Origin of the sequence: Kitasatospora sp. NPDC056651 (assembly GCF_042792155.1) — a bacterium.
GTDB lineage: Bacteria > Actinomycetota > Actinomycetes > Streptomycetales > Streptomycetaceae > Kitasatospora.
The window spans coordinates 55,472-96,118 of the sequence record NZ_JBHTWX010000017.1 but is presented as its reverse complement, the minus strand read 5'-3'; the positions used below and the strand labels follow the sequence as shown (position 1 = coordinate 96,118).

At 74.5% G+C, this 40,647-nt stretch carries 32 protein-coding genes (1 of these 32 running past the window's edge); 14 read left to right on the top strand and 18 right to left on the bottom strand.

The annotated features are described in order from the left end of the window. Positions 1 to 403: 403 nt before the first annotated feature. Positions 404 to 904 carry a thiol peroxidase gene (tpx, locus tag ACFRAR_RS10065; protein WP_380696801.1) on the top strand — a complete coding sequence of 167 codons (501 nt, stop codon included), beginning with the start codon at positions 404 to 406 and terminating at the stop codon, positions 902 to 904. Positions 905 to 1,188: 284 nt separating this feature from the next. Here the strand turns inward: tpx and ACFRAR_RS10060 are convergent, their stop codons facing one another. Genes ACFRAR_RS10060 through ACFRAR_RS10050 form a run of 3 tightly spaced genes read right to left on the bottom strand, consistent with a single transcriptional unit; the run spans position 1,189 to position 3,229 of the window. Then, complete coding sequence (locus ACFRAR_RS10060) at positions 1,189 to 1,944, bottom strand: SDR family NAD(P)-dependent oxidoreductase (RefSeq protein ID WP_380696799.1); 756 nt, start codon at positions 1,942 to 1,944, stop codon at positions 1,189 to 1,191. Continuing rightward, positions 1,941 to 2,927, bottom strand: coding sequence for a 3-oxoacyl-ACP synthase III family protein (locus ACFRAR_RS10055; RefSeq protein WP_380696797.1), 987 nt, complete (start codon positions 2,925 to 2,927; stop codon positions 1,941 to 1,943). The genes ACFRAR_RS10060 and ACFRAR_RS10055 overlap by 4 nt, the downstream gene beginning before the upstream one ends. A 41-nt stretch (positions 2,928 to 2,968) precedes the next feature. Continuing rightward, positions 2,969 to 3,229, bottom strand: a complete 261-nt coding sequence (locus ACFRAR_RS10050) for a hypothetical protein (RefSeq protein ID WP_380696795.1) — start codon at positions 3,227 to 3,229, stop codon at positions 2,969 to 2,971. A 1,955-nt stretch (positions 3,230 to 5,184) separates the two neighbouring features. Here ACFRAR_RS10050 and ACFRAR_RS10045 point away from each other — a divergent pair. The 6 genes from ACFRAR_RS10045 to ACFRAR_RS10020 all read left to right on the top strand — a co-directional run bounded on the left by ACFRAR_RS10045 (position 5,185) and on the right by ACFRAR_RS10020 (position 11,987). After that, complete coding sequence (locus ACFRAR_RS10045) at positions 5,185 to 6,078, top strand: class I SAM-dependent methyltransferase (protein ID WP_380696793.1); 894 nt, start codon at positions 5,185 to 5,187, stop codon at positions 6,076 to 6,078. Positions 6,079 to 6,715: 637 nt separating this feature from the next. Then, positions 6,716 to 8,305: a flavin-containing monooxygenase gene (locus ACFRAR_RS10040; protein WP_380696791.1), complete on the top strand. Its 1,590-nt coding sequence runs from the start codon at positions 6,716 to 6,718 to the stop codon at positions 8,303 to 8,305. 77 nt (positions 8,306 to 8,382) lie between these two features. Further along, positions 8,383 to 9,855 carry an FAD-binding protein gene (locus ACFRAR_RS10035; protein ID WP_380696789.1) on the top strand — a complete coding sequence of 491 codons (1,473 nt, stop codon included), beginning with the start codon at positions 8,383 to 8,385 and terminating at the stop codon, positions 9,853 to 9,855. A gap of 66 nt (positions 9,856 to 9,921) precedes the next feature. Beyond that, positions 9,922 to 10,392, top strand: a complete 471-nt coding sequence (locus ACFRAR_RS10030; protein ID WP_380696787.1) for an SRPBCC family protein — start codon at positions 9,922 to 9,924, stop codon at positions 10,390 to 10,392. A 30-nt stretch (positions 10,393 to 10,422) separates the two neighbouring features. Then, on the top strand, positions 10,423 to 11,316 hold the full coding sequence (locus ACFRAR_RS10025; protein ID WP_380696785.1) for an alpha/beta fold hydrolase: 894 nt from the start codon (positions 10,423 to 10,425) through the stop codon (positions 11,314 to 11,316). Positions 11,317 to 11,321: 5 nt separating this feature from the next. Next, complete coding sequence (locus ACFRAR_RS10020; protein ID WP_380696783.1) at positions 11,322 to 11,987, top strand: 4'-phosphopantetheinyl transferase; 666 nt, start codon at positions 11,322 to 11,324, stop codon at positions 11,985 to 11,987. Between the two features lie 394 nt (positions 11,988 to 12,381). Here ACFRAR_RS10020 and ACFRAR_RS10015 read toward each other — a convergent pair whose 3' ends face one another. Next, on the bottom strand, positions 12,382 to 13,389 hold the full coding sequence (locus ACFRAR_RS10015) for an AraC family transcriptional regulator (protein ID WP_380696781.1): 1,008 nt from the start codon (positions 13,387 to 13,389) through the stop codon (positions 12,382 to 12,384). A gap of 186 nt (positions 13,390 to 13,575) precedes the next feature. Between ACFRAR_RS10015 and ACFRAR_RS10010 the strand changes: the two genes are divergently transcribed. Beyond that, complete coding sequence (locus ACFRAR_RS10010) at positions 13,576 to 14,070, top strand: DUF1772 domain-containing protein (protein WP_380696779.1); 495 nt, start codon at positions 13,576 to 13,578, stop codon at positions 14,068 to 14,070. Positions 14,071 to 14,192: 122 nt separating this feature from the next. Here ACFRAR_RS10010 and ACFRAR_RS10005 read toward each other — a convergent pair whose 3' ends face one another. The 3 genes from ACFRAR_RS10005 to ACFRAR_RS09995 all read right to left on the bottom strand — a co-directional run bounded on the left by ACFRAR_RS10005 (position 14,193) and on the right by ACFRAR_RS09995 (position 16,736). Continuing rightward, positions 14,193 to 14,888, bottom strand: a complete 696-nt coding sequence (locus ACFRAR_RS10005) for a polysaccharide deacetylase family protein (protein WP_380696777.1) — start codon at positions 14,886 to 14,888, stop codon at positions 14,193 to 14,195. A 229-nt stretch (positions 14,889 to 15,117) separates the two neighbouring features. Then, positions 15,118 to 15,720 carry a DUF1772 domain-containing protein gene (locus ACFRAR_RS10000; RefSeq protein ID WP_380696775.1) on the bottom strand — a complete coding sequence of 201 codons (603 nt, stop codon included), beginning with the start codon at positions 15,718 to 15,720 and terminating at the stop codon, positions 15,118 to 15,120. Between the two features lie 179 nt (positions 15,721 to 15,899). Continuing rightward, positions 15,900 to 16,736, bottom strand: a complete 837-nt coding sequence (locus ACFRAR_RS09995; RefSeq protein ID WP_380696773.1) for an NmrA family transcriptional regulator — start codon at positions 16,734 to 16,736, stop codon at positions 15,900 to 15,902. A 376-nt stretch (positions 16,737 to 17,112) separates the two neighbouring features. Here ACFRAR_RS09995 and ACFRAR_RS09990 point away from each other — a divergent pair, with 376 nt between their 5' ends. From ACFRAR_RS09990 to ACFRAR_RS09980, 3 genes are read left to right on the top strand one after another with little or no spacing between them, the layout of a single operon-like run. After that, on the top strand, positions 17,113 to 18,486 hold the full coding sequence (locus ACFRAR_RS09990; protein WP_380696771.1) for a hypothetical protein: 1,374 nt from the start codon (positions 17,113 to 17,115) through the stop codon (positions 18,484 to 18,486). A gap of 52 nt (positions 18,487 to 18,538) precedes the next feature. Continuing rightward, positions 18,539 to 19,753 carry an AAA family ATPase gene (locus tag ACFRAR_RS09985; RefSeq protein WP_380696769.1) on the top strand — a complete coding sequence of 405 codons (1,215 nt, stop codon included), beginning with the start codon at positions 18,539 to 18,541 and terminating at the stop codon, positions 19,751 to 19,753. Then, a complete protein-coding gene (locus ACFRAR_RS09980) occupies positions 19,750 to 21,018 on the top strand; it encodes a VWA-like domain-containing protein (RefSeq protein WP_380696767.1) in 1,269 nt (422 codons plus the stop codon). Before ACFRAR_RS09985 ends, ACFRAR_RS09980 begins: the two co-directional genes overlap by 4 nt. A gap of 23 nt (positions 21,019 to 21,041) precedes the next feature. On the opposite strand, the gene ACFRAR_RS09975 is transcribed toward ACFRAR_RS09980, so the two are convergent. Continuing rightward, the gene (locus ACFRAR_RS09975) at positions 21,042 to 21,875 is read right to left on the bottom strand and encodes an SDR family oxidoreductase (protein WP_380696765.1); all 834 of its coding nucleotides are present in this window, start codon (positions 21,873 to 21,875) and stop codon (positions 21,042 to 21,044) included. 148 nt (positions 21,876 to 22,023) lie between these two features. Here ACFRAR_RS09975 and ACFRAR_RS09970 point away from each other — a divergent pair, with 148 nt between their 5' ends. Then, complete coding sequence (locus tag ACFRAR_RS09970; protein ID WP_380696763.1) at positions 22,024 to 22,500, top strand: hypothetical protein; 477 nt, start codon at positions 22,024 to 22,026, stop codon at positions 22,498 to 22,500. A gap of 49 nt (positions 22,501 to 22,549) precedes the next feature. Here ACFRAR_RS09970 and ACFRAR_RS09965 read toward each other — a convergent pair whose 3' ends face one another. From ACFRAR_RS09965 to ACFRAR_RS09930, 8 genes are all read right to left on the bottom strand, one after another. Next, entirely contained in the window at positions 22,550 to 25,339 is a 2,790-nt protein-coding gene (locus ACFRAR_RS09965) for a condensation domain-containing protein (protein ID WP_380696761.1), read from the bottom strand. Beyond that, a complete protein-coding gene (locus tag ACFRAR_RS09960; RefSeq protein ID WP_380696759.1) occupies positions 25,336 to 27,171 on the bottom strand; it encodes a non-ribosomal peptide synthetase in 1,836 nt (611 codons plus the stop codon). Before ACFRAR_RS09960 ends, ACFRAR_RS09965 begins: the two co-directional genes overlap by 4 nt. Before the next feature lie 265 nt (positions 27,172 to 27,436). Further along, the gene (locus tag ACFRAR_RS09955; RefSeq protein WP_380696757.1) at positions 27,437 to 29,263 is read right to left on the bottom strand and encodes an amino acid adenylation domain-containing protein; all 1,827 of its coding nucleotides are present in this window, start codon (positions 29,261 to 29,263) and stop codon (positions 27,437 to 27,439) included. 15 nt (positions 29,264 to 29,278) lie between these two features. After that, positions 29,279 to 30,454: an acyl-CoA dehydrogenase family protein gene (locus tag ACFRAR_RS09950; RefSeq protein WP_380696755.1), complete on the bottom strand. Its 1,176-nt coding sequence runs from the start codon at positions 30,452 to 30,454 to the stop codon at positions 29,279 to 29,281. Further along, complete coding sequence (locus tag ACFRAR_RS09945) at positions 30,451 to 33,594, bottom strand: amino acid adenylation domain-containing protein (protein ID WP_380696753.1); 3,144 nt, start codon at positions 33,592 to 33,594, stop codon at positions 30,451 to 30,453. Before ACFRAR_RS09945 ends, ACFRAR_RS09950 begins: the two co-directional genes overlap by 4 nt. A gap of 375 nt (positions 33,595 to 33,969) precedes the next feature. Next, a complete protein-coding gene (locus ACFRAR_RS09940; RefSeq protein ID WP_380696751.1) occupies positions 33,970 to 35,283 on the bottom strand; it encodes a non-ribosomal peptide synthetase in 1,314 nt (437 codons plus the stop codon). Between the two features lie 168 nt (positions 35,284 to 35,451). Continuing rightward, positions 35,452 to 36,771, bottom strand: coding sequence for an MFS transporter (locus tag ACFRAR_RS09935; RefSeq protein WP_380696749.1), 1,320 nt, complete (start codon positions 36,769 to 36,771; stop codon positions 35,452 to 35,454). Between the two features lie 438 nt (positions 36,772 to 37,209). After that, positions 37,210 to 38,334 (bottom strand): PP2C family protein-serine/threonine phosphatase, encoded by a 1,125-nt coding sequence (locus ACFRAR_RS09930; protein ID WP_380696747.1) that lies wholly within the window; start codon positions 38,332 to 38,334, stop codon positions 37,210 to 37,212. A gap of 150 nt (positions 38,335 to 38,484) precedes the next feature. Here ACFRAR_RS09930 and ACFRAR_RS09925 point away from each other — a divergent pair, with 150 nt between their 5' ends. Next, positions 38,485 to 38,625 (top strand): hypothetical protein, encoded by a 141-nt coding sequence (locus ACFRAR_RS09925; protein WP_380696745.1) that lies wholly within the window; start codon positions 38,485 to 38,487, stop codon positions 38,623 to 38,625. Between the two features lie 13 nt (positions 38,626 to 38,638). Here ACFRAR_RS09925 and ACFRAR_RS09920 read toward each other — a convergent pair whose 3' ends face one another. Further along, positions 38,639 to 39,316 (bottom strand): maleylpyruvate isomerase family mycothiol-dependent enzyme, encoded by a 678-nt coding sequence (locus ACFRAR_RS09920; RefSeq protein WP_380696743.1) that lies wholly within the window; start codon positions 39,314 to 39,316, stop codon positions 38,639 to 38,641. A 71-nt stretch (positions 39,317 to 39,387) separates the two neighbouring features. Between ACFRAR_RS09920 and ACFRAR_RS09915 the strand changes: the two genes are divergently transcribed. Continuing rightward, positions 39,388 to 40,545: a LysR family transcriptional regulator gene (locus ACFRAR_RS09915; protein ID WP_380696741.1), complete on the top strand. Its 1,158-nt coding sequence runs from the start codon at positions 39,388 to 39,390 to the stop codon at positions 40,543 to 40,545. Here ACFRAR_RS09915 and ACFRAR_RS09910 read toward each other — a convergent pair. After that, a protein-coding gene (locus ACFRAR_RS09910) for an erythromycin esterase family protein (protein ID WP_380696739.1) crosses the window boundary here: on the bottom strand, positions 40,458 to 40,647 show its end. 986 nt of this gene lie beyond the right edge of the window; the window shows 190 of its 1,176 coding nt (coding positions 987-1,176); its start codon lies off the right edge, out of view — the gene reads right to left on this strand; the stop codon is at positions 40,458 to 40,460. The genes ACFRAR_RS09915 and ACFRAR_RS09910 overlap by 88 nt on opposite strands.

Here is a 40,647-nt window from a genome sequence, read left to right as displayed (position 1 = left end):
CTCCACCCGGCCGACCTCGCGCGCCGACGACGACGCCTCCTCGCGGGAGACCTCGCCCCGCACGGTCACGCCCCGCTTCTCCAGCGCCTTCGCGAACGTGCGGGCGGCCGCCAGCGGGGTGCGGATGCCGGGCGCGGGCGGGACCGGGCCGGGTACTGATGCCTGGCGCGGGTGCCGGGTCCCGGGCGCAACCCGGGCGCGGGATCCGCCCCTCTACCCGCGGGGGTGTCCGGCCGGTGTCCCGCGGCCGTCACGCGGGCGCCCCGGGACCCTCCCCCGCACCTTCCCGCCCCCGCCGGCCGGCCCTTCACCGGCCCTCCCCCGGCCGTCTCCCCGCCGGGCCGCGAACGGGCAGTAGGATCGGCGGCGTTGCATCCCGTATACCGCTGGTAGGAGGCTTTTCATGGCTCAGGTCACGCTGAAGGGGAACCCGGTGCAGGTCGACGGCGCGCTGCCGGCCCCCGGCACCCAGGCACCCGGGTTCACCCTGGTCGGCGAGGGACTCGCGGACGTGTCGCTGAAGGACTTCGCGGGCCGCCGCAAGGTCCTGAACATCTTCCCCAGCATCGACACCCCGACCTGCGCGACCTCGGTGCGCACCTTCAACACCGAGGCCGCGTCCCTGGACAACACCGTGGTGCTGTGCGTGTCGGCCGACCTGCCGTTCGCGCAGGCCCGCTTCTGCGGCGCCGAGGGCCTGGAGAACGTCAAGACCCTCTCCACCCTGCGCGGGCGCGACTTCCACGACGCCTACGGCGTGGCGATCGCCGACGGCCCGCTGGCCGGCCTGACCGCCCGCGCGGTCGTCGTCCTGGACGAGGACGACACCGTCCTGCACACCGAACTCGTCGCCGAGATCGCCGACGAGCCGAACTACGAGGCCGCGCTCGCCGTCCTCAACTGACCCGCACCCGGGCACCCCTTTCCCGCGGCGGCCCGCCCCCGCACACCACGCCCCGGCCCCGCCCCTTCGCGGCGGGGCCGGGGCCGGGGCCGGGGAGCGGGCCACCGCGGCGGACCCGATACCCGGGCGAAACACCCGGGCCGGCACGACACCCGCACGCGGAACCCGGGCCAAGCCCGGGCCGGCGCAACACCCGGGCCGGCGCAACACCCGGGCCGGCACGACACCCGCACGCGGAACCCGCACGCGGAACCCGGGCCAAGCCCGGGCCCGCCCGCCGCCGCTCAGGTGATCGACGCCCCCGAATCGATACTGATGACCTGCCCCGTCATACAGTCCTGGTCCAGGAACAGGCTCATCGACCGCGCCACCTCCCGCGGCGTGACGAACCGCGGCACCGGGACCTTCTCCAGCATCCCCGCCACCACGTGCTCGGGCAGCGTCCGCGTCATCCCCGTGATCATGAACCCCGGCGACAGCGCGTTGACCGTCACCCCCCGGCGCCCGCACTCCGCCGCCAGGGTCCGCGTCAGACCGATCAGCCCCGCCTTCGACGCCGCGTAAGCCGTCTGCCCCGCGGTGGCGATCAGCGCCGACGGCGACACGATGTTCACCACCCGCCCCCACCGCGCCCGCAGCATCGCCGGCACACACACGCGCGCCGTGTGGAACGAACCGACGAGATTCGTGTCGATCACCTCCCGCCACTGCCCCGGATCCTGCATCGCCATCAGCGCGTCCCTGCGGACCGCCCCGTTGTTGACGAGCACGTCCACCGGCCCCAGCGCCGAGCGCACCTGCTCGTACATCGCGCCCACCGCCCCCCAGTCCGCCACCGAACCGGTCACCAGCACATGATCGTTGACCAGCTGGGAAGCGACCTTCTCCGCACCCTCACGGGAGGAGTTGTAGTGCACCGCGACCCGGCACCCCGCCGCGTCCAGCGCCAGCGCCAGCTCACCGCCCAGCCCGCCCGAGGCACCCGTCACCAGCGCCACCGGCGACACGGGCCGCCGCCCGAAAGCCTCCTTGCCGCTCACCGCGCCACCCCTCCCCACGTCAGCAGCACCGAACCCCACGTCATCCCCGCACCGAACCCCGCCAGCAACACCGTGTCACCGTCCTTGATCCGCCCCGCGTCCAGCGCCTCCGCCAAAGCGATCGGCACCGACGCCGACGCCGTGTTCCCGTACCGCTCCAGATTCGTCACCAGCCGGTCGGCGGGAATCCCCGTATGGGAGAGCACCGAATTGATGATCCGGATGTTCGCCTGGTGCGGCACCACGTGATCGACCTGCTCCGGAGTGACCTTCGCCTGCTCCAGCGTCTCGCGGATCGTCCGCACCGTGTAACGCACCGCATTCAGATAGATCTCGTTGCCGTTGATCTGCGCGTAGTGCAGCCCCCGGGCGACGGTCTCCGCGCTCGTCGGCATCCTCGAACCGCCCGCCAGGACCTTCAGACTGCCCTTGCACGAACCGTCCGCGCCCAGGTTCCACGCCCGGACACGGTCCACCGCCCCCGGCACCAGGACCACCGCCCCCGCACCGTCACCCACCAGGATCGACAGATCCCGGTCGGCCGGGTTCGCGGTCAGCGTGTGCGTGTCCGAACCGATCAGCAGCACCGGCCGCGGGTCCATCCGCATCAGACCCGCGGCCGTCACCAGCCCGTACACGAAACCCGCGCACTCCGCGTTCACGTCATGCGCGCTGCCCGCGATACCCAACTCCTCGTGGACGAACGCCGACGTCGCCGGCGAGGGCTGCTCCGGAGTCGCCGTCGCCACGATCAGGTGCGCGATGTCCCCACCCGTGAGCCCCGCCCGCTCCAGCGCCCGGCGCCCGGCCTCCACGGCCATCGACGCCGTACTCTGCCCCTCACCGACCGCCCTGCGCTCACGGATACCGCACCGCGAGACGATCCAGTGCTCGTCCACCCCGAAGCGCCGCGCGAGTTCCTCGCTGGTCACCACACGCTCGGGCACCGACATCCCCCAGCCGGTGACGTCGAAACCGCTCACCACCGCGACCCCTCTCCCCTTCTCCGCCGGTGCCCCGGGCCTCAGTTGCCCGCGCCCGGCACCAGCGCCAGGATCCGCTCGTGGACCACCCGCAGCGTCGTCGTGTCATCGATGTCCGCGAACAGCGACTCGTCCGCGGGAATGTGCGGGTACTGGTTCTGGAAGCCGTACAGCCACTCCATCAGATCCAGGGAATCGACATCCGCGATGTGCTGCAGAGCCGCGTCCGCGTCGATCTCGTGCGCGCCGGAAACCGCCTGAAGCTGCTCGGCCAGGTCCTCGATCGTGGGAATCTGAGACATCAGTGATCGTTTCCTCTCCAGCACCCGTCCTCTCCGAGGAAACCGGGCGCAAAGTCAATGTGGGATGAAAACCGGCCGGAACAAACCACCACACCCCCGCCCCCCACCCCCCGACCCGGCCCACCCCTGCCCTGCCCGGCCCGCGGCCAAGACCGGGTACGGGTACGGGTACGGGGCGCCGCCCGCCCGTGCCCTGCCCGGCACACCACCACACACCACGCGCGGCAGCACGACCGGCAGAGCGGCACAGCAGACAACCCCACCGGCCGACAGGCCGACAGGCCGACGGACAGGCAGAACGGGACGGACAGTCCGCAAGGCCCGGACGGAACGAACGGAACGAGTCAGCGGGTGGAACGGACGGAACGGGTCCGCCGGTCAAGCCGGTGGAACAGGTGAAGCCGGTGAAGCGGGTGGAACAGGTCCGCCGGTGGATCAGGTGAAACGGGCGGAGCAGGTCCGCCGGTGAAGCGGGTGGAACAGGTGAAGCCGGTGGAACAGGTCCACCCGTGAAGCCGGTGGATCAGGTGAAGCCGGCAAAGCGGGGGTGAAGCCGGCGGAACAGGTCCGCCAGTGAAACCGGTGGATCAGGTGAAACGGGCGGAACGGGTCCGCCGGTGGAACGGGTGGAGCGGGTGGAACAGGTCCACCCGTGAAACCGGTGGATCAGGTGAAGCCGGCAAAGCGGGTGAAGCCGACGGAACAGGTCCGCCGGTCAAGCCGGTGGATCAGGTGAAACGGGCGGAACGGGTCCGCCGGTGAAACCGGTGGATCAGGTGAAACGGGCGGAGCAGGTCCGCCGGTGGATCAGGTGAAGCCGGCAAAGCGGGTGAAGCGAGCGGAACGGGTCCGCCGGTGAAGCGGGTGGAGCGGGCGCGGCCGCCGGCGCACAGGCCGCCGGATCGACGCGGCCCGCACCTCCGGAGAACAGCGGAGCGCAACCACCCCCCCCCGGAAGCCGGAAGAGACCTTCCCGGGGACGGAGCACTCCGGCCGGGGTGTCCAGCCGAAACCGCATGAAACCCGCCCCCACGCAACCAGCGCGCAACCCACCCCCGCCCGCATCCCTTGCGGACCGCTTGCGAGACACACGCTTACCTGACCCACACCACACGACACCCGCACGCACACCACCCCCGCCCCGGACACCCCCGCGCCACCCGGCAACCCCACCCCGGCACCCCGGCACCGGCGATCACCGCCCCGGCAAGAGCACCCGCACACCCCCGCACCACAGGACAGGACCCGGCCACCACACGAGGACAGGCACGACCACCCCACCCCACCCCCCCACCCCACTCAACCAATCAACCACCCGCCCGGCCCGGCCCGGCACCACCGGGAAAAGGAGCCGGCCACACCCGGACACCACCACGGCCCCCACCGGCGAACACCACCACACCAGGCCGCCACCACTCACCCCGCAAGAAACCAACCACACGGAACCACACCCGAGTTCACCACCCGGACCACACCACCCGGGCACCCGAAGAACACGGCACGGCACACCCGCACAGCCACACCCGCCCACACGAACCACACAACCCGCACCGCCCACACGAACCACACCGCCCACACGAACCACACAACCCGCACGGGCCGCACCGCCCGCACGGGCCGCACAACCCGCACCGCCCGCACGGGCCCGCACCGCCGAGACCACGGCACACACACCACCCGCCCGGAAACCCGGCCCGGCCACCACCCCCGGCACCCGGCACCCGGCACCACACCCCGACAACGACCATCCCACCGCCCGGACACAGCCCCGCCGGCACCGGCCCGCCCCCCGCGGCCCGGAACGGCAGGGGTGCGGCCGGCCGCACCGCACACCACGACCCGGGCCGGGCCCGACACGCCCACCGCCCCACCGGCCGCAACCCCACCCACGACCGACCGGCCGACCCGCCGATCGATCGGCCACCACCCGAACCACCGACCAAGGGACCCCACACATGACCACCGTCGAAGCCCGCACCATCAACCCCGACGTCGAGGCCATCCGCCACCACTACGAGGTCCCCAACGAGCTCTACCGGCTCATCCTGGGCCCCACCATGATGTACTCCGGCGGCTACTGGGAGGACGGCGAAGACCTCGTCACCGTCCTCGACGAGGCCCAGGAACGCAAACTCGACACCTTCACCGACCTCGCGAACGCCGCCCACACCGACTCCGTCCTGGACATCGGCTGCGGCTGGGGCACCATGCTCAACCGCCTCACCACCGTCCACGGCGTCAAGAAAGCCGTCGGCGTCACCCTCTCCCGCACCCAGGCCGACTTCGTCGACGCCCTGGACAACCCCGCCATCCAAGCCCGCGTCGAAAGCTGGGAAGACCACCGCCTCGCCGACGGCCAGGCCCCCTACGACGCCGCGTTCTGCATCAACGCCCTCGAACACTTCGTCCTGTCCTCCCTCACCCCCAAAGAGCGCACCCAGCGCTACCGCGTCTTCTTCAAGCAGGTCCACTCCCTCCTCAAGCCCGGCGCCCGCTTCGTCCTGCACACCATGACCGTCGAGAACCCGCCCCTGCGCCGCCAGCTCCTCGACGACCTGAAATTCCTCCAGCGCGAGGAATTCGAGGGCTGCCACATCCCGCGCCTGCCCGAACTCGCCTCCGGCCTCGACGGACTCTTCGAAGTCACCGAGATCCGCAACGAGCCCGAATCCTTCGCCCGCGCCTGCCGCGCCTGGCTCCAACTCCTCGCCGCCCGCCGCGGCGAAGCCGTCACCATGACCGACGAGACCACCGTCGCCCGATTCGAGCGCTACCTCGACATCTTCGCCTACACCCTCGAAGACCACATCTTCAACAACTTCCGCGTCACCCTCACCCGCCGCGCCTGACCCCCAGAACACCCCGGACACCCGGACACCCGGACACCCGGACACCCGAAGACACCCCGGACACCCGGCCCCGCTCCGACAGGCAGCCACACCCCGGACACCCGGACACCCGAAGCCCGAGGACAGCCGAGGAACCAAGGCCCGAGGCCCGACGAACCAAGGACACCCCGGCCGTGCCGGGCCGGCACCCACCCGCCGCACCCCGGACACCCGCGGAACCAAGGAGCCGAGAACACCCGGCCCCGCACCCCGGACAGTCAGGGACCCAAGGACACGCGGAACCAAGGACAGCCCAGGCCCGACGAACCAAGGACCCGAGGACAACCGGGGCCCGAGGAACCACGGACCCGAGGACGACCAGGCCCGAGGACAGCCGAGGCCCGAGGAATCAAGGACCCGCGGACAGCCGACGAACCGAGAACCCGAGGACACCCCGGCCGTGCCGGGCCGGCACCCACCCGCCGCGCCCGGCCCCGCACCCCGGAACACCCGAGGACCCCAAGGAACCCACGAACCCCGAGGACCCCGAGGACCCCGAGAAATCAAGAACACCCCGAGAAATCAAGAACACCCCGGGAACCCGGACACACCCAACGACACCGCGGACCGAGGACACCCGAGAAAAGGACACCCCGCCATGACCACCACCCCCGCCCCCGACCGCACCACACCCACACCCACCCCAGCCACCACCCCCACCACCGGCACCACCCCCACCCCCTCACACCCCGGCGACCTCGCCGTCCGCCACCTCAAAGCCGCCGTCATCGGCGCCGGCATCTCCGGCATCGGCACCGCCATCGGCCTCCTCAAAGCCGGCATCCACGACTTCCTCGTCTTCGAACGCGCCACCGACCTCGGCGGCACCTGGCGCGACAACACCTACCCCGGCTGCGCCTGCGACGTCCAGGCCCACCTCTACTCCTTCTCCTTCGCCCGCAACCCCGAATGGAAATCCACCTTCGCCACCCAGAGCGAAGTCCACACCTACCTCAAAGACTGCGCCACCCGCTACGGCATCGAACCCCACCTGCGCTACGACCACGAACTCCTGAACGCCACCTGGAACGACACCCACCACCACTGGGACATCCACACCAGCCGAGGCCACTACACCGCACAAACCCTCATCACCGGCACCGGCTACCTCTCCGACCCCGCCATCCCCCAGATCCCCGGCATCCACACCTACACCGGCACCCTCTTCCACTCCTCCCAATGGCGCCACGACCACGACCTCACCGGCCGCGACATCGCCGTCATCGGCACCGGCGCCTCCGCCATCCAATTCCTCCCCCACATCCAACCCCAAGCCGCCCGCCTCGACCTCTACCAGCGCACACCCCCCTGGATCGCCGCCAAACCCGACAAACCCAACACCACCCGCCACACCTGGATGCTGCGCCACCTGCCCGGCTACCAACGCCTGCGCCGCGCCTTCAACCAACACGGCCGCGAAATCGTCGCGTTCTTCCTCTCCCGCCCCTCCCGCACCACCGGCATGAAGAACATGGCCGCCGGCCACCTCAAGAAATCCGTCCCCGACCCCGCCCTGCGCACACGCCTCACCCCCGACTACACCGTCGGCTGCAAACGCCTCCTGTTCTCCAACACCTGGTACCCCGCCATCCAGCAACCCAACGTCGACATCATCAGCGACACCATCACCCACATCACCCCCACCGGCATCACCACCGCCGACGGCACCACCCGCACCGTCGACACCATCATCCTCGCCACCGGCTTCACCGCCACCGACCGCCCCGTCGCCCACCGCATCACCGGCCGCCACGGCCACACCCTCGCCCACACCTGGCACCACCACGGCATGAACGCCCACCGCGGCACCACCATCCACGGCTTCCCCAACCTCTTCATGCTCCTGGGCCCCAACACCACCCTCGGCCACTCCTCCCAGACCGTCATGATCGAAGCCCAGATCACCTACATCCTCTCCGCCCTCCACACCATGGACCGCCACCACCTCACCACCCTCGAACCCCGCCCCGAAGCCCAGAACGCCTACAACCAGACCATCCGACACCGCCTGAAGAACACCGTCTGGACCACCGGCGGCTGCCACAGCTGGTACCAGGACACCAACGGCCACAACCCCAGCATCTGGCCGACCTACACCTGGCGCTACCGCCGACAGACCCACACCCTCGACCTCCACAACTACACCACCACCACCCACACCAACCACACCACCACCACCACCAACTGACACAACACCAGACACCTCCGAACTCCCCTGACCCGAAGCCAACTTCAGTTCACACCACCGATCCCGAAGGGCCCCGCATGAACCGCACCGGCCTCTCCAGGCGCCTCCTGCTCACCGGCGCCGCCGCCACCGTCATCGGTTTCAACACCACCACCCGCACCTGGGCCACCGCCAACGACCCCACCGCCGGCCGCATCTCCCCGGTCCCCCCGCTCCAGGGCACCCTGACGACCAGCAGCTCCACCCGTACCGCGTTCGCCCAGGACTTCGGCCGCCTCACCACCACCACCCCGTACGCGGTCCTCAACCCCGCGAGCGCCCAGGACATCGCCGCCGTCATCAGCTTCGCCCGGCGCAACCGGCTCAAGGTCGCCATGAACGGCCAGAGCGGCACCGGAACCGACCTCGAGTCACACTCCAACTACGGCCAGGCGGGCGTCGCCGGCGGCATCAGCATCAACGCCCGTTCCCTCAACCGCATCCACGCGATCACCTCCACCAACGCCACCGTCGACGCCGGCGTCACCTGGGCCCAGCTCACCGAGGCCGCCCTCGCGCAGAACCTCACGCCCCCCTGCCTGACCGACTACCTGCACCTGTCCATCGGCGGCACCATCAGCGTCGGCGGCATCGGCTCCACCGTCCACAAGTACGGTCTCCAGGCCGACACCGTGGAGTCCATCGAGATCGTCACCGGCACCGGCCGCGTCCTGACCGCGTCCGCCACCCGGAACGCCGATCTCTTCCACGCCGCCCTCGCGGGCGCCGGCCAGGTCGGGATCATCACCCGCGCCACCGTCAAGCTCGTCCCCGCGCCCGCCCGCGCCCTGGTCTTCACCCTCATCTACGACGACCTCGCGACCTTCCTCGCCGACCAGCAGACCCTCCTTGCCGACGGTCGCTTCCCCTCCCAGGTCGGCGAAGTCCTCATCCAGCCGGTCGGGCAGGCCCCCCGGTACAAGATCGAGGCGGTCGCCCACTACAACACGACGCCCCCCAGCACCGCCGCCCTCCTGACCGGCCTCACCCCCACCAGCACCGACATCGCCGACCAGACCTACCGCGAGTACACCTACCGCGCCGACGTCTTCGCCGACACCATCAAGGACCTCGGCTACTGGAACGCCCCCAAGCCGTGGCTCTCCCTCTTCCTCCCCGCCTCCGCCATCCACACCTTCCTCACCGAGGCGCTCCCCCAGATCACCCCCGACGACATCGGCGCCGGGCTCCTCCTCTGCTACCCCTTCCACACCGGCAAGCTCACCCACCCCCTGGCCATCACCCCGAGCGAGCCCGTCGCCTTCCTCTTCGACTTCCTCGCCTTCCCCCATCCGGCCACCAACCCGGCCCCCGCCCTCGTCCGCAACCGCGCCCTCTACAACCGCGCCACCCAGCTCGGCGCGAAGCGGTACCTCGTCGGCGCCATCCCCAACATGACCCCCGCCGACTGGCGGAACCACTACGGCTCCCGCTGGGGCACCCTGGCCGCCGCCAAGGACACCTACGACCCCACCCACACCCTCACGCCGGGCCAGAACATCTTCCCCTGACAGGGAATCCACCGGCCCCGACCGCACCCCGCCTCCCAACCCGTCGACGGAAAGGCCCGATTCCCCGTGCACGCCATCCACCACACCGACCGCGCCATCCTCAACCAGCCCACCCACGCCGTCTGGGACGCGATCGTCAGCGAGCTCAACGGCAAGACCACCTGGTGGCACCCCCACAACACCCACCGGCCCGGGTCCACCGGCCCCCAGCTCCAGGGCGGGACCATGACGACCACGATCCACCCCGCCGGCGTCGGCAAGCCCGGCCCCAAGCTCCGGTTCAACTCCACCACCACCCACGTCACCCCCGACGTCGAGCTGACCCAGGCCCACACCGGCCACTTCCGGGGCACCACCACCTACCGCCTCACGCCCCACAACAACGACACCCAGACGCTCCTCACCATCACCTTCGCCACCACGCCGAACGGCCTGGCCAAGGTCCTCCACAAGCTGGCCAACCTCACCGCCAAGCACACCGCGGCCACCCAGCACGCCCTCAGCAACCTCCAGAAGCACCTCGACAACCAGAAGTAGGAACCACCACCGGACGAAAGGAGGTCCGCCGTGACCATCACCGAAATCGCCACGCTCCCCGCCCGCCACGCCGTCACCGCCACCGACCACACCGCGACCACCGACGACCACGCGCAGCTGGCCATCTCGGTGCACCGGCCGGGCGAGCCCGACCCGGGCCGGCCGCTCGTCCTGCTCGTCCACGGCTGGGCGGCCTCCCGGACGGTCTGGCACGCCACCGCGCACCAGCTCGCCGCGGCCGGACACACCGTGGCCTCGTACGACCAGCGCGCACACGCCTCGTCGACGGCCGGACGGGAGCCGATCAGCATCGACCGGCTCGCCCGGGACCTCGATGCCGTCGTCGGCACGCTCACCACGCCGGAGCGGCCGGTCGTGGTGGTGGGGCACTCCGGTGGCGGGTACGCCGCGCTCGCCTGGGCCGCCGGACTCGCCGCCCGGCAGGGGGGCTCAAGTTCCAAGCGCCTGCGTGGACTTGTCCTCGTGTCCACCGCCTCGCACGGGCAGAGCACCCCGGCGAGCGAGGTCAAGATGATGGGGTCGGAGCTGTTCAGCCGGGCCCTGCGGACCCCGTGGCTGGGCCGCCGCCTGCTCGGCGGCACGCACGGGCCGGACGCCAAGCTGACGGCGCGGGAGGCCAACCGCCGGCTGTTCGCCGCGACGCCGCCGGGCACCCGGGCCGCCTGCTTCGCCTCCACCGAGGAGATGGACCTGCGCGCGGGCCTGGCCCGGATCACCGCGCCGACCGTCGTCATCACCGGCACCGAGGACAAGATCGTGAAGCCCGAGTTCAGCCAGGCGCTCGCCTCGGCACTGCCGGACGCCGAGCTGCACCGGATCGCCGGCGCCGGCCACATGGTGCCGCTGGAGGCCCCGCACCACGTCGCCCGCCACACCCACCTGCTGGTCACGGCCGGCCGCTGACGCCCGTGACCACCGTCGCCCCCGCCGCCGTCCTGGCCGCGCTGCTGCCGCCCCACGTCCACTGCGCCGAGGCCTTCGGCACCCCGTCCGAGGGCCTGTTGCTGCCTCTGGAGGAGGCGTACATCCGGGACCGTTCGCCGCGCCGCCGACGGCAGTTCGCCACCGCCCGGGCGCTCGCCCGCCAGGCCCTCGGCACCCTCGGGCACCCGCCGGCGCCCCTGCTCCCCGGGCCCGGCGGGGCGCCGCGGTGGCCGACGGGCATCGCGGGCAGCATCACCCACACGGACGGCTACACCGCCGTCGCCGTCGCCGCCACCGGGCACCACACCTCGCTCGGGATCGACGCCGAGCCGGCCCGGCCGCTTCCCCGCGGCGTGCTCCAGCTCGTCAGCGGCGAGGCCGAGCGCCGGGCCCTCGCCGCACTGCCCGTCGGCCACGCCCCTTGGGACACCGTCCTGTTCAGCGCCAAGGAGGCCGCATACAAGGCCGTCCACCCGCTGACCGGGACCTGGGCTCCGCTGGCCGCCATCGCCGTCACGGTGCACGCCGACGGCACCTTCACCGCCCGCCACCCGCACCATCCCCACGCCCGCACCGGCTCCTGGGGCGTGCGCCACGGCACGGTCGTCACCGCCCTCGCGCTCCCGCCGTACCGGGCCGCCGCCGCCTGACGTTCCCGTGGCATGACGCCCGCCGGCACCCGGGCGCCGGCGGGCGAGCTCCGCGAGGAACGGCCCGAACTCGCCGCCGCGCTCGCGGTGTCGGCCCGAGCCTCCCGCCACCCGGGCCTCCCGCCACCCGGGGCGACCGGCGGGCCTCTGTCGTCCCCGGTGCCATGTGACACCGGGGACGACCGGGCGGAAGGCCCGGAGGCGGCGGGTGGGTCAGCCGGCCGGAAGGCGAGAGGGCGTCAACCAGTCTGAATCGACGGCGAGTTCGGCGGCGAGTTCGGCGACGCCTGCCGCGATGAGCCGACACGCCTCCGGTGCGGGGTGGATCAACCGGTCAACGGCGGGGGGCGGCCAGTGCGCCGCCCCCGCAGCCCCGCCCCCGGCGCCTCCTGGCTCAGCCCGCCAGGATCACCGTCTCCGCCGGTCCCGAGAAGCCCACCGGCCGCGCCGGGACGCCCGTGGCGGCCAGCCGGCGGTGCTCCTGCGGACTGATGCCGCGCACCCGCTTGAAGGCCGCCGAGAGGGCGAAGGCGTTGCTGTAGCCGACCTTGCGGGCGGCGAAGGCGACCGTGCACTCCGGCTCGCGCAGCAGGTCCGCCGCGACGGCCAGCCGCCAGCCCGCGAGGTACGCCATCGGGGGTTCGCCGACCAGGGCGGTGAAGCGGCGGGCCAGTCCGGCCCGGGAGACGCCGACCCGCTGGGCCAGCTCGGCGACCGTCCAGGCGGTGGCCGGGTCGTCGTGCATCAGCCGCAGCACCGGGCCGACCACCTGGTCGTGCTGGGCGCGGTACCAGGCGGGGGCGCCGGAGTCGGGGGCGGCCAGCCAGGCGCGCAGGACGGAGACCACCAGCAGGTCCAGGATGCGGTCCAGGACGAGCTCCTGGCCGGGCTCGTTGCGCCCTATCTCGGCGGCCAGCAGGTGCACCAGGGTGTCGTCGGCGCCGGTGCCGGCCGGGCGGACCAGCAGCGCGGGCAGGCAGCCGAGCAGCCGCTGGCCGATCTCGTGCTCGGCCTGGTAGGTCCCGGACAGCACCACCGAGGAGGCCAGGTCACCCTCGCGCCCGTGACCCCAGGTGCGGACGCCGAGTGACATCACCTCGGAGACGTCCACCCCGCCCTTGGTGCAGACCTGGCCCGGCCCGACGATCACGTCCACCGGGGTGTCCGGGTCGTCGGCCACCGTGTACGGCTCCGGACCCCGCACGATCGCCACGTCCCCGGGGTGCAGCAGCAGCGGCGTCCCGCGTTCGGGCAGGATCCAGGCCTCGCCGCGGACCATCGTCACCACCGACAGCGGGGCCCGGTCCTCGATCCGCAGCGACCAGGGTGGGGTGAGGATGGAGCGCAGCAGGAACGCGCCACGGGCCTTGGGGCCGTCGAGGAGTCCCGTCAGAGTGTCCATGACGTCAAGTGTAGACGGAGGGACATCATTTGACGCTTCGTCATTTGAGGGACTCTTGAGCGGCCGAGGTGGCTCGCACCGCCCGAATGCCGGATGATCTGCCCACGGGGGTACGGACCGTACGGACCGAGACACGGCGACCGCCGCACGGCGACACCGGCGGCGAGAAGTGAGGGGCTCACGACGATGGAAACGGCACGCACACTCGTCCTGGTGGCGGCCACCGTCACCTGTGGACTGACCGCAGGACTGTTCTACGCCTACGCGTGCTCGGTCATGCCCGCGCTCGCGCGGGTCGAGGACCGGACCTTCATCGAGGTCATGCAGCGCGTCAACGTGGCCATCCTGAACGGCTGGTTCGTCCTCGGCTTCGTCGGCGCCCTGCTCGCCACGGCGGCCGCGGTCGCCCTGCACCTGCCCTCGGACGGGCACGACGTGCTGCCCGCGACCATCGCCGCGCTGGTGCTGTACGTCGCGATGATCGGAGTGACCCGCTCGGTCAACATCCCGCTGAACGACCAGCTCGAAGCCGCCGGGTCGGCTCAGCGGATCGCCGACCCGGCCGCGGTGCGCGGCCGCTTCGAGGCGCGCTGGGTGCGCTTCAACGTGCTGCGCGCGCTGCTGTCGACCGCCGCCCTGGGCTGCCTCGCCTGGGCGCTGGTCCTCAACGGGCAGAGCTGAACCACCGCGCGGGCGAAGCCCGGAGCAGGAAGCCCGGAACAGGAAGCCCGGAGCACGAGGCCCGGAACACGCAGCCCACAGCACGACCGAAGCCGTCCTCTGCCGCCGACCGGATCAGCCGGTCAGCCGCAGAGGGCGGCGAAGCCGTACCCGCGCGCCTTGAGCGTGGAGATGATCGCCGGCAGCGCGGCCACCGTCTGGCTGCGGTCCCCGCCGCCGTCGTGCAGCAGGATCACCGACCCGGGGCGGACGTTGTCCAGCACCCGTGACCTGATGGCGGCCGTGCCGGGCCGGGACCAGTCCGCCGGGTCCACCGACCAGAGCACCACCTGCTTGCCGAGCGCCGCGGCCTTCGACCGCACCGTGCTGTCGACCGCGCCGTACGGCGGGCGCAGGCAGCTCGGGGTGCGGCCGGTCTGCGCGCGGACGGCCTTGTCGGTGTCGACCAGCTGGGCGTTGAGCGCGGCGGCGGAGAGCCTGCGCAGGTCCGGGTGCGACCAGGAGTGGTTCTGCACGCTGTGGCCCGCCCTGGCGACCTGCTTGGTCACCGAGGGGTGGGCGGCGACGTTCTGCCCGATCTCGAAGAAGGTCGCGCGCACCCCGTAACGGGCCAGCGTCGCCAGGACCTTGGGCGTGTAGGCGGGGCTGGGGCCGTCGTCGAAGGTCAGGTAGACCACCTTGGCGGCCCTGGGCGCGGCCGCCTGCGCCTCGGCGGCCGGCAGGGTGACCGCCGCTCCCGCCGCCAGGGCGACGACGAGCGCGCCGACCGCGGTCCTGAACCTGCCGACCGCCGTGCGCCTGCCGGGTCGTACGGACATGCCTGCTCCCTGGGGTAGGAACTCCGGTGCCGCGGCCAGTCTGCTCCGGACGGCCCGTTCGCCGCGACCCGCTGCCGGTCGCGAGCGAACGGAATCGGCCAGCAGCGGAGTCGGGGCCCGACACCGGATCCCGGGAACGGGACCGGAGCCGGGGAACGGGACCAGCGCCCGGGAACGCCGAAGGCCCCCGGCGCGGTTGCGCCCGGGGCCGTGGTGCGGGGTGTTCCGTTCAGCGCTCCGCGCGGCCGTGGAGCACCAGGGAGCGGGCCAGCGCGAGCAGGCCGCCGGTGCACAGCGCGGTGCGGAGCATGTTGACCGGAACCCAGGTGTCCGCGAACTTGGCCCGCACGGCGGCGAGGTCGTGGATCTGGGACGCGTCGCCGGCCGCCGCCAGCTCGTTGTTGAGCGGGATGTTGACGCCCATGGTGACGATCAGCGCCAGCAGGTAGAGCGCCGTCCCGCCCGCCGCCCACAGCGCCGCCCGGCGGCGCCCGGCCTTGTGCAGCAGCCAGGAGGCGATGCCGGTGGCGAGGAACGCGCCGACGAAGACCAGGCCGAACAGCCCGTTCCCGTCGATGGCCTTGTTGATGTGCTGCATCGCCGTCACGTAGGTGTGGTCGTCCCCGGCCGCCAGGCCCGGCATCACCGACACGTCGAAGGCGAAGAACAGGCCCGCCATCAGGCCCATCGTGATGGTGGCACCCACCAGGAGCGGCCCGGTGGCCTTGCTCCTGGTACCGGGCACGGCCGAGGCCACGCCGCCCGGCACGGGGCCGGTGAAGGACTGTGCCGCGGTGTAGGAAGCAGGGGTCGCGGTCTGATTCGAGCGCATGGGTATTCCTTCGGTCTCCCCGGTCCCCGCCCGGTGCGGGGACTCTCCCGGTGTCCGGGCCGCCGGCCTCCTCACCGCCCCCGGCCGCGGCCGGGTGGTCGGTCAGGGGGCCGGCGCCGCCCGGCACCGACGATCTACTGAACTGCCGTACTCACGGCAGGTGTTGCCCTTGCGAATGGTCACGCGTTCCACACGCCCGTGGCGGCGGCGGCGCGGGCGTAGTCGGCGAAGTCCCGCGGCTCACGCCCCAGCGCCCGCCGCACCCCGTCCCCCAACGACGCGTTACGACCGTCGAGGATCACCGAGAACAGCTCCGCGAAGTCCGCCGGCAGCCCCGCCGCCTCCAGCACCTCCCGGTACGCCTCCTGCGATACCGCCTCGAACCGCACCTCACGACCGATCGCCGCCGACAACTCCCCCGCCACATCGGCGAACGACAGCAACCGCGGCCCCGTCAGCTCGTACACCTCACCCGCGTGCCCCGCCTCCGTCAACGCCGCCACCGCCACATCCGCGATGTCCTCCACATCCACGAACGGCTCCACCGCACCACCCACCGGCAACGCCAACTCCCCCGCCAGCACCGGCTCCAGGAAGAACGACTCGTCGAAGTTCTGGTTGAACCACGCACACCGCACCACCGTCCACGCGGCCCCCGACTCCATCACCGCCTTCTCCCCGGCCTCCGCCGCCTCCTCACCACGCCCCGACAGCAGCACCAGCCGACCCACCCCCCGCTCGGCCGCCAACCGCGAGAACGCCCCCACCGACTCCACCGCACCCGGGAACGCCAGATCCGGGTAGTACGTCAGATACGCCGCACTCACACCCTCCAGCGCCGCACCCCACGTCCCCTCGTCGTTCCAGTCGAACGGCACCGCACCCGAACGCGAACCCACCCGCACCTCATAGCCCCGCCCGGCCAGCCGCTCCGCCACCCGACGACCCGTCTTCCCCGTGCCACCGACCACCAGCACCACACCGGACTCGACCGCGAGATCCACCACACCAGCCATCACAATCACCCTCACTCGGAGTAGGAACCGTTCGGATCGCCGGACCCCGCCGGGGTTCTGGTGAACCCCTACGTGTCCGTCCTCGTGTCCACCAGTCAAGGCCACCGCGGGCCGGCGAACCATAGCCTCCGCACTCAGTTCCATGCGCGAGCGTCCAGAAGTGCCTTCGGACCGCCCGCGCCCCCTCCGCCGTCCACCAGAACACACCCAAGCCGTCACGAACCACCCGTCTCGACCCCTCCTCCAGCCGGTCTTGAGCGCGCGGCCGGGGAGCGGAACGGTGTGGCGGGCGGCGGCGCGGGGCGCTATGCTCCCCGGCGATGACCACTCACGCTGCTCACAGAATGGGGGTCCCGTCCGCGAAGAGTGCGTGCTGATGCCCACTCACCCCGCGCACGGGAACGACTCCCGCATCTCCTTCTGGCGGCGCGTACGCGAGTACGCGGTTCCGCCCTCCATGATCGAATCCGCCACGGCCCGCCGGCTGGCCGGCGACTGGGCCGGGGCCTGCGCCGCCGCCCACGTCGAGGCCGGCGTCCGTCCTCGGGATGTCGCCCGCGTCCACGGCCGGGAGCTCGCCGACCGGGTACGGGCCGATCTCCGCCGCCTCGCACCGGACTTGTTGCGCTGGCACCTGCCGAGGTCCGCACCGGACGGGCTGCTCCGGCCCGGGATCACCGTGCCGCTGGCCCACTACCCGGGCGAGCGGCCGGCCACCCTCGTGGTCCGCACCCCGCCCGCCTGGGCGGAGTACGGGCAGCGGATCGGCCTGGCCCTCCGGGTCGGCTCCGAGGGGGACGGCCGGTCGCCGCACCCGCATCCGCATCCCAGCCGACGGTTCCGCCTCGACCTGCACCGGCACCTATGGGACGCCGGACGCAGCGCCGAGCTGGCTGCCCGGTCCGGCGCCGATTCACCAGGGGACCTCACGGGCAGGGGACTTGACGGCTCGGCGCCGCCCTGGCCGGTCGGGCACTGGGCCGCCGAGGCCGAACTGCTGCTGCGTGCCGAAGGGCGTCCCGCAGGGCCTGTCGTGGTCCGGCTGGGGCGCCGGCGGCTGCTGCTCGGGCCGGACGGCTCGGTGGCGGAGGACTCCGGGGACACCTCGGGGCTGCCGCTGCTGCCCGACGCCGCGACCTGGGTGCCGCCCGACCTCGACCTGCTCCGCAGCGGCGCGATCGAGGCCCACCGGCTGCACCCGCTGGTGGCGGCCGCGCTGGCGCCCGGGCACCCGGCCCCGGCGCGGGCGGCGGCGGATCCCCCGCACCAGCGGCTGGTGGAGTGCCGCGGGGCGCCGCACCGCCTCGGGCTGGTCGGTGGCGTGCTCGTCGCGCTCGACCACGACCCGGCCGAGTTGCGCCGCGAGGAACTGCTGGCCGAGCTGTCCGGGACCCCGCTGCCCTGCCTGCGGGCGATCGACCTGGCCCACCGGAGTCCGAACGAACTGGCCGGTGTGCGGGAGCGGTTGGACCACGGCGACACGGCCGGGGCGCTGGCCGTGGTCGAGGCCCTGATCGGCCCGGAGGCGGTGCTGCGCGCCGGTCCGCTGCGGGACGAGCTGACGGCGGCCGCCCAACGGCGGATCGTCTACGGCCTCTACCGGGCGGATCTGACCAGGGCCACCCGGCCCATCGCCTACCGGCTGCCCCACGCGCGTTTCAGCTCCCGTCCCACCACCTCCCCCGCCGACCGCCCGCGACCGCGCCACGCCTCCTTCCGGGACCATCCCCGCCTGGCGTACACGCGCTGACGCCGCACGGCTCCGACATCCTTGCGCACCAGACCACTCGAGGTGATCACCCATGCCCACGCACACCCTCGAAGCCCCTCGACTCGACGTCGCCCGCCGACTGCTCGACCTGCTCGACGACACCGGCACCGAACCCCGCTCCGACACCCAGCTGGAGGCGCTCACCCTCGCCGTCGCCGCCGACCTGCCCGTGCTGCTCTGGGGCGAGCCCGGCATCGGCAAGACCGCCGCGCTCAACCAGCTCGCCGAGGCCCTGGAACTGCCGCTCACGACGGTGATCGCCAGCGTCCACGAGCCCTCCGACTTCTCCGGGCTTCCCGTCCTCGGCGACGACCCGGCGCAGCAGGGCGTCCCGATGGCCCCGCCGGACTGGGCGGTGCGCCTGGTGCGGGCCGGGCGCGGGCTGCTGTTCCTGGACGAGCTGTCCACCGCACCGCCCGCCGTCCAGGCCGCGCTGCTGCGCCTGGTCCTGGAGCGGCGCATCGGCACCCTGCGGCTCCCCCCGGGGGTGCGGATCGTGGCGGCGGCCAACCCGCGCTCCTCGGCGGCCGACGGCTGGGAGCTGAGCGCGCCGCTGGCCAATCGTTTCGTCCACCTCCAGTGGGCGCACGACCACGAGGTGGTGGTGCGCGGCCTCGGCGGCGTCTGGCCGGTGGCGACCCTGCCCCGGCTCGACCCGCGGGCGCTGCCGGAGGCCGTCGCGCTGGCCCGGCGCGCGGTGTGCGGGCTGCTGACCGCCCGTCCCGAACTGGTGCACCGGCTGCCCACCACCGAGGCCCGGCGCGGCGGGTCCTGGCCGTCCCCGCGCAGCTGGGACATGACGCTGCGGCTGATCGCCTTCGCGACGGCGGCCGGCTCCGACCGGGAGGTGGTGTCGCTGCTGGTCCGCGGCACCGTCGGGGACGGCCCGGGGCTGGAGCTGATGGCGCACATGGACCGGATGGACCTGCCCGACCCGGAGGACCTGCTGGCCGACCCGGCCCGCGCGGAGCTGCCCGCGCGCGGGGACCTGCGCCAGGTGGTGCTGGACGGGGTCGTCGCCGCGGTGCGCAACCGGCCGGACCGCCCGCGCTGGGACGCGGCCTGGGCGTTGCTCGTCCGGGCGCTGGAGACCGGTGCGCCGGACCTGGTGGTCGTCCCGGCCACCACCCTGGCCTCGCTGCGCCGGGAGGACTGGGACGTGCCGGCGGCGATCGAGCGGCTCGCCCCGGCGCTGGCGGTCTCCCGCCGGGCCGACCTCGCCGCCGCCCGGGGAGCGCGACGGTGAGCGGAGCCGTGGACGCCCTGAAGGACGCGGGCGCCCCGGCGGGCACGCCGGTGCCGTTGGACGTCGAGAAGCTGTACGCCGCCCGGCTGCACGCCGCCCGGGTCCGCCCGTACCTGGCCACGGCGCTGTTCGCGCTCCACCTGGTGGAGTCCCGGCAGGTGCCGACCATGGCCGTGGACCGGTACTGGCGCTGCTACGCCGCACCGGCCTTCGCCGCCCGCACCCCGGTGGAGGAGTTGGCCGGAGTCTGGGTGCACGAGGTCTCGCACCTGCTGCGAGACCACCACGGCCGCGGCGACCGCCTCGCCCGGGACCTCGGCATGGAGGGCCCCGGCGCCCGGCTGCGGATGAACATCGCCGCCGACTGCGAGATCAACGACGACGTGGAGGGAGACGGGCTGGTCCTTCCCGCCGGCGCCGTCCGGCCGGAGACGTTCCGGCTGCCGGACGGCCTGCTCATGGAGGACTACCTGCGCGGGTTCCGCTTCGACCCGTGCGACCTGGAGGCGGCCTGGCTGGACTGCGGCAGCGGCGCGGACGGTCTGCACCGCCCGTGGGAGCTGGGCCCCGACGGCGCCCACGGGCTCGCCCCGGAGGAGCGCGACGCCGTCCGCCTCCGGGTCGCCGAGGGCATCCGGGGCCGCCCGGGCGACGCCCCGGCGGGCTGGAAGCGCTGGGCCGAGGAGGCGTTCCACCCACCGCAGCCCTGGCGGCAGTTGCTGGGCGCGGCGGTGCGCTCGGCGGTCTCCGGCCCCGGCGCGGGCGAGGACTACAGCTACGGCCGTCCCGCCCGCCGCTCGGCCGGGGTTCCGGGCGTGCTGCTGCCGAGCCTGCGGCGGAGCCCGCCGCGGGTCACGGTGGTGATCGACACCTCCGGGTCGGTCTCGGACGAAGAGCTGGGCAGCGCACTGCTGGAGGTCGCGGCGATCGGCCGGGCCGTCGGCGGTCGCCGCGACCAGGTCCGGGTGGTCTCCTGCGACGCCGCCACCCAGGCCGTCCACGGGCTCTGCCGGGCCGAGGGCATCCCGCTGGTCGGCGGGGGCGGCACCGACCTGCGTGCCGGGTTCCGCACCGCCCTGCGCGCCGTCCCCCGCCCGGACGTGGTGGTGGTCCTGACCGACGGCCAGACCCCGTGGCCCGAAGTCGCCCCGCCCTGCCGGACGGTGGTCGGGCTGTTCCCGCGGCCGATGCGGTACACCGAGCACGACCCGGACTACCGGCCGGACGCCCCGCCGCAGTGGGCCCGGGTGGTGACCATCGGCTGAGCGACCGAAGCCGGGACAATGGCTCAGCGGAAGGCCGCGAGGTTCTCGGAGACCCAGCGGCGGAACGGCCGGGCCGCCGATCCGGTGACCCGTTCGACGGTGTCGCGCACCGCCAGCAGCTCGTCGTTGACGTCCCCGCCCGTCAGGTCGAGCACCGCGTCCGCGGCCTCGGCTCCCAGGACGGCGGCCAGCTGCCGGTGGGCCTCCTCCCGGCCGGCCTCCGCGACGGCCACCTCCCGGCCGAGGGCCGACGCGACGGCCTCCAGCTGCTGCCGGGCCGTCACCCGCTCCGGGCCGGTCAGCGGGTACGTCCGCCCCTGGTGGCCGGGCTCGGTCAGCGCCACCCGCGCCACCGCCGCGATGTCCGCCGGGTGGATCGTGGGCAGCCCGGTGTCCGGGTACGGCACCCGGACGGTCCGGCGCTCGCGGATCGTCGCCGCCCACCACAGGGCGTTGGAGGCGAACTGTGTCGGCCGCAGCACCGTCCACGCCATGCCGCTGTCCCGGAGCAGCCGCTCGACGGCCGCGTTCTCCCGGGCGGGGCCCAGGTGCGGGTGCGTCTGCACGGCGATGGACGACACCAGCACCACGTGCTCGACCCCCGCCCGGCGGGCGGCGTCGAGGATCCCGGCATCGGAGCCGATCCGCGACACCAGGAACAGCGAGCGCACCCCGTCGAGGGCGGGCGCCAGGGAGGCCGGGTCGGCGAAGTCGCCCTCGCACGCCTCCACCCCGGCGGGCAACCACGCCCGGGCGGCGTCCCGGGTGAGCCCGCGGACGGGGCCCGCGCCGGCGGCGCGCAGTTCGTCGAGCAGTGTCCTTCCGATGTTGCCGGTGGCGCCTGTCACCAGAATCACGATCCCGCTCCTGTCACTTGACGATTCGTCAGGCTGAGGCTAGAAGCTCAATCGGACTTGAGGTCAAGAAGATCGTCGGAGCCGTGCGAGGATTCAGCCGGCCGGCCACGGGCGCGGCGGCCACGGCGGGATGGAAGAGGGAACCTCGGTGACGGAGACAGCGGCGGTCGGAGCGGCAGGATTCGAGCCGGACGAGCACGTGCGGTTCGCGCGGTACCGCCTGGCCTTCGCGGAGGTCGCGCCCGAGGACGCGGCCGCCCTCGCGGCCCGGGTGCTCACCGACCCCGAGCCCTCGATGGGCAGCAGCGCGGTCTGCGAGTACCTGGGCCGGCGGGCGGCCGAGTTGCTCACGGACCCGGGCTTCCCGGCCTGGCACCGGGAGCTGGCGGACGCGGTGGCGGGCGACGACTTCGCGGTGCGGCGGCTGCGGGACTGGGCGCTGCTGCGGGCGGTGACCCTGGACGAGCCGTGGGAGGAGAGCCGGCTGCTCGCCGCGGACAGCTGGCTCCAGGAGCACCTCGCCCGGGAGTCCTCGGCCCGGCGGGTCCTGACCCCGCTCGCCGACAGCGGCCGCGCCCGGCGCATCCGCAACATCGCGGCCTCCCGCCTGCGCCACCTCCGCTGACGCGGGCGGAGGAGACCGGCGGCCCCGGTTCCTCCGCCCGCGGCGGGCGTCAGCGGACCATGGCCGCCAGGACGCTGCGCCAGTCCTCGCCCGGTTCGGGGGCGAGTGGGGCGGCCAGGGCGTCCGCCCGGTAGTGCCAGGGGCGGCGGAGTTCCTCCTCGGCGTCGGGGGTGGCGCCGATCGAGCTGGCGGAGCCGAGCAGGCGGACCAGTTCGGCGGCGAAGTCGGCCCAGGAGACGTGTCCGCTCACCGCGTTGACGACCCGGCCGGCGGCGGGGTGGCCCGGGGCGAGGCAGGCGGTGAGCGCGCGGGCGAGGGCGGCGGCGTGCACCCAGGAGGCGCCGGACCACGCGTCGCCGGCCGGCACGTCGATCGGCCGGCCGGCCAGGGCGGCCTGGTAGAGGGCCGCCGTGGAGCCCCAGCGGAGCTGGTCGCGCAGGCGGTGGTGCGGGCCCCAGACGATCGGGGCGCGGACGGCGATGGCCTGGCCGCGGCCGGTGGCGGCGGCCTCGAAGAGGATCCGCTCGCAGTCCAGCTTCGCCTGCCCGTACGGGGTGACCGGACCGCCGCCGGGCCCGCCGTCGGGGACCTCGGTGCCCGCCGGGCGCCCGTACGCGTCGATGCTGCTGACGAAGACGAACGGGCCGCCGCGCCAGCCGTCGACCAGTGCGCGCATCGCGGCGAGGTCGGTGGCGTGGTCGGTGAAGGTGCAGGCGGAGTGGATGACGGCGTCGACGTTCTCGACGGCCCGGCGCAGGCTGTCGAGGTCTCCGAGGTCGCCCTCCGCCACCTCGGCGCCGTTCAGCGCGGGCAGGTGCGCGGACTCGGGCCGGACCAGCACCCGGACCGGTCGGCCCTGGGCCATCAGCTCCTGGAGCGCCGCCGCCCCGACCCCGCCGGTGGCGCCGGTGAGCAGGACGGTGCCGGTCCGCGCGCCGGCGCTCCGCGGACGGGCGCCGGTCCGGGTGAGGGCGGCGCGGCGCTCCTGCGCGCGGGCGGCGAGCAGAACGGCCAGGGCGCGCGGGGTGCGCTGCTCCAGGATGTCGAGACCGGTCAGCGGCAACCCCAACCGGGTCCGCAACCGCTCCGCGAGCCGCACCGCGACCAGCGAATGCCCACCCAGCGCGAAGAAGTCCCCATCAGCAGGCGGAACCGCACCCAGCAGCTCGCCGAACACCTCCCGCACCACGTCCACCGGCCCCTTCTCCGAGGCGGCCGCGCCGGGCAGCCGTTCACGGTCTGGGGTGCCGTCGGCGCGGCGGGGCAGGGTGTCCACCAGGGTGACCGCGCGCGGGAGTTCGGCGGCCGGGAGACGCCCGCGCAGGGCGTCCCGCAGGGCGGTGCCGCTCGGGGCGACCGGACCGCGCACCACCGCGAAGGCGAGCGGCGGGCCGTCGGGGCTCTCGACCACGGCCGCTTCCACCACCGCGGGATCGGCCAACAGGCATTCCACGACAGGGTGTTCGGCGACTGCCAGGCGCTCGCCGGGCAGTTCGGACAGCGGCTGCTCCGGATCCTCGGCCACGGCGACGAGCAGCGCGGCGAAGGCGTCGAGCAGCCGGGCGGCGGTGTCCCGGTCCAGCGCGTCCCGGTCGTGCTGGACCAGTACGCGCGGCTTCGGGCCGTCCTCCACCAGCAGGGTGAGGCCGAACTTGGCCAGTCCGAGGTGGAGTTCCACGTTCTCGGTGTCGAGGCCCGGCAGCACCAACGGGTCGACGGTCTGCAGCAGGTCGCAGCTGACCGAGAGCAGCGGGGTGCCGTCCGCCCCGCGCGCGGCCGCGCCGAGCCGCTCGGTCACCAGGTCGAGGGGCACCTCGTGGTGCCGTTGCGCATCGAGCAGGGCGGTACGGACCAGCCCGAGCAGCTCGGCGAAGGACCCGCCGCCGGACGGATTCGCCCGCACGGCCAGGGTGTTGACCGCGAGCCCGACCGTCCGGCGGAACTCGGGCCGCGCCCGGTGGCCGCTCGCGCAGCCCAGGACGAGGTCGTCCTGCCCGGAGGTGTTGCGCAGCGCGGCGAACGCGGCGGCCAGGACGACGGTGTACAGCGTGGTGCCGTGCCGTGCGCCGAGGCCGCGCAGTCCTTCCAGCACCGCCGGTTCCAGCGGGGCGGTGTGCAGCACGGCGCGGCGCTCGCGGGCGCCGGGCGGGACGGGCCGTAGCAGCGGCAGCGGTCGCGCCCCGGAGAGCCCTGCGGCGAGGGCGGTGGCGGCGGCCGTCAGCTCGACGTCCCGGGCGCGCTCCTGGCGGGCGTAGTCGGCGTACGCGGGGGCCGGCGACGGGAGCCGGTTCGGGCCGCCGTCGCGCGCGGCGCGGTACAGCTCGGCGAGGTCGGCGGCGAGGAAGCGCAACGATCCTCCGTCCACCGCGATGTGATGGATCGTCAGAACCAGCGTGTGGTCCTCGGGGCCGTTCCGCAGGAGCAGGGCGCGCAGCACCGGGCCGGTGGCGAGGTCGAACGGGCGGGCGGCCTCGTCGGCGAGCTGCTCCGGGCCGGTGGCGTCCAGCACCGGCAGCGGCACCGGGGTGACCGGGTCCACCTGCTGGTACGGCTGGTCCCCCCGGTGCGGGTAGCGGGTGCGCAGGACGGCGTGCCGTTCGGTCAGTCCGGTGAGCGCGGTGGCGAGGGCCGCGTGATCGAGCGGACCGCGCACCCGGGTGGCGATCGGCACGTTGTAGAGGGCGCCGCCCTGGCCGAGGCGGTCCATCAGCCACATCCGCTGCTGGGCGTGCGACAGCGGCGCCGGGCCGTCGTCGTCGGCGGCGGGGTGGGCGAGGACGGTGGCGGCGCGGCGGCCGCGGGCGCGGCGCAGCAGGTCGGTCTGGTCGACGGTGCTCATCGGCCTGCTCCCGGGGTGTCGTCGGCGGCCCGCAGGGCGCGTTCCAGCAGCTCGGCCTGGGCGGCGACGGTCGGGTGGGCGAGGAAGTCGGCGAGCGACAGTTCGACCCCGAGGTCCTCCCGCAGGTCGTCCACCACCCACATGGCGAGCAGCGAGTGCCCGCCCTCGGCGAGGAAGTCCGCGGCCGGGTCGGTGATCGGGCGTTCCAGGGCCCGGCTCCAGGCCTCGGCGACGACCTGCTGGATCGGGCCGAGTTCGGCCTCGGCGACCGGGCCCGTCCCGGCCGGATCGTCGGCGGCGAGTGCCCGCCGGTCCACCTTGCCGCTGCCGGTCAGCGGCAGCGCGGTGAGCACGGTCCAGGCGGTGGGCACCAGGTGGGCGGGCAGCCGCTCGGCGAGCCGGGCGCGCAGCGCCTCGACGGCCGGGCGGGCCCCCTCGGCGAGCACCAGGCAGGCGGTGAGCGCGGCGTCGTCCTGCCCGGCCCGGCGGACCACGACCGCGGCTTCGGCGACCTCGGACAGCTGGAGCAACGCGTGCTCCACCTCGCCCGGTTCGATCCGGTAGCCGCGCACCTTGACCTGGTCGTCGGTGCGCCCGTGGTACTCCAACGAGCCGTCCGGGAGCCGGCGGACCCGGTCGCCGCTGCGGTAGGCGCGTCCGATGCCGGGCAGCTCGCGGAAGCGCTCGGCGGTCAGTTCCGCCCGGCCGAGGTAGCCGAGGGCCAGCCGGTCGCCGGCGATCCACAGTTCTCCGACGGCGCCCGGCGCCACCGGTGCGAGCCGCTCGTCCAGGACGTGGGCGCGGGCGCCACCGAAGGTCCGGCCGATCGGGACGGAGCCCGCGCAGTCGGCCCGGGTGACCCGGTGCAGGGTGGTGAAGGTGGTGGCCTCGGTCGGCCCGTACCCGTTGACCAGTTCGAGCCAGGGGAAGGCCCGCAGCACGGCGCCCGCGTGCTCGGCGGAGATCGCCTCGCCGCCGACGACCACGGTGCGCAGCACGCCGAAGATCCGGGAGCGCCGGGCGGCCAGGTGGTGGAAGAGCGCGGTGGTGAGGAAGACGGTGGTGACGCCGAAGCTCTCGACGTCGCGGACCAGGTCCTCGGCGCTGGGCCGCTCGCTCGGGGAGACGGCCACCGCGGCACCGCGGGCGAGCGGGGCCCACAGTTCGAGGGTGGCGGCGTCGAAGGACACGGTGGAGTGGAAGAGCATCCGGTCGCGCGGGCCGAGGGCGATCGCGTCCTCGGCGGTGACCAGGTCGGCGACGGCGCGGTGCGGGACGAGGACGCCCTTGGGGCGGCCGGTGGAGCCGGAGGTGTAGTAGAGCAGGGCGGGCGCGGCCGGGTCGGCGGCGTCGGGCGCCGTCGCGAGGCCGGTGGCCTCGGTGCCGCGCTCGGTCAGCACCAGGGTGCGCTCCTCGGGGATTCCGGCCTCGGCGAGCAGTCCCTTGTCGCCGAGGACGAGCCGGGTGTCGGCGTCGGCGGCCATCTCGGCGATCCGGGGGCGGGGGTAGGCCGGGTCGAGCGGGACGACCAGGGCGCCGGCCCGCCAGACGGCGAGCTGGGCGACGACAAGCCGGGTGGAGCGGGCGCAGAGCAGGCCGACGGCACTGCCGGGGCCGATCCCCCGGGCGGCCAGCACGGCGGCCAGCCGTCCTGCGGCGTCCACGAGTTCGCGGTAGGTCAGGACGGTGGAGCCGTCGGTCACGGCGAGCGCGTCGGGCTGCCGTTCGGCCTGCCGGGCGATCAGGGCAGGAAGGGCAGGAAGAGCGGGAAGGGCCGGCAGAACGGGCAGGGTGGGCAGGGTCGGCGGGGTCTTCGAGGCGGGACGGGTCATGGTGGTGTTCCTTCCGGGCGCCCCGGCCGGGTGGGGCCGGGGCGTCCTGCTGAGGAGGTTCGGGCGGGGCCGGACGGCCGCGGTCGGGGCGGGTCCGGCGGTCGGCCTCGGATCGGCGCGCGTCCGACGGGTCTCGTCGGTTCGGCGCGCTGCGGATCGGCGCGCTGCGGTTCGGCACGCTCGGATCAGCGCACGACGGATCAGCGCACGACGGATCGGTGCACGACGGATCGGTGCGCTGACGATCGGCGCGCGGCAGGACGGATCAGACCCGCTCCATGGCGGCCATCCGCTCCTCGACCAGTCGGGCGACGGCCCGCAGGTCCGGCTGGCGCAGCACCAGCGGGGCCCGCAGCCGCACTCCGTACTCGTTCTCCAGCGCCTCCAGCAGTCGGGCGGCGGCGAGCGAATTGCCGCCCGAGGCCAGGAAGTTGTCCGCCGGCCCGAGGTCGGCGCGGCCGATCAGCCCGCGGCAGAGCTTCAGGACGGCGCGCTCGACCGGGCTGTCCCCCTCCTCGGCGGCCGTCGCCGGCACCGGAGCCGACCGCGCGTCGGCCAGCAGCGCCTGGCGGTCCACCTTGCCGTTGGCGTCCAGCGGGAAGCGCTCGACCAGCCGGACGGCGGAGGGCACGGCCTGCTCGGGCAGCCAGGGGCGCACGGCGGCGAGCAGCTCCTCGGGGTCGGCGTCGTCCTCCCCCTGGACGAAGGCGAGCAGCCGGGCCCCGCCGGTCGGCGCCTGCTCGGCGGCGACCACCGCCCGTCGCACCCGCGGGTCGCGTTCGAAGGCGGCCTCGACCTCGGCGGGTTCGATCCGTACGCCGCTGACCTTGACCTGGTCGTCCAGCCGTCCGTGGAACTCCAGGACACCGTCGGGGCGCATGACCACCCGGTCGCCGGTGCGGTAGACCCGGTCGGTGCCGACCACGCCGGCGGGGGCGTCGACGAAGCGGCGGGCGGTCAGCTCCGGGTCGAGGTATCCGGCGGCCAGGCCGCGGCCGCCGATCCGCAGCTCGCCGGCGGTGCCGCGCGGCACCGGGCGGCCCTCCTCGTCGGTGACCAGCAGGACGGCGCCGGCGATCGGCAGGCCGATCGGCGGGGCACCGGCGCCGTGGTCGCCGCCGGGGGCCATGGTGTGCACGGTGGTGGTGACGGTGGCCTCGGCGGGGCCGTAGGAGTTGTGGACGGTCGCGGTGACGTCGGGCCCGGGGGCGCGGCGCAGCCGGTCGCCGCCGACGCTCAGGTGGCGCAGCGCCAGGCCGGCGGGCCAGGGCCGGCCCAGGACGGGTTCGGCCAGCGGGGTGGGCAGGATGCCCACGGTGATGCCGGCCTCGTGCCACCAGTCGGTGAGCGCGCCGGTGTCCCAGCGGACGGCCTCGGGGGCGACGACCAGGGCGGCCCCGGAGGTGAGGCCGGCCCACAGCTCCTGGACGTGCGGGTCGAAGGCGACGCCGATCAGCAGGCTGTGCCGCTCGCCGGGGCCGAGGCCGGTCAGCTCGCGGTACCACCGCAGCAGCGCGCCGAGCGCGGGCTCGGTGACGGCGACGGCCTTCGGGGTACCGGTGGAGCCGGAGGTGAGCACCGCGTAGTGGGTGCCGACCGGGACGCGCACCTGCTCGCCGGGTGTCAGGGCGGCCACCACGCCGCCGGTGGGCAGGTCCAGCGGCAGCCGCTCGCCGCCGGGCGGCAGCAGGTCCGGCTCGCCGACCAGGCAGGCCGGGCGCAGCTGTTCGGCGACGGCGCGCAGCCGCCGTTCGCCGGGGCGCGGGCCGATCGGCAGGTGGACGGCGCCGAGCTTGGCGGCGGCCAGGGTGACGGCGACCAGCGAGACCGAGTGGGCGAGGCAGACGCCGAGCAGGTCACCCGGGCCGACCTTGCCGCGCAGGGAATCGGCCACGGTGTCGGCGAGGCGGTCGAGTTCGGCGTAGCTGTGGACCCGCTTGCCGTCGATCAGGGCGGGGGCGTCCGGGGTGCGGTGCGCCCAGCTGGTGAACAGGTCGAGCACCGCGCCGTCCTGGTGCGGACGGCCGTAGCCGATGCTCGGGGCCGCCGTGCCCGTCGGGTCCTTGTCGAGGTGTTCCATCATCAGCTCCATGTTTGTGACGTACCGTCAGTTCAGGCCCATGGAACGGGCGATGATCACCTTCTGGACCTCCGAGGTCCCCTCGATGATCGTGGTCATCCGGACGTAGCGGTAGAGGAACTCCAGCGGGTGCCCGCGCACCCAGCCGGTGGCTCCGTGCACCTGGAGCGAGCGGTCCACCGCGCGGACGGCGGTCTCGGAGGCGGTGAGCTTGGCGAGCGCCGCGTTCTCGGGCGACTCGATGCCCTCGTCGACCAGCCGGGCGCAGGCGAGGGTGAGCAGCTTGGAGGCCTCGACCTCGGCCCGGGTGGTGACCAGGTGCTCCTGGACGTGCTGGTATTCGCCGATCACCCGGCCGAAGGCACGCCGGTCCCTGGCGTACTCGACGCCGATCCGCAGCGCGTGCTCGGCGATGCCGTTGCACATCGCGGCGACGACCAGGCGGCCGCGCGAGAGGCTGTCGATGGCCAGGGCGGTCGCCGCGCCGACGCCCTCCTCGCCGCCGATCACGGCCTCCGGGCCGACGGTGACCCCGTCCAGCAGCAGTTCGAACAGCGGCTCGCCGGACATGCCCTCGTAGCGCTGGCCGATCCGCAGCCCGGGCTGGTCCATCGGCAGCACGAAGGCGGTGGCCCCGGTGGTGGGTCCGGCGCCGTCACCGAGGTCGGTGGCGGCGACGACCAGCGCGATCCCGGCGTGTTCGGCGTTGCTGACGAAGGTCTTGCGCCCGTTCAGCACCCAGCGCTCGCCGGTGCGCACGGCGGTGGTGGTGAGGTGGAACGCGTCGGAGCCGGCGTGCGGCTCGGTGAGGGCGAGGCAGCGGGTCTGCTCACCGCGTACCAGCGGGATCAGGTGGCGCTCGACCTGCTCCGGGGTGCCGTGCCGCAGCAGCGGGCTGGGTCCGTCGGACCCGGCCAGCGCGTACGGCGCGAGCACGCAGCCGCTGCGCCCGGCGGCGTGGTGCAGCAGGACGACGGCGGTGAACGGCATGTCGGCGCCGCCGAGTTCCTCCGGGAAGTCGCCCGCGTAGAAGCCGAGGGCGGCGGAGCGCTTGCGGACGTAGGACCGCAGGTCGGCCGGGACCTGGTCGGCGGTCTCGGGCAACTCGGCTGCCAGCGGCACCAGTTCGCGCCGCACGAAGGACTCGAAGGCCTCGACGAGTTCGCGGTGGCCGTCCTCCAGGACGGCGGAGGGGGCGGTCACTTGGCGTCTCCTGCGGTCAGGGCGCGGGCCTGGTCGGCCAGCACGGCGTGGCGGAACAGGGTGCGCAGCGGCGGGCGGGCGCCGAGGTGGGGTTCCAGGTACGCGGCGAGCTGGGCGGCGAGCAGCGAGTGGCCGCCGACCTCGAAGAAGTGCGAGTCCGCGGTGAAGCGGTCGTGGCCGAGCACCTCGCGCCAGGCGGCGGCGACCAACTGCTGGCCTGAGTCGGCGAACCGGCTCGGGGCGCTCCCCCGCGCCTCGTCCGTCGCGTCCGCCTCGTCCGCCTCCGCGGCCAGGCGGGCGAGGGCGGAGCGGTCGGGTTTGCCGCCGGGCAGGGTGGGCATCGCGGCGACGGCCGTCCAGCTCGCCGGGACGAGTCCGCCGGGCAGCCTGCGGGCGAGCGCCTCGTGCAGGGCGGCCTGGTCCGGGCGGTCGGCGCCCTCCAGGAAGCCGACCAGGCGGGGGCCGGTCCGCGGGTCGGTGTGCAGCAGCACCGCGCAGGAGCGGCCGCCGAGTTCGGCGGAGGCGGCGGCCTCGATCTCCTCCAGCTCGATCCGGTGGCCGCGCAGCTTGACCTGGTTGTCGGCACGGCCGAGGAAGCGCAGCCGCCCGTCCAGGTCTCGGTAGCCGCGGTCGCCGGTGCGGTAGACGCGGGCGCCGCCGAGCGCGGGCACGGTCACGAAGCGGGCCGCGGTCGGCTCCGGCAGGCCCGGATAGCCCTCGGCCAACAGGGCGCCCGCGACGACGAGTTCGCCGACACAGCCGGGCGCCAGCGGGCGCAGGGTGTCGTCCAGGACGTGGATGCGCACGCCGGCCAGCTCGGTGCCGAGCGGGATCTCGCCGTCCTCGGCGACATCGGCGGGGGCGACCTCGTGGACGGTGGAGGTGACGGTGGCCTCGGTGACGCCGTAGGCGTTCAGCACCGTGGTGGCCCCGGTGAGACCGGCCAGCGCACGGGCGGGCAGCCGCTCGCCGCCGAGCACCAGCAGCCGGGGCGCCCAGCGGCCGTCGTCCAGCGCCTCGCGCAGGTCCTCGCGCACGGCGAGCAGGTAGCTGGTCGGCAGGTTGGCGACGGTGACGCGGCGGGCGGCCAGCACGGCCACCAGCTCCGGGCCGGTGGGCACCTCGCGCTGCGGCACGATCAGCACGGCGCCGGCCGCGAGGGTGGGCAGCACCTCCTCCAGCGCCACGTCGAAGGACGGCCGGGCGAACATCAGCACCCGGTCGGCGGAGGTGAGCCGGTAGCGGGCGGCGATCGCGGCGACGTACCCGGCGAGGGCCTCGCGGCCGACCAGCACGGGCTTGGGCACACCGGTGGAGCCGGAGGTGTGGATCACGTACGCGCCGCCGTCCAGCACGGCGGCGGGCTCGGCCTTGGGGAAGGCCGGGCCGTCCAGCAGCGCGGGGGTGACACCCTCGGCGGGCAGCGCCAGCGCACTCTGCCGGGTGGCCAGGACGAGCGCCGGGCTCAGCCGCTCCAGCAGCAGGCCGAGCCGGGCGGCCGGGTCCTCGGTGGACAGCGGCGCGTACACGGCGCCGTACCGCAGACAGGCGAGCAGGGCGACCACGCCGTCCGTGCCGCGCGGCAGCACGGTGGCCACCGGCTGGCCGGGGACGACCCCGGCGGAGCGCAGCCGCTCGGCCAATTCCTCGACCCGGCGGTTCAGTTCTCCGTAGCTGATCCGCTCGGAACCGGCCAGCAGGGCGAGTGAGGCGGGGTCATGGGCGGCGGCCGGGTCGAGCCCGGCCGGGACGGCCGGGACAGCCTGGGCGGCTGGGGCGGCTGGGGCGGCCTCCACCGCCGCGGCCCCGGGCGCGGACGTGGCGGCGAGTTCGGCGATCGGCGCCTGCGGGCGGTCCAGGTAGCAGCGCAGCAGTTCCAGCAGCCGCTCGGACAGCAGCACGGCCTCGGACTCCCGGTAGAGGTCGGCGTCGTAGTCCCAGACCAGGGTCATCCCGGCGGCGCCGTGCTTCTCACCGACCACCCGGCGGTCGTCCGGCAGCAACACCAGGTCGAGGTCGAAGCGGGTGGTGCCGGTGTTGAAGCCCTCGTACAGCGAGACCTCCAGTCCGGGGGCCTGGACGTCGGGCAGCGCCGCGTCGTGCGCGCTGAACATCACGTTGAACAGCGGGTTGTCGGCGCCGGCGGTGTGCAGCCCGAGCCTGCGGGTCAGCTCCTGGACCGGCAGGTCCTGGTACGGCAGGGCGCGCAGCAGGACGTCGGTCACCTCGTCCACGGCCTCGGTGCCGGGGGCCGCCGGGTCGAGCCGCAGGCGCAGCGGGACGGTGTTGACGAACATGCCGACGGTGCCCTCGAAGCCTTCCGGGCGGTTGCCGACGGCGGTGCCGATGACGAGTTCGCGGTGGCCGCTGTGCCGGCGCAGCAGTTCGGCGAGCAGGGCGAGCAGGGTGCTGAACGGGGTGTGGCCGTCCGCCTTGCTGCGCTCGCGCAGCCGTTCGGCGAGGTCGGCGCCGATCGACTGGCGCAGCTGGCCGCCCCGGTGGCGCCGCTCGGCGCCGGGCCGGGCCAGTCCGGGCAGCGTGATCTCGCGCGGCGCGTCGGTCAGTTCCCTGGTCCAGAAGTCGAGCGCGCGGCCCCGGGGGAGGTCGGCGGCGGCGCGGGCGTGCTCCTCGTACGAGGGCGCGGCGGGCAGCCGGTACGGCTCACCGAGGACGGTGGCGCGGTAGACGGTGAACAGGTCGCGCAGCAGGATCGCGAAGGAGTGGCCGTCGTGGACGAGGTGGTGCTCGACGTGGATCAGCCGGTGGTGGTCCTCGGCGAGCCGGACCAGGTGCCAGCGCAGCACCGGGGCCCGCCCGGTGTCCAGCGGTTCCTCGGCCTCCGCGGCGAGCAGGCTGCGGAAGGCGGCCTCCGGGTCCTGCTCGGCGCCGAAGTCGCTGTGGCGCAGCTCCGGTTCGCAGTCCCCGACGACCCGCTGGCCGGGCAGGCCCTCCGGCCTGGGGACCAACTCCAGCCGCAGACCGGGGTGGTGGGCCAGCACGGCAGTCAGGCCGGTGTGCAGCGCTTCGCGGTCGAGGGTGCCCCACAGGTCGAGGACGGCGGTGAAGTTGTAGGCGCGGCTACCCGGCTGCAGCTGTTCGTGCAGCCAGACGATCTCCTGTGACGGAGAGAGTGCGAACATGGTCAACTCCCTTGCGTGGTGGGCTTGTCGTCACTTCGCTGGCCGGATGCGGGCGCGGGGTGGTGCCGCACCGGCCGGTGGGCCCGGCCGCACCTGGGTGAGGTGCGGCCCGGGGCCCGGGGGCCTGTCCGGGCGGCGTGTCGGACGCGCGCGGACGGGCGTGGTGGATCCGTGTGCCGGATCCGCCGTGGGGAGTTCTGGGAGTTCTGGGAATTGCGAAAGTGCGGGACGTGCGGGACGTGCGGGACGTGCGGGACGTGCGGGACGTGCGGGACGTGCGGGACGTGCGGGACGTGCGGGACGTGCGGGACGTGCGGGTCCTGCGGGTCCGGGCGTGCGGGTCGAGGAGGGGTGGACCTGCGGCCGGCGGCGCTCTCAGGCCCGCGCGGCCAGGCTCGGCCGGGCGTGCAGGTGGTGTCCCAGCACGGCGAGGAGTTCACCGAAGGCGGCCTGCGCCTCGGCCTCGGGGAAGCGGTCGCGGTCCCAGGCCAGCCGGACCAGCAGGTCGTCGCCGTGCGAGGCGGAGACGGCCAGCGGCGCGGCCAGCGGTCGGCCGGCCAGGTGGGTCTCCCGGCCGTCGACGCCGCCGAGCGCCAGGGGCGGTCGGCGGTGCAGGTCCTCCAGGGTGAGCAGGGCGTCCAGGCCGCCCGACCACGGGGATCCGGCGGCGCGGGCGGCGCGGACCACCTCGTCGAAGGGGGTTCCGGCCTGGTCCAGGTCGTCCCACCAGGCGTCCGCGAGGACGTTCAGGTCCGTGGCCGGGCCCGAAGTGGCGGGGTGCACCAGGGTGTTGAGGAAGCAGCCGAGTACGCCCGGCGCGTTCGCCGGGCGCCCGCCCCACGGGTAGCCGAGCGCGAGCGCCCCTCCCCCGCCCTGCGGCCCGGGGGACTCCTCCGTCCGGTGCAGCCGGTGCGCGGCCGATCCGACCGCGTCCAGCAGGGCCGGGAAGACGGCCCGGCGGGCGGCGCCCTCGGCGGCGGGCAGCCGTTCGGTGAGCATGCCGGTGGAGGTGGCCGGGCCTCCGCCGGCCCCGGTCAGGCCGCCCAGCCGGCGGCCCCAGTGGGCCTGCGCCACCGGGCCTCCGGCGGCGTCCTCGGCGGCGAGCTGCGCCTCGACGGCCTGCCGGTAGTCGGCCAGTTCCTGCGGCGTCGGCCCGGCCTCCGGCGGTTCGTCCCGCTCGTACGCCGTGCCGAGCTCGGCGGTGAGCACGCCGAGCGACGGCTCGTCGCAGGCCGCGTGGTCGAGCGCGACCACGAGCAGCTCCTCCTCCCCGTCCGGGTCCGCGGCCACCAGCAGGCGCAGCGCGGGCCCGCCGGCGGGCCAGTCCAGCAGGGCCTCGCGCAGCGCGGCGCGGGCGGTGCCGCCGGGCTCGACGGCGATCCGTACGGCCTCGGCCGACGGGCCTCCGGTGCGCAGGACGGGAGTGCCGCGCACCGTCGCGAAGCCGCCGCACAGCGCCGGGTGGTGGGCGGCCACCGCGACCGCGGCGCGGGCGAGCCGGTCCGGGTCGACGGTGCCACGCGGGTAGGCGAAGAGCAGCGGGACGACGTCGGAGCGGTTCTGCGGCACGAGTCGGCGGGTGATCAGGAACCGCCGTTGGGCACCGGTCAGCGGGAGCAGCTCCTCCGGGGAGTCGGCGGCGGCGGAGCGGTACCGGGCGAGGTAGGCGGCGGTGATGCTGGCGTGCACGGGAACTGTCTCCGGTTTCCGGTCGCGGCTCGGGGTTCGGTCAGCTGGTTCTGGGGGCAGCTCGGGCTGTTCCGGTGGTTCGGTCGTGCGGCAGGACGGCAGGACGGTCGAACGGCAGGACGGTCGACGGCGGTCAGGGCGTTCGTGCGGCAGGGCGGTCGACGGCGGTCAGGACACGCTGGGGCTCGCGGCGCTCCCCTCCTCGGCGGTCTCCGCACCGGCCGTGTGCCCGGCCGAGCCCTCGGGGTCCGGCAGCTCGCGCATCCGCCGCAGCGGCGACAGCACCAGCGGCAGCGGCACCAGCAGGAACCCGGCGGCGCAGAGCCAGAGCGCGGCCCGCGGCCCGGCCGCGTCGGCGACCGCGCCGCCGATCAGGGCGCCGATCGGCAGGGTGCCCCAGACCAGGAAGCGCATGGTGGCGTTCATCCGGCCGAGCAGCTCCGGCGGGCAGAGGCCCTGGCGGAAGCTCACCTGGCCGACGTTGTAGACCACCGCGCCGAACAGCACGACCCCGGAGGCCAGGCCGAACAGCACCACGCCCGCGCCGCCGCCGGACAGCGGCCACAGCACCGCGAACGGCGCCGTCACCGCCGTGGACAGCCAGATCATCCGGGCCTGCCCGATCCACCGGGCGATCCTCCCGGCGCACAGCGCGCCCGCCAGCCCGCCGACGGCGGAGACCGACAGCAGCACACCGATCGCGCCGGGCGACAGGTCGAGCACCCGCACCCAGAACACCGTCTGCACGGCGGTCAGCACGGCGGAGAACAGGTTGGACGTGGCGGTGGCGGTCGCGATCGCCCGCAGCAGCGGGTGACCGAGCACGAACCGCACGCCCTCGCCGATCTCGGTGCGCAGCGAGCGCCCCGGATCCGGTTCCGGCCGCTGCTCCTCGACCTTGATCCGGACCAGCAGCAGTGCGGAGGCGAGGTAGCCGCAGGCGTCGGCCACGATGGCGAGCGGCGCCCCGAGCAGCTGCACGAGTCCGCCGCCGAGGCCCGGACCGGCGATCTGCGCCGAGGACCGGACCGTCTCCAGCGCCCCGTTCCCGGCGACCAGTTGCTCGCGCGGCAGGACGGCGGGCAGGAAGGACTGGTGGGCGACGTCGAAGAACACCGTCGCCACCCCGGTGACCAGCCCCACCAGGTAGAGCTGCGGCATGGTCAGCACCCCGAGCGCGGCGGCCGGCGGGATCGACCCCACGGCCAGGCAGCGCACCACGTCGGCCCGGACCAGCACCGGCAGCTTGCGCATCCGGTCCAGCCAGGCGCCCGCCGGCAGGCCGACGAGCAGGAAGGCGGCGGTTTCGGCGGCGGTCAGCAGGCCGACCTGGAATGGCGTGGCGTCGAGCACCACCACGGCCACCAGGGGGAGGGCGACCAGGGTGACCTGACTGCCCGTCTGGGCCGCCGCGGCTCCGGTCAGCAGGAGCCGGAAGTCGCGGTGGCCGAGCAGACGGGCCTGGCGGGAGCTGGGCTTCTCGTTCATCGGTGCGACTCTCGGTCACCCCTTCGACACGGGCAAGCACCGGGTCCGTTTTCCGGACGGACCGCAGGTCGGCCGAATCCCGCCACTCCCCGGGGCCGCCCTCGCGCGCCGCTCGCGGCCGCTCGTGGAGCCGCCGCCCCACCCGCACCTCCCGTCGACCGAGGTGACACCGGCCGACGGACGCTCCGCGCACCCACGATCCCACCGGTCCAGATCGCCGTCCGCTATTCGGACGTCGTCTTTCCGGCCACCGGACGACGATCCTCAACTTGGCCGGATCCCGTGGAGCACGACCCCACCGTCACCTCATCGTGATACCGGCGTGACCGGGGCGAGCCGTCGAACGGGTCGGCGACCGGCTGTCGAACGGGTCGGCGACCGGCTTCGGGGGCCGGTACGGACCGGCCGGTCCACCCCCCGTGCGCCGGCCGCCCGTGGTCAGCCGGCCGACCGCTCACCGTCGGCCCGGTGGGTGATCGCGAGCACCGCCATGTCGTCGTCCCGGGGCCCGCCGGTCCACCGCTCGACGTCCGCCACCAGCGCGTCCAGCACCTCCCCCGGCCCGGCGAACGGCCCCAGCGGGGTCAGCCCGCGCACCGGGTCGTAGAACTCCCCCGCCGCGTCCCGGGCCTCGGTCACCCCGTCGGTCACCAGCAGGAGCGTGCACCCGGGCGGGAACGGGCGGCTCTCCGGCGCCGGGCGCGCCACCCCCAGCCCGCCCATCCCCAGTGGCAGCCCCGGGTCCGCCGCGTCCAGCCGGCGCACCGGGGGCCCGCCGCCACCGTCCCGCGGGTACGGACCCAGCAGGTACGGGCCGGGGTGCCCGCAGTCGAGCGTGCGCACGCTCTCCTCCCCCGGCGGGAACTCCACCAGCAGGGCGGTGATGAACCCCTCCAGCCGCAGTTCCTCGCTCATCCGCTCGACCTCCCGCAGCAGCGAGTCCTCCAACGCGTCCGCGAGCCCGGCCAGGTCCGGCATCCGGTGGGAGTCCTCGCGGAAGGCGCCCAGCAGCACCGAGACCGCCCCGACGGCGTGCAGTCCCTTGCCCCGGACGTCGGCGATCAGCCCGCGCACGCCGTACGGCGTGGCCTGCAACGCGTACGCGTCCCCGCCGATCAGCGCCTCGTCCTGGGCGGCCCGGTAGTCCGCCGCGACCGAGAGCCGTCCCACCCTTGCGGGCGGCTCGGGCAGCACCGCCCGCTGCGCCGCCTCGGCCACCGACCGCACCCGTTCCAGCCGCCGCCCGTGCCGGGCCACCACCCGGTTCACCCCGATCCCGAGCAGCGCCGCGAACGCCGTGTTCGCCAGCTCCAGGAACCCGGCGCCGGTCCCGATCGACCCGTCCCGGGCGGACAGCAGCAGGATGCCGAGCACATTGGCCACCGCCACCGCCACGGTGTCCCGCAGCGACAGCAGTGCCCCCGCCAGCACGGCGGCGGCCGCCAGCATCGGATCGCCCCAGTAGTCGGCCGGGTCCAGCGCGTTCCACACCAGCCCGCCGACGGTCAGCAACCACGGCGCGGCCCGCACGTACGGCGGCCACTGCTCGGACCTCGGGGCCATCGGCGACCTGGCTTCCCGTCTCCACCACCATCCGGAAGGACCTCTTCCGATCGTAGCCACGGGCCCCCGCCACCCGCATGACGGCGGCCGGGGCCCGCTCGCAGGATTCCGCCGCCCCGTTCCCGCTTCCCCGAGGAGGACCCGCTGTCCGTGTTCGCCACCTGCCCGTACCTCGCCGACGACGGCTACGGCCACACCCCGGCCCCGAGGATCGGCCAGGGTTCCCACGTCAGCCCCGACGACGACCCGCGCGTCGGATGGCCGGAGCTCGGCGCGACCCCCGACCACTGACCCACCCCCTCCGTCACCCCGCCGTGAACCGCCCCGCGCCGGATCCGGCCAGCAGCCCCTCCGGCAGCCGGCGCCCGTACGCCACCAGCAGCAGGTGCTCCGCCCGCCCCGCCACGGTGAGCTCACCCTGTCCGTGGGACCACCCGGTGTCCGTCGCCTCCAGACGCACCCCGTCGACCCGTGCGCCGAAGAACCGCAGCGTGCGCGGTGTGACGGTGGCCAGCAGGGCCGTCGTACGGGGCAGCGGGAGTCGCGTGGGCAGGCCGAGTGCCACGGTGATGTCGAGGCCGTGGACGGCGTCGTGGGCGAGGGCCGCGATCCGGCCCCCGACGGGCGGGCGCCAGGGGTGGTCGGCGTGGTCGGCCATCGCGGCGGCGAGTTCGTGCTCGGTCATGGCGACGGCGTCGCGGCGGGCGATCCGGTCGGCCATGTGGTGGATCCTGCCGCCGGAGCGGGCGAGTTCGAGGACCGTCCGGGCCGTCGAATGCCGGAAGCCGGTGCTCATGTGCGCGGCCACCTCGCGCACCCGCCAACCGCCGCACAGCGAGGGCGAGTTCCACTGTTCCGCGGTGAGACCGGTGAACACTCCGGCGAGTTCGCGGCGCTCGGCCGCGATCTGCTCGCGGATCCACTCGATCCGCGGGGTGTCCCGGAGCTGCCCGGTGTCCTGGTTCTGCGGCGCGGTCTTCATACGTCCAGCCTGCGGCCGGATCCTCGGGCCCGTCCAAGACCGGGAAGTTCTGCCACTTATGATCAGGAGTTATGGAACTGCGGCAGCTCCGGTACTTCGTCACCATCGCCCAGCACGGCAGCTTCACCCGGGCCGCCCAGCTACTGCACCTGACCCAGCCCGGGGTCAGCTCCCAGATCCGGCAGTTGGAGCGGGAGCTGGGACACCCGCTGCTCGACCGCTCGGGCCGTACGGTGCGGCTCACCCCGGCCGGCGAGGCGGTGCTGCCGCACGCCCGGGCGGCGCTCGCCGCCGCGACCGCGGCCCGCCGGGCGGCACAGGAGTTCGACGGGCTGCGGAGCGGACACGTGCGGCTGGGCATGGTCGCCGGGGCGGCGCTGACCCCGCCGTCCGGACCGGGCTCCCTTCCCGGGCTCGCCACCACGCTGGCCGCGTTCCGCCGGTCGCACCCCGGCATCGACTTCTCACTCGCCGAGGACACCAGCGCGGGAATGCTCGCCGCGCTGCGCGACGGACGGCTGGACCTCGCCGTCGTCGGCCTGCCCGTCCCCGCGAGCGGACGGGAGGACGACGACGGCTGGTCGACCCTGGCCGGACTCGTCCTGCACACCGTGCTGGAGGTCCCGCTGGTCGCGGCCTGCGCCGAACGGCATCCGCTCGCGGGCGGCCCGGACTCCAGCGGTGGTCCGGACTCCAGCGGTGGTCCGGACTCCGGTGGCGACCCTGGCGACGGCACCGGTCGAGGCGACTGCTCCGGCCAGGGGCCGCTCCCGGTCACGGCGCTCGCCGGGCACGCCCTGGTGAGCACCCCGCGCGGCACCGGGATGCGGACCGCGCTGGAGGAGGCGCTGGCCGAGGCCGGCGTCGACCCGGTGATCGGTGTCGAGGCGGCCGCGCCACCGCAGCTGGCCGAACTCGCCGCGCACGGAATGGGCGTGGCCGTGCTGCCGGACCCGGGCCCGGTGCCCGGTCTACGGGTCCGCCCGCTCACCGGGCCCGTCCCTCGGGTCCGGATCGCGCTGGCCTGGCCGGCCGGACGGTCCGCCTCGGCACCAGCCGCCGCCGCCCTGCTCACCCACCTGCGGCAGGCCTACCCAGGACCGGCGGCCGCTCAGCCCCCGGCCGCTCAGTCCGCGGCCACTCAGTCCCCGGCCGGCACCACCGCGCCGTCGGCGATGTGCAGCAGCGCGACCGCGCCGTCGAGGATCTCCCGGTCGAGCGGGAAGTAGCCCTGCCGCGGGACGGTGTCGGTGCGGGCACGGGCCTCGGCCGGAACATCCGGAGCCGTCAACGCCCAGATCCCACCGCTTCGTCGCAGATGGCCCTCGTAC

Excerpts from the sequence above, each read along its gene's own strand:
- ACFRAR_RS10040 (WP_380696791.1), top strand. The coding sequence starts at position 6,716 with ATGACCACCACCCCCGCCCCCGACCGCACCACACCCACACCCACCCCA.
- ACFRAR_RS09915 (WP_380696741.1), top strand. The coding sequence starts at position 39,388 with ATGGAACTGCGGCAGCTCCGGTACTTCGTCACCATCGCCCAGCACGGC.
- ACFRAR_RS10035 (WP_380696789.1), top strand. The coding sequence starts at position 8,383 with ATGAACCGCACCGGCCTCTCCAGGCGCCTCCTGCTCACCGGCGCCGCC.
- ACFRAR_RS10045 (WP_380696793.1), top strand. The coding sequence starts at position 5,185 with ATGACCACCGTCGAAGCCCGCACCATCAACCCCGACGTCGAGGCCATC.
- ACFRAR_RS10000 (WP_380696775.1), bottom strand. The coding sequence starts at position 15,720 with ATGCGCTCGAATCAGACCGCGACCCCTGCTTCCTACACCGCGGCACAG.
- ACFRAR_RS09985 (WP_380696769.1), top strand. The coding sequence starts at position 18,539 with ATGCCCACGCACACCCTCGAAGCCCCTCGACTCGACGTCGCCCGCCGA.
- ACFRAR_RS09945 (WP_380696753.1), bottom strand. The coding sequence starts at position 33,594 with ATGTTCGCACTCTCTCCGTCACAGGAGATCGTCTGGCTGCACGAACAG.
- ACFRAR_RS10010 (WP_380696779.1), top strand. The coding sequence starts at position 13,576 with ATGGAAACGGCACGCACACTCGTCCTGGTGGCGGCCACCGTCACCTGT.
- ACFRAR_RS09920 (WP_380696743.1), bottom strand. The coding sequence starts at position 39,316 with ATGAAGACCGCGCCGCAGAACCAGGACACCGGGCAGCTCCGGGACACC.
- ACFRAR_RS09960 (WP_380696759.1), bottom strand. The coding sequence starts at position 27,171 with ATGACCCGTCCCGCCTCGAAGACCCCGCCGACCCTGCCCACCCTGCCC.
- ACFRAR_RS09930 (WP_380696747.1), bottom strand. The coding sequence starts at position 38,334 with ATGGCCCCGAGGTCCGAGCAGTGGCCGCCGTACGTGCGGGCCGCGCCG.
- tpx (WP_380696801.1), top strand. The coding sequence starts at position 404 with ATGGCTCAGGTCACGCTGAAGGGGAACCCGGTGCAGGTCGACGGCGCG.
- ACFRAR_RS09990 (WP_380696771.1), top strand. The coding sequence starts at position 17,113 with ATGCCCACTCACCCCGCGCACGGGAACGACTCCCGCATCTCCTTCTGG.
- ACFRAR_RS10015 (WP_380696781.1), bottom strand. The coding sequence starts at position 13,389 with ATGGACACTCTGACGGGACTCCTCGACGGCCCCAAGGCCCGTGGCGCG.
- ACFRAR_RS09955 (WP_380696757.1), bottom strand. The coding sequence starts at position 29,263 with ATGGAGCTGATGATGGAACACCTCGACAAGGACCCGACGGGCACGGCG.
- ACFRAR_RS09995 (WP_380696773.1), bottom strand. The coding sequence starts at position 16,736 with ATGGCTGGTGTGGTGGATCTCGCGGTCGAGTCCGGTGTGGTGCTGGTG.
- ACFRAR_RS10005 (WP_380696777.1), bottom strand. The coding sequence starts at position 14,888 with ATGTCCGTACGACCCGGCAGGCGCACGGCGGTCGGCAGGTTCAGGACC.
- ACFRAR_RS09965 (WP_380696761.1), bottom strand. The coding sequence starts at position 25,339 with ATGAGCACCGTCGACCAGACCGACCTGCTGCGCCGCGCCCGCGGCCGC.
- ACFRAR_RS10050 (WP_380696795.1), bottom strand. The coding sequence starts at position 3,229 with ATGTCTCAGATTCCCACGATCGAGGACCTGGCCGAGCAGCTTCAGGCG.
- ACFRAR_RS09935 (WP_380696749.1), bottom strand. The coding sequence starts at position 36,771 with ATGAACGAGAAGCCCAGCTCCCGCCAGGCCCGTCTGCTCGGCCACCGC.